General features: G+C 73.2%; 58 protein-coding genes (2 of these 58 running past the window's edge). 32 read left to right on the top strand and 26 right to left on the bottom strand.

What is annotated here, in order from left to right; genetic code table 11:
- A protein-coding gene (locus LPA42_RS14625) for a substrate-binding domain-containing protein (RefSeq protein ID WP_077938575.1) crosses the window boundary here: on the top strand, positions 1-1448 show its 3' portion. Its footprint begins 295 nt before the window's first position; the window shows 1448 of its 1743 coding nt (coding positions 296-1743); its start codon lies off the left edge, out of view; the stop codon is at positions 1446-1448.
- Positions 1449-1746: 298 nt separating this feature from the next.
- Positions 1747-3162, top strand: a complete 1416-nt coding sequence (locus LPA42_RS14620) for a sugar transferase (protein WP_228986619.1) — start codon at positions 1747-1749, stop codon at positions 3160-3162.
- Between the two features lie 79 nt (positions 3163-3241).
- Here LPA42_RS14620 and LPA42_RS14615 read toward each other — a convergent pair whose 3' ends face one another.
- Complete coding sequence (locus tag LPA42_RS14615) at positions 3242-4372, bottom strand: PP2C family protein-serine/threonine phosphatase (RefSeq protein WP_077938577.1); 1131 nt, start codon at positions 4370-4372, stop codon at positions 3242-3244.
- Between the two features lie 99 nt (positions 4373-4471).
- On the opposite strand from LPA42_RS14615, the gene LPA42_RS14610 reads away from it, so the two are divergent.
- Entirely contained in the window at positions 4472-5113 is a 642-nt protein-coding gene (locus tag LPA42_RS14610; RefSeq protein ID WP_077938578.1) for a MarR family winged helix-turn-helix transcriptional regulator, read from the top strand.
- An 86-nt stretch (positions 5114-5199) separates the two neighbouring features.
- On the opposite strand, the gene LPA42_RS14605 is transcribed toward LPA42_RS14610, so the two are convergent.
- The 4 genes from LPA42_RS14605 to LPA42_RS14590 all read right to left on the bottom strand — a co-directional run bounded on the left by LPA42_RS14605 (position 5200) and on the right by LPA42_RS14590 (position 9269).
- Complete coding sequence (locus tag LPA42_RS14605; RefSeq protein ID WP_255378734.1) at positions 5200-5916, bottom strand: B12-binding domain-containing protein; 717 nt, start codon at positions 5914-5916, stop codon at positions 5200-5202.
- A gap of 84 nt (positions 5917-6000) precedes the next feature.
- A complete protein-coding gene (locus LPA42_RS14600) occupies positions 6001-6219 on the bottom strand; it encodes a B12-binding domain-containing protein (RefSeq protein WP_228986617.1) in 219 nt (72 codons plus the stop codon).
- Positions 6216-7889 (bottom strand): PP2C family protein-serine/threonine phosphatase, encoded by a 1674-nt coding sequence (locus LPA42_RS14595; protein WP_228986616.1) that lies wholly within the window; start codon positions 7887-7889, stop codon positions 6216-6218. Before LPA42_RS14595 ends, LPA42_RS14600 begins: the two co-directional genes overlap by 4 nt.
- A gap of 123 nt (positions 7890-8012) precedes the next feature.
- The gene (locus LPA42_RS14590; protein ID WP_176734244.1) at positions 8013-9269 is read right to left on the bottom strand and encodes an ROK family transcriptional regulator; all 1257 of its coding nucleotides are present in this window, start codon (positions 9267-9269) and stop codon (positions 8013-8015) included.
- 49 nt (positions 9270-9318) lie between these two features.
- On the opposite strand from LPA42_RS14590, the gene xylA reads away from it, so the two are divergent.
- The 3 genes from xylA to LPA42_RS14575 are packed head-to-tail and all read left to right on the top strand — an operon-like array spanning position 9319 to position 13418.
- Positions 9319-10506, top strand: coding sequence for a xylose isomerase (gene xylA / locus LPA42_RS14585; protein ID WP_077938580.1), 1188 nt, complete (start codon positions 9319-9321; stop codon positions 10504-10506).
- A gap of 10 nt (positions 10507-10516) precedes the next feature.
- On the top strand, positions 10517-11959 hold the full coding sequence (gene xylB / locus LPA42_RS14580) for a xylulokinase (protein WP_077938581.1): 1443 nt from the start codon (positions 10517-10519) through the stop codon (positions 11957-11959).
- Positions 11960-11993: 34 nt separating this feature from the next.
- Positions 11994-13418 (top strand): MFS transporter, encoded by a 1425-nt coding sequence (locus LPA42_RS14575; RefSeq protein ID WP_077938582.1) that lies wholly within the window; start codon positions 11994-11996, stop codon positions 13416-13418.
- 363 nt (positions 13419-13781) lie between these two features.
- Here the strand turns inward: LPA42_RS14575 and LPA42_RS14570 are convergent, their stop codons facing one another.
- The 5 genes from LPA42_RS14570 to LPA42_RS14550 all read right to left on the bottom strand — a co-directional run bounded on the left by LPA42_RS14570 (position 13782) and on the right by LPA42_RS14550 (position 20141).
- A complete protein-coding gene (locus tag LPA42_RS14570) occupies positions 13782-15458 on the bottom strand; it encodes a glycoside hydrolase family 13 protein (protein WP_077938600.1) in 1677 nt (558 codons plus the stop codon).
- 99 nt (positions 15459-15557) lie between these two features.
- The gene (locus LPA42_RS14565) at positions 15558-16646 is read right to left on the bottom strand and encodes a LacI family DNA-binding transcriptional regulator (protein ID WP_077938583.1); all 1089 of its coding nucleotides are present in this window, start codon (positions 16644-16646) and stop codon (positions 15558-15560) included.
- Positions 16647-16706: 60 nt separating this feature from the next.
- A complete protein-coding gene (locus LPA42_RS14560; protein WP_043966147.1) occupies positions 16707-17672 on the bottom strand; it encodes a carbohydrate ABC transporter permease in 966 nt (321 codons plus the stop codon).
- 1 nt (position 17673) lies between these two features.
- On the bottom strand, positions 17674-18723 hold the full coding sequence (locus LPA42_RS14555) for a carbohydrate ABC transporter permease (protein WP_043966149.1): 1050 nt from the start codon (positions 18721-18723) through the stop codon (positions 17674-17676).
- A 71-nt stretch (positions 18724-18794) separates the two neighbouring features.
- Positions 18795-20141: an ABC transporter substrate-binding protein gene (locus LPA42_RS14550; RefSeq protein WP_077938584.1), complete on the bottom strand. Its 1347-nt coding sequence runs from the start codon at positions 20139-20141 to the stop codon at positions 18795-18797.
- Between the two features lie 259 nt (positions 20142-20400).
- Here LPA42_RS14550 and LPA42_RS14545 point away from each other — a divergent pair, with 259 nt between their 5' ends.
- Positions 20401-21174: a M23 family metallopeptidase gene (locus LPA42_RS14545; protein WP_077938585.1), complete on the top strand. Its 774-nt coding sequence runs from the start codon at positions 20401-20403 to the stop codon at positions 21172-21174.
- Between the two features lie 68 nt (positions 21175-21242).
- Here LPA42_RS14545 and LPA42_RS14540 read toward each other — a convergent pair whose 3' ends face one another.
- From LPA42_RS14540 to LPA42_RS14520, 5 genes are all read right to left on the bottom strand, one after another.
- Positions 21243-21734: a TspO/MBR family protein gene (locus LPA42_RS14540; RefSeq protein WP_077938601.1), complete on the bottom strand. Its 492-nt coding sequence runs from the start codon at positions 21732-21734 to the stop codon at positions 21243-21245.
- Between the two features lie 147 nt (positions 21735-21881).
- Positions 21882-22028 (bottom strand): GPGG-motif small membrane protein, encoded by a 147-nt coding sequence (locus LPA42_RS14535; protein WP_013288160.1) that lies wholly within the window; start codon positions 22026-22028, stop codon positions 21882-21884.
- Complete coding sequence (locus tag LPA42_RS14530) at positions 22019-22792, bottom strand: metallophosphoesterase (protein WP_074477467.1); 774 nt, start codon at positions 22790-22792, stop codon at positions 22019-22021. Before LPA42_RS14530 ends, LPA42_RS14535 begins: the two co-directional genes overlap by 10 nt.
- A gap of 13 nt (positions 22793-22805) precedes the next feature.
- Complete coding sequence (locus LPA42_RS14525) at positions 22806-23102, bottom strand: hypothetical protein (RefSeq protein ID WP_043966155.1); 297 nt, start codon at positions 23100-23102, stop codon at positions 22806-22808.
- A complete protein-coding gene (locus LPA42_RS14520) occupies positions 23099-23740 on the bottom strand; it encodes a nucleotidyltransferase family protein (RefSeq protein WP_255378733.1) in 642 nt (213 codons plus the stop codon). Before LPA42_RS14520 ends, LPA42_RS14525 begins: the two co-directional genes overlap by 4 nt.
- A gap of 98 nt (positions 23741-23838) precedes the next feature.
- Here LPA42_RS14520 and LPA42_RS14515 point away from each other — a divergent pair, with 98 nt between their 5' ends.
- The 4 genes from LPA42_RS14515 (at position 23839) to LPA42_RS14500 (ending at position 28152) form a co-directional block, all read left to right on the top strand.
- Positions 23839-24624 carry a dTMP kinase gene (locus tag LPA42_RS14515; RefSeq protein WP_077938602.1) on the top strand — a complete coding sequence of 262 codons (786 nt, stop codon included), beginning with the start codon at positions 23839-23841 and terminating at the stop codon, positions 24622-24624.
- A 224-nt stretch (positions 24625-24848) separates the two neighbouring features.
- Entirely contained in the window at positions 24849-25763 is a 915-nt protein-coding gene (locus LPA42_RS14510; protein WP_043966157.1) for a MurR/RpiR family transcriptional regulator, read from the top strand.
- On the top strand, positions 25760-26713 hold the full coding sequence (gene murQ / locus LPA42_RS14505; protein WP_077938587.1) for an N-acetylmuramic acid 6-phosphate etherase: 954 nt from the start codon (positions 25760-25762) through the stop codon (positions 26711-26713). The genes LPA42_RS14510 and murQ overlap by 4 nt, the downstream gene beginning before the upstream one ends.
- Before the next feature lie 449 nt (positions 26714-27162).
- Positions 27163-28152, top strand: coding sequence for an RNA polymerase sigma factor RpoD/SigA (locus tag LPA42_RS14500; protein ID WP_176734248.1), 990 nt, complete (start codon positions 27163-27165; stop codon positions 28150-28152).
- Positions 28153-28226: 74 nt separating this feature from the next.
- On the opposite strand, the gene LPA42_RS14495 is transcribed toward LPA42_RS14500, so the two are convergent.
- From LPA42_RS14495 to LPA42_RS14485, 3 genes are all read right to left on the bottom strand, one after another.
- Positions 28227-29216 carry a C40 family peptidase gene (locus LPA42_RS14495; RefSeq protein ID WP_077938589.1) on the bottom strand — a complete coding sequence of 330 codons (990 nt, stop codon included), beginning with the start codon at positions 29214-29216 and terminating at the stop codon, positions 28227-28229.
- A gap of 172 nt (positions 29217-29388) precedes the next feature.
- Positions 29389-29715, bottom strand: coding sequence for a DUF3817 domain-containing protein (locus LPA42_RS14490; RefSeq protein ID WP_077938590.1), 327 nt, complete (start codon positions 29713-29715; stop codon positions 29389-29391).
- Positions 29716-29766: 51 nt separating this feature from the next.
- Positions 29767-30207 carry a hypothetical protein gene (locus tag LPA42_RS14485; protein WP_077938591.1) on the bottom strand — a complete coding sequence of 147 codons (441 nt, stop codon included), beginning with the start codon at positions 30205-30207 and terminating at the stop codon, positions 29767-29769.
- A gap of 121 nt (positions 30208-30328) precedes the next feature.
- Between LPA42_RS14485 and LPA42_RS14480 the strand changes: the two genes are divergently transcribed.
- The 3 genes from LPA42_RS14480 to LPA42_RS14470 are packed head-to-tail and all read left to right on the top strand — an operon-like array spanning position 30329 to position 31576.
- Positions 30329-30643 carry a DUF6158 family protein gene (locus LPA42_RS14480; RefSeq protein ID WP_077938592.1) on the top strand — a complete coding sequence of 105 codons (315 nt, stop codon included), beginning with the start codon at positions 30329-30331 and terminating at the stop codon, positions 30641-30643.
- On the top strand, positions 30643-30978 hold the full coding sequence (locus LPA42_RS14475; RefSeq protein WP_077938593.1) for a hypothetical protein: 336 nt from the start codon (positions 30643-30645) through the stop codon (positions 30976-30978). Before LPA42_RS14480 ends, LPA42_RS14475 begins: the two co-directional genes overlap by 1 nt.
- A gap of 58 nt (positions 30979-31036) precedes the next feature.
- Positions 31037-31576, top strand: coding sequence for a DUF1360 domain-containing protein (locus LPA42_RS14470; protein ID WP_077938594.1), 540 nt, complete (start codon positions 31037-31039; stop codon positions 31574-31576).
- A gap of 83 nt (positions 31577-31659) precedes the next feature.
- Here the strand turns inward: LPA42_RS14470 and LPA42_RS14465 are convergent, their stop codons facing one another.
- From LPA42_RS14465 to LPA42_RS14455, 3 genes are all read right to left on the bottom strand, one after another.
- On the bottom strand, positions 31660-31857 hold the full coding sequence (locus LPA42_RS14465; RefSeq protein WP_077938595.1) for a hypothetical protein: 198 nt from the start codon (positions 31855-31857) through the stop codon (positions 31660-31662).
- A gap of 32 nt (positions 31858-31889) precedes the next feature.
- On the bottom strand, positions 31890-32126 hold the full coding sequence (locus LPA42_RS14460) for a hypothetical protein (RefSeq protein WP_198956637.1): 237 nt from the start codon (positions 32124-32126) through the stop codon (positions 31890-31892).
- A 708-nt stretch (positions 32127-32834) separates the two neighbouring features.
- Complete coding sequence (locus LPA42_RS14455; protein WP_228986615.1) at positions 32835-33944, bottom strand: 3-deoxy-7-phosphoheptulonate synthase; 1110 nt, start codon at positions 33942-33944, stop codon at positions 32835-32837.
- 313 nt (positions 33945-34257) lie between these two features.
- Between LPA42_RS14455 and LPA42_RS14450 the strand changes: the two genes are divergently transcribed.
- The 13 genes from LPA42_RS14450 to LPA42_RS14390 all read left to right on the top strand — a co-directional run bounded on the left by LPA42_RS14450 (position 34258) and on the right by LPA42_RS14390 (position 47224).
- Positions 34258-35412: an alkaline phosphatase PhoX gene (locus tag LPA42_RS14450; RefSeq protein WP_077938603.1), complete on the top strand. Its 1155-nt coding sequence runs from the start codon at positions 34258-34260 to the stop codon at positions 35410-35412.
- 26 nt (positions 35413-35438) lie between these two features.
- Entirely contained in the window at positions 35439-35654 is a 216-nt protein-coding gene (locus LPA42_RS14445) for a hypothetical protein (RefSeq protein ID WP_077938604.1), read from the top strand.
- 123 nt (positions 35655-35777) lie between these two features.
- Positions 35778-37070 (top strand): pitrilysin family protein, encoded by a 1293-nt coding sequence (locus LPA42_RS14440; protein WP_077938605.1) that lies wholly within the window; start codon positions 35778-35780, stop codon positions 37068-37070.
- The gene (locus tag LPA42_RS14435) at positions 37067-38413 is read left to right on the top strand and encodes a pitrilysin family protein (protein ID WP_077938606.1); all 1347 of its coding nucleotides are present in this window, start codon (positions 37067-37069) and stop codon (positions 38411-38413) included. The genes LPA42_RS14440 and LPA42_RS14435 overlap by 4 nt, the downstream gene beginning before the upstream one ends.
- Before the next feature lie 220 nt (positions 38414-38633).
- Entirely contained in the window at positions 38634-39659 is a 1026-nt protein-coding gene (locus LPA42_RS14430; protein WP_043966190.1) for an aspartate-semialdehyde dehydrogenase, read from the top strand.
- Positions 39660-39745: 86 nt separating this feature from the next.
- Entirely contained in the window at positions 39746-40162 is a 417-nt protein-coding gene (locus LPA42_RS14425; RefSeq protein ID WP_043966193.1) for a CBS domain-containing protein, read from the top strand.
- Between the two features lie 159 nt (positions 40163-40321).
- On the top strand, positions 40322-40693 hold the full coding sequence (locus LPA42_RS14420) for an SCP2 sterol-binding domain-containing protein (protein WP_077938607.1): 372 nt from the start codon (positions 40322-40324) through the stop codon (positions 40691-40693).
- The gene (locus tag LPA42_RS14415) at positions 40693-42753 is read left to right on the top strand and encodes a glycogen debranching N-terminal domain-containing protein (protein WP_228986614.1); all 2061 of its coding nucleotides are present in this window, start codon (positions 40693-40695) and stop codon (positions 42751-42753) included. The genes LPA42_RS14420 and LPA42_RS14415 overlap by 1 nt, the downstream gene beginning before the upstream one ends.
- Before the next feature lie 87 nt (positions 42754-42840).
- Entirely contained in the window at positions 42841-43590 is a 750-nt protein-coding gene (locus LPA42_RS14410) for a 1-acyl-sn-glycerol-3-phosphate acyltransferase (protein ID WP_077938609.1), read from the top strand.
- A 57-nt stretch (positions 43591-43647) separates the two neighbouring features.
- Positions 43648-44790: a hypothetical protein gene (locus tag LPA42_RS14405; RefSeq protein WP_077938610.1), complete on the top strand. Its 1143-nt coding sequence runs from the start codon at positions 43648-43650 to the stop codon at positions 44788-44790.
- Between the two features lie 47 nt (positions 44791-44837).
- Positions 44838-45305 carry a GNAT family N-acetyltransferase gene (locus LPA42_RS14400; protein WP_077938611.1) on the top strand — a complete coding sequence of 156 codons (468 nt, stop codon included), beginning with the start codon at positions 44838-44840 and terminating at the stop codon, positions 45303-45305.
- 127 nt (positions 45306-45432) lie between these two features.
- Complete coding sequence (locus LPA42_RS14395; protein WP_077938612.1) at positions 45433-46161, top strand: dihydrofolate reductase family protein; 729 nt, start codon at positions 45433-45435, stop codon at positions 46159-46161.
- Positions 46162-46393: 232 nt separating this feature from the next.
- Positions 46394-47224 (top strand): hypothetical protein, encoded by an 831-nt coding sequence (locus LPA42_RS14390; RefSeq protein WP_228986613.1) that lies wholly within the window; start codon positions 46394-46396, stop codon positions 47222-47224.
- Here LPA42_RS14390 and LPA42_RS14385 read toward each other — a convergent pair.
- Positions 47190-47672, bottom strand: a complete 483-nt coding sequence (locus LPA42_RS14385) for a DUF488 family protein (RefSeq protein ID WP_077938614.1) — start codon at positions 47670-47672, stop codon at positions 47190-47192. The two genes, LPA42_RS14390 and LPA42_RS14385, sit on opposite strands and share 35 nt — an antisense overlap.
- Before the next feature lie 207 nt (positions 47673-47879).
- Here LPA42_RS14385 and LPA42_RS14380 point away from each other — a divergent pair, with 207 nt between their 5' ends.
- Positions 47880-48458 carry a hypothetical protein gene (locus LPA42_RS14380; protein WP_077938615.1) on the top strand — a complete coding sequence of 193 codons (579 nt, stop codon included), beginning with the start codon at positions 47880-47882 and terminating at the stop codon, positions 48456-48458.
- 124 nt (positions 48459-48582) lie between these two features.
- Here the strand turns inward: LPA42_RS14380 and LPA42_RS14375 are convergent, their stop codons facing one another.
- Positions 48583-49017, bottom strand: coding sequence for a hypothetical protein (locus tag LPA42_RS14375; RefSeq protein ID WP_077938616.1), 435 nt, complete (start codon positions 49015-49017; stop codon positions 48583-48585).
- Between the two features lie 97 nt (positions 49018-49114).
- Here LPA42_RS14375 and LPA42_RS14370 point away from each other — a divergent pair, with 97 nt between their 5' ends.
- Positions 49115-50548 carry a glycoside hydrolase gene (locus LPA42_RS14370; RefSeq protein WP_077938617.1) on the top strand — a complete coding sequence of 478 codons (1434 nt, stop codon included), beginning with the start codon at positions 49115-49117 and terminating at the stop codon, positions 50546-50548.
- 261 nt (positions 50549-50809) lie between these two features.
- Here the strand turns inward: LPA42_RS14370 and LPA42_RS14365 are convergent, their stop codons facing one another.
- On the bottom strand, positions 50810-51664 hold the full coding sequence (locus LPA42_RS14365) for an NmrA family NAD(P)-binding protein (RefSeq protein ID WP_077938618.1): 855 nt from the start codon (positions 51662-51664) through the stop codon (positions 50810-50812).
- A gap of 118 nt (positions 51665-51782) precedes the next feature.
- Between LPA42_RS14365 and LPA42_RS14360 the strand changes: the two genes are divergently transcribed.
- The 3 genes from LPA42_RS14360 to LPA42_RS14350 all read left to right on the top strand — a co-directional run bounded on the left by LPA42_RS14360 (position 51783) and on the right by LPA42_RS14350 (position 53539).
- On the top strand, positions 51783-52193 hold the full coding sequence (locus LPA42_RS14360) for a helix-turn-helix domain-containing protein (RefSeq protein WP_077938619.1): 411 nt from the start codon (positions 51783-51785) through the stop codon (positions 52191-52193).
- A 108-nt stretch (positions 52194-52301) separates the two neighbouring features.
- Positions 52302-52787, top strand: coding sequence for a hypothetical protein (locus LPA42_RS14355; RefSeq protein ID WP_096761679.1), 486 nt, complete (start codon positions 52302-52304; stop codon positions 52785-52787).
- A complete protein-coding gene (locus tag LPA42_RS14350) occupies positions 52748-53539 on the top strand; it encodes an inositol monophosphatase family protein (protein ID WP_077938620.1) in 792 nt (263 codons plus the stop codon). Before LPA42_RS14355 ends, LPA42_RS14350 begins: the two co-directional genes overlap by 40 nt.
- A 142-nt stretch (positions 53540-53681) precedes the next feature.
- Here the strand turns inward: LPA42_RS14350 and LPA42_RS14345 are convergent, their stop codons facing one another.
- Positions 53682-54476, bottom strand: coding sequence for a carboxylesterase (locus LPA42_RS14345; RefSeq protein ID WP_077938621.1), 795 nt, complete (start codon positions 54474-54476; stop codon positions 53682-53684).
- Positions 54473-54638, bottom strand: the final stretch of a protein-coding gene (locus LPA42_RS14340; RefSeq protein WP_228986612.1) for an alpha/beta fold hydrolase. Its footprint extends 665 nt past the window's final position; 166 of the gene's 831 nt are visible here — the last part of the coding sequence; the start codon falls outside the window, past its right edge — the gene reads right to left on this strand; its stop codon occupies positions 54473-54475. Before LPA42_RS14340 ends, LPA42_RS14345 begins: the two co-directional genes overlap by 4 nt.

The following is a 54638-nucleotide window of genomic DNA, read 5'->3' as shown; positions in this document are numbered from 1 at the left end:
GCGTCGGCCAGGCCAGTGGCACGGCGGTCACCCCGGACGTGTGGGTGCCGGACTCCTCGACCTGGCTGCTGCGGCTGAAGAACGCCGGGGCCACCGCGTTCGCCCCGAGCAACGGCGCGTCCATCGCCCGCAGCCCGGTGGTGGTGGCGGTGCCCGAGCCGGTCGCCGAGACCCGGTTCGGCTGGCCGGAGAAGAAGCTGACCTGGACCGACCTGCTGCGCCAGGTGAGCAGCAGCAAGCCGATCCGCGCCGGGATCGTCGAGCCGACCCAGGACGCGGCCGGACTGTCGGGGCTGCTGTCGCTGACCGCCGCCGCGAGCGGGGCGGGCGGCGACGCGCAGCAGGCGACCACGGGGGCCCTGCGGGCGCTGGCCACCGGCCGTTCCGCGCTGCGCGAGGACCTGCTGGCCCGGTTCCCGCGTTCCTCCGACCCGACGGCGATCGCCTCCGGCCTCGGCGCCGCCGCGCTGTCGGAGGAGGACGTGATGGCGTACAACGAGCGGAAGCCGCCGATCCCGCTGGCGGCGCTCTACCTGGAGCCGTCGCCGATGCCGCTGGACTACCCGTACGCGGTGCTGCCGGGCATCGAGCCGGCGAAGCAGGCCGCCGCGAAGGTGCTGTTCGAGGTGCTCACCACGCCGGGCTTCCGCAACCGGCTGGCCGAGCGGTCGCTGCGCGCGCCGGACGGCAACTGGGGCGACGGCTTCAAGGCGCCGCAGGGCGCGCCGAGCCCGGCGGGTGGGGCGGCGACCGCGCCGGCGCCGGGTGGCAACGGCGCGGGGGGCCTGGACCCCGTCGCGATAGAGCGTGCCGTCTCCAGCTGGTCCATCGCCACCCAGTCCGGGCGCATGCTCTGCGTCATCGACGTCTCCGGGTCGATGAAGCAGCCGGTGCCCAGCGCCAACAACGCCACCCGGGAGCAGGTGACGGTCGCGGCGGCCAGCCGGGGCCTGAACCTCTTCGACGACTCCTGGTCGATCGGGCTGTGGACCTTCTCCACCGAGCTGGTCGGCAGCCTCGACTACCGGGAACTGGTGCCGATCAACCCGCTGTCCAGCAACCGCAGCCGACTGGAGCAGGGGCTGGCCACGATCCGGCCCTCCAGCGGCGACACCGGCCTGTACGACACGATGCTGGCCGCCTACAAGGCGGTGCAGGAGGACTGGGAGCCGGGGCGGGTCAACTCGATCGTGCTGTTCACCGACGGCAAGAACGAGGACGCCAACGGCATCTCCCAGCAGAAGCTGCTCGCCGAGCTGAAGCGGATCGCCGACCCGGACCGGCCGGTGCAGGTCGTGATCATCGGCATCGGCAACGACGTCAGCAAGTCCGAGCTGGAGTCGATCACCAAGGTCACCGGCGGCGGCAACTTCGTCACCGAGGATCCGACCAAGATCGGTGACATCTTCCTCAAGGCGATCGCGCTCCGCCCGAACGCGCCTCGCTGACCGTGCACCATACTGAGTCCCGAATCAGCGACGGTGGCTCGCCGCGCGGGAAAACCGTTGCGCCAAGCCACCTGTCGCACCCGTCCGCCAGCAAACTGACGGCAATACGTCCGAAGTAGTTGGTGGCCATAGTTGTTAAGAGAAGATGTCGAGGTGCTCCGGCGCCGTCGGTCCCGTTGGGGAGACCGAGCAACGACCGGGGCCTTTCTCAGCAGAGTGGGGAGGGCCGGTGACGTCGGCGACGCTGTTGACCGCCACCAGGACGCCGCCGCGGCCTGGGGCTGACCGGGGCGGGCCCGTGGCCCGCGTCGACGAGCGGGCGTACGTTCGCATGCTGGTCGTGCTGGACACCGCCGTCCTGGCCGTCGCGGTGCTGATCGGCTACGTCGCCCGCTTCGGCGACGAGGAGCCGGTGGGCTCGAAGATCCCGTACGTCGTGGTGGCCCCCGTGCTGCTGCTCACGTGGCTGCTCTCGCTCAAGGTCCTGCGCTGCTACGACGACCGGGTGCTGGGCTACGGCGCCGACGAGTACCGGCGGGTCGGCAGCGCCAGCCTGCGCCTCGCCGGCGGCACCGCCATCGCCGGCTACATCGCCGACGTCGGCGTGTCCCGGGGCTTCCTGGCCATCTCGTTCGCCGTCGGCATGCTGGGCCTGGAGGTGGCCCGGTTCGCCGCCCGCAAGCGGCTGCACCGGGCCCGGTCCCGGGGGCGCGGCTGGTCCCGCAAGGTCCTGGTGGTCGGCGACACCGCGCACGTGCTGGAGCTGGTCCACCAGCTGCGCCGCGAGCCGTACGCCGGCTACCACGTGGTGGGCGCCTGCATCCCGGACGCGCTGCTCGCGCCGGTGCCGCAGCGGCTCGGCGACGTGCCGGTCGTCGGCTCGTTCCGGGGCATCCCCGAGGCGGCCACCGCGATCGGCGCGGACACCGTGGCCGTCACCGCCTCCGGCGAGCTGACCGCGACCCGGCTGCGGCGGCTCGGCTGGCAGCTGGAGGGCACCGGCGTCGACCTCGTCGTCGCGCCCGCGCTCACCGACGTGGCCGGCCCCCGCATCCACACCCGACCGGTCGCCGGCCTGCCCCTGATCCACGTGGAGGCCCCCGAGTTCCGGGGGGCCCGCAAGCTGGTCAAGGGCTTCGTCGACCGGTCCGCCGCCGCCGTGGCGCTGGCCCTGCTGCTGCCGCTGCTGGCCGTGATCGCCCTGGCGATCAAGCTCGACAACCGGGGCCCGGTGCTGTTCCGGCAGACCCGGGTCGGCCAGGGCGGCCGCGAGTTCGGGGTGTTCAAGTTCCGCACGATGGTGGTCAACGCCGACGCCCTGCTCGCCGAGCTGACGACCCGCAACGAGACCGACGGCCTCATGTTCAAGATGCGCGACGACCCCCGGGTGACCCGGGTCGGTCGGGTGCTGCGCAAGTGGTCGCTCGACGAGCTGCCCCAGCTCGCCAACGTGCTGCTCGGGCAGATGAGCCTGGTCGGCCCGCGCCCGCCGCTGCCCTCCGAGGTGGCCCGCTACGACGGCGACGTGGCCCGGCGGCTGCTGGTCAAGCCCGGGATGACCGGCCTCTGGCAGGTCAGCGGCCGGTCCGACCTGAGCTGGGAGGACGGCATCCGGCTCGACCTCTACTACGTGGAGAACTGGTCGCTCGCCGCCGACCTGACCATCCTGTGGAAGACCTTCGGCGCGGTGGTGCGCAGCCGGGGCGCGTACTGACCGGTGGTGCGCAGCCGGGGCGCGTACCGGACGTGGGGTGTCCCGGGCCGGCGTCGCGCCGACCCGGGCACCGGGCCGGTCAGGGCTGCGGGCCCGTCCAGTCGAGGCAGACCACCACCGCGTCGTCGACCAGGTCACCGGCGACGAACGCCCGCAGATCGCCGATCAGCGACCGCACCGCGTCCAGCGGCTCCATCGGGCCGGTCCGGCGCAGGAACCGGTCCAGCGCGGTCTCGCCGTACCGGACGTTCTGCCCGGTCGCCTCGACCACGCCGTCGCTGAGCACGAAGAGCCGGTCGCCGCGGCGCAGCGTGAACTGCTGCTCCCGGTAGTCGGTGCCGTCGAACATGCCGAGCGGGAACTGCGCCTCCAGCGGCTGCTCCACCACCTCCCCGCCGCGCAGCAGCACCAGCCGCGGCGAGCCCGCGTCGACCACCGTCATCACGCCGCCGGCCAGGTCCAGCTCCAGCAGCAGCGCCGAGACGTGCTGCTCGCCCCGGTGCAGCGCGTACACGGCCTGGTCGGCGAGGGCGGCCTGGTCGGCCAGGCCCAGCCCCGCCCGGCGGGCGTTGCGCAGGGCGTGCGTGGCCAGGGCGGTCAGCACGGAGGCCTGCACCCCCTCGCCCATCCCGTTGATCGTCGACAGCCACAGCCGGTGCCCGTCGTCGGACCAGTCGAAGCTGTCGCCCCGCACCGCGTACGCCGGTTCGAGCTGGCCGGCGAGGCTGAAGGACGGGCGGATCCGGCTGCGCCCGGGCAGCAGCTCCCACTGCATCTCGGCGGCGAGGGTGAGCCGGCGGCTGCGGCGGGCGGCCCGGTAGACGTCCGTGCCCTCGTTCACGGCGACCAGCTCGTGGCCCAGCGCGGTGGCCACCCCGAGCAGCTCGCCCACGACGGCCGGATCGCCGGGCAGCGGCGACACCCGGAGCACCCCCCGCCGGTCGCCGCGCATGCTGACCGGGAGGTAGCCGGTCCGCTCGGTGACGATCGGCTCCTGGTGGTCGAAGCAGCGCCAGGCGGGGTGCCCCGGGCCCTCGATCGGTTCACCCTCGGTGAGCGGCAGCAGCGCCGAGAGGCGGTAGTCGACCTGGAAGAGTTCGACCTCCGTGATCCCGTACGACCGCAGGAGTTCCCCGGCGAGCCGGTCGACCAGCAGGTCGGCGGGCGCCTCGGTCAGGGTACGACGGGCCCGGTCTTCCGCACCGCTCATCGTCACTCCTCTGTTCGGAGGGGCCGGCGACCAGGGACGCCGGGTAGTCTCTTGCCCAACATGACCGAAGAACACGGTCCGCACGGACCAGAAGCGAGTATGGCCGCCGCCCTCGACGCGGCGGCCGGCACCCTGCTCACGGTCTTCGAGGCGGCGCGCGAGCGCACCACCAGCCGGCTCTCCGGGGCGCAACTGCGCGCCGTCATGGTGGTCGAGCAGCACGACGGGATCAACCTGCGTCGGCTGGCCACGCTGCTCGACATGCTGCTCTCCTCGGCCAGCCGGCTCTGCGACCGGCTCGTGGCGGCGGGCATGCTGGAGCGCGAGCCGGGCCGGTCCGACCGGCGGGAGATCTCCCTGCACCTCACCCAGGAGGCCGAGAAGCTCCTCGCCGAGCTGCGGGCCGACCGCCGGCAGCGGCTGGCGGCGATCCTGTCCGGGATGACCCCCGAGGGGCGGCAGGCCCTGCTCGGCGGGCTCCAGGAGTTCGACGAGGTCGCCCGGCTGCGGCACCCGCCGGAGCCGCCGACGGCGGAGTTAGCCGCCGAGGCCCGGCCGGACGAGTGGACTCCGCCGCCCGGACAGGGCTGGCCGGCGGGGGAGCACCCGGCCGGGTGGGCGACCGGGGGCGTGCCGCGCGGCCGACCGGCGACGGACTCGGCCCCGGGCGGCTGGCCCGGCGACGCCACCGCGGGCGGCGGCTGGTCGGCCGGCGACCCGCAGGTGGCCCGCACCGCCTGACCCGCACCGCCCGACGGCCGCCCGGCGCGGCGCGCCTCCTCCAGCACGGCAGGTGTTAGGAGGGGGCCCTTCCTATACAGAAAGCGTTAACAGGGGGCCCTTCCTTGCATCTCGCGGGCCCAGCGCAGGTGCTCGCACGCGCGGGGGTGGTCCGCCAGGACGGTGCCGCAGGCCGCCAGCACGGCGTCCAGGAGCGGCTCGCGGCCCTCGCCCCGGGCCGCCAGCACGCCGGCCTGCCACGTCGTGTGGTCGAGCAGGAGCTGCGGATCGCCGACCCGGATCGCGGCGGCCAGCGCGTCCACCAGGTGCCCGACGGCGGCGGCGAACTGGTCGGCCTCCGCCTCGGGCGGTGCCACCGCGCGCAGGGCGAACTGCACGACGTCGCGTCGTCGGCGCAGCACCGCGGCGTACTCGTCGCCGCCCACCGCGGGCGGCGGGCCGGTGTGCCCGGCGAAGAGGTCCGTCTCCAGCAGCCGGGCCGCGTCGCGGGCGGACGCGCCCCACGCCGCCGCCCCCACGGCGGCGGCCCACCGGCCGTCGGGGCCGAACCCCGGGCCGCCGGCGACCACCGGGACCCCGGCCGAGCGGCACGCCTCGATCGTGCGCCCGGCCCGGACCAACCGGCTCGGCTGCACGCAGCTCAGCAGCACCGCGTCCGGCCCGGTCTGGTGCAGGTAGGAGACCAGGTGGCGGGCGGGGACGCTGGCGCCGAGGAAGGTCACCCGCCAGCCCGCGGCGCGGACCACCTCGGCGACGATGCGGGCGGCCAGCGCGTGCCACTCGCCCTCCACGCAGGCCAGCACCACGTGGCCGCGCGCCGGCCGGCCGGTGGTCCGCGCGCCGACGGCGGCGACGACCAGCTCGCTGACGTGCGTGGCGGCGTGCTCCTAGGCGACGCTCCACCGCCCGGCCGACCAGCGCAGGCCGATCTCCCGCTGCGCCACGGCCACCACGTCCACCAGGACGTCCGCGACGCTGGCCCCGGCGTCGAGCAGGTCGAGGGCGAGTTCGACGGCCGCCGGGTGGTCGGCGGCGTCCAGGCAGGCGAGGTACGCCTCGACCGCCGCCGCCCCCGGCCCGGCGGTGACGGGGGACGCGGTCGTCACCGGCCGCCCGCCCGCACGGCGAGCATCGCGATGTCGTCGTGGGCCTGCCCGTCGAGCCACTCGTCGACGAGCTGGAGCACCCGGTCGACCAGGGCGGCGGGCGGCAGCCCGGCCCCCGACGCGACCGCCCGGCGCAGCCGCTCGTCGCCGAACATGTCGACCTCGCCCGCGCCGCCCCGGGCCTCGGTCACCCCGTCGGTGTAGGCGAGCAGCACCTCGCCGGGGGCGAGGCGGACCTCCGTCTCGGCGAACCGGGGGGCGGCGAGCGCCCCGATCGGCATGCCACCCACCCGGACCTGCTCGACGGTGCGGTCGGCCCGGACGACCAGCGGCGACGGGTGGCCGCCGCCCGCGACGCGGACCAGCAGGCCCCCGTCGGACCGGGGCGTGAGGGTGCCGAGCAGGACGGTGGTGAAGTGGCTGCGCCGGGCTGCGTCCGGCGCGTCGAACAGGGCCCGGTTGAGCAGCCGCATCAGCTCCAGCGGGCGCTGCTCGACCAGGCGCAGCGTCTGGAGGGACTGGCGGACGCGGCCGGTGAGCACGGCCGCCCCGACGCCCTTGCCGCAGACGTCGCCGAGGGCGAACAGCGCGCCGTCGGCGGTGGGGAAGACCTCGTAGAAGTCCCCGCCGATGCGCAGGCTGTCACCGGCCGCCCGGTAGCCGCCGGCGAGGGTGATGCCGCCGATCGTGGGCAGCTCGGGCGGCAGGAGGCTGTGCTGCAGCACCCGCGCCAGGTGGGCCTGCTCGCCGTAGAGCTCGGCGGTGGCCAGGGCGGCGCCGGCCCGCGCCGCGAACTCCCGGGCCAGCTCGATCTCCCGGGCGTCGAAGCCGGGTCGCCCGGCCCGCCGGATGAGCACCAGCGCCCCGGCGGCGCCGGCCGCGCCGAGCATCGGGCTGACCAGGACGGTGCCGGGCCGCCCGAAGCCCGCCGGCAGCACGGCACCGAGGTCGGCCAGCTCGGCGTCGAGCCAGGGGCTCGGCTCGGCGTGGTCACCGGCGAGCGCCTCGGCGAGGCCGGGCACCGCCAGGGGCAGGCCCGCCGGCGCGACCCCGGCCGTCGGGCCCCGGTCGCCCTCGGCGTACCGGAGCCAGTGCGGGGCGTCCCCGGCCGGGGGCGGCGGGCGGTGCACGACCAGCGCCGCGTCCGCGAGGTACGGCACCGGGAGGGTGGCCGCGGCCCGCAGGGTCTGCTCGCGGTGCAGGGAGAGCCCGAGCCGGCTGCCGGCCTTGGCCAGGAACGTGGTGCGCGACCGCTCGGCCAGCAGGGCGTCGGTGCGGGCGCGCTCCTCGGTGACGTCGCGCACGTACCAGGCGAACCGGCCGCCCCGCAGCGCGCGGCGGACACCGTGCAACCGCCGGCCGTGGTGCTCGGCGTCGAACGTGTCCGCGCCGGCCGCCGCCGCCCCGGCCAGCGCGGACACCGCGCACCCGGCCAGCTCGCCGCCCGGCGCGAGCTCCGGCAGCAGCTCGCCCGCCATCGCGTTGAGCAGGGTGACCACGCCGGCGTGGTCGGTGGTGACGACCGCCTCGGCGAGCCCGTCCAGCAGCTCCCGGGCCAGGCCGGAGTCGGCCGGGAGCGGGGGCTCGGCGGGGCGTCGGTGCGTCGGGCGGGACGCCTGCCCGCCGCCGCTGACCGGCCCGGCGAGACCGCCCCGTCGGATGGTCGTCACGGCCGGGCGCCGGTCGGAGGCGCTGTGTGCATGCTGGTCGTGCGCTCCTCCGCTGCCGAGAACTTGCCTTCGGGCAAGGGTACCGAGGGGCTCCGACGGTCGCCCATCGAGCGGAAGGGGAGGTCAGCCCTGTCGGGTGAGCCAGCCGACCGGTTCGGCGACGATCCGGCGGACGACCGAGCCGGCCGCGCCGACCACGGCGGCCTCGGGGCCGAGTGTCGACGGGCGTACGGTGACCGGCGCCCAGCCGGCGGTGAGCACCCGCCGGGACACCTCGGCCAGCACCGCCGGCCGCAGCCAGGGGGTGAGGAGCGCGTAGCCGCCCCCGAGGACCACGGTGTCCAGGTCCAGCAGGTTCACCACGCCCGCCACCGCGACCCCGAGGGCCTGCCCCGCCTCGGCCAGCGCTGCCAGGGCGGCGGGGTGGCCGGCGGCGGCGAGGTCGGCCAGCCGCGCGGCGGCCGTGTCCGCCGGCAGGTCCGCCCGGTCCAGCCCGGCGGCGGCGAGCACGGCCTCCTGGCCCGCGTACTGCTCCAGGCAGCCCCGGCCGCCGCAGCGGCAGGGCCGCCCCTGCGGCTGCACGGGGATGTGACCGATCTCGCCGCTCCACCCGCGTACCCCCCGGAACAGCGCGCCGTCGAGGACGATCCCGGCACCGATGCCCACCTCGCCGGAGACGTGCAGGAAGCTCGCCGGCCCGGTCGGGTCGGCGTGCAGCTCGCCCACGGCGGCCAGATTGGCCTCGTTGTCGACGACCAGCGGCGGGACCCCGGGCACCGGCCCGGCCAGCGGCGGGTGGCCGGCCAGCAGCTCGGGCACGGCCACGTCCCGCCAGCCGAGGTTCGGGGCGAGCCGGACCAGCCCGGCGTCGCCGACCAGGCCGGGCACGGCGAGGGCCACCCCGGCCAGGGTGAGGCCCTGCCCCTCGGCGTCGGCCCGCGCCTCGGCGGCCAGCGTGACGAGCCGGGCGAGGGCGTCGGCGGGGGAGACCGGGCGCAGGTCGGCGCGGCGCACCGTGTGGTGCCGGACCTCGCCGGCCAGGTCGACCACGCAGGCGGCCAGGTAGTCGACGTTGATCTCCAGTCCGAGGCCGGCGGGGCCGGACCCGGCCAGCACCAGCCCGCGCGCCGGCCGGCCGGCCCCGGCGCGCGGCGCGGGCTCCGACTCGGCGACCAGGCGGCCGGCGATGAGGTCGTCGACGACGGCCGAGACGGTGGCCCGGGTGAGGCCGGTCGAGGCGGCCACGTCGGCCCGCGACGGTGGGCGGGGCGCGGCGGCGATCCGGCCGAGCACCACGGCGAGGTTCAGCTCGCGCAGGCTGCCCTGGCGGACCGCCCCGGGGACAGGGGCGGGGCGGGTCACCCCTTGACAGTGCCACATGCCCGCCAAATAATTCAACCACTGAACAAATAGCTACCGGAGGTCTGCCATGGCACCCCGTCCCACCCCCGCCGACAAATTCTCCTTCGGCCTCTGGACGGTGGGCTGGCAGGCCCGCGACCCGTTCGGCGACGCCACCCGCGGTGAGCTGGACGCCGTCGAGGCCGTGCACAAGCTCGCCGAGCTGGGCGCGTACGGAATCACCTTCCACGACGACGACCTGATCCCGTTCGGCGCGGACTCCGCCGCCCGCGACGCCCAGATCGCCCGGTTCCGCAAGGCCCTCGACGAGACCGGTCTGGTCGTGCCGATGGTCACCACCAACCTGTTCACCCACCCGGTGTTCAAGGACGGCGGCTTCACCAGCAACGACCGCGACGTGCGGCGGTACGCGCTGCGCAAGGTGCTGCGCAACGTCGACCTCGCCGCCGAGCTGGGCGCCAAGACGTTCGTCATGTGGGGCGGCCGCGAGGGCTCCGAGTACGACCTGGCCAAGGACATCCGCGCGGCGCTGGACCGCTACCGCGAGGGCGTCGACCTGCTCTGCGAGTACGTCGTCGACCGCGGCTACGACCTGCGCTTCGCCATCGAGCCGAAGCCGAACGAGCCGCGCGGCGACATCCTGCTGCCCACCGTCGGCCACGCGCTGGCGTTCATCTCCACCCTGGCCCGCCCCGAGATGGTCGGCCTCAACCCCGAGGTCGGCCACGAGCAGATGGCCGGGCTCAACTACGCCCACGGCATCGCCCAGGCGCTGTGGCAGGGCAAGCTGTTCCACCTCGACCTCAACGGCCAGCGCGGCATCAAGTACGACCAGGACCTGGTCTTCGGCCACGGCGACCTGATGAACGCTTTCGCCCTGGTGGACCTGCTGGAGAACGGCGGCCCCGACGGCGGCCCGGCCTACGACGGCCCCCGCCACTTCGACTACAAGCCCTCGCGCACCGAGGACTTCACCGGCGTGTGGGCCTCGGCCGAGGCGAACATGCGCACCTACCTGCTGCTCAAGGAGCGGGCCGCCGCGTTCCGGGCCGACCCGGAGGTGGCCGAGGCCCTCGCCGCGAGCCGCGTCGGCGACCTGTCCATCCCGACCGTCGCCGACGGCGAGGGCTACGCCGGGCTGCTCGCCGACCGTTCCGTCTTCGAGGAGTACGACGTCGACGCCGCCGCCGCGCGGGGCTTCCACTTCGTCCGGCTCAACCAGCTGGCCGTCGAGCACCTGCTCGGCGCTCGCTGAGGCCGCCGCCATGCCCCTGGTCGCCGGGTTCGACTCGTCCACCCAGTCCTGCAAGCTGGTGATCCGCGACGCGGAGACCGGGGCGCTGGTGCGCTCCGGCCGCGCCGCCCACCCCGACGGCACCGAGGTCGATCCGGCGGCCTGGTGGGCGGCGCTGGAGGCCGCCGTGGCGCAGGCCGGCGGCCTGGCCGACGTCGCCGCCGTCTCCGTCGCCGGTCAGCAGCACGGCATGGTCTGTCTCGACGCGTCGGGCGAGGTGGTCCGCCCGGCGCTGCTGTGGAACGACACCCGCTCCGCCGGTGCCGCCGCCGACCTGATCGAGGAGGCCGGCGGCGGCGAGGCCGGCGGGCGGTTCTGGGCCGACGCCGTCGGCGTCGTCCCGGTGGCCAGCTTCACCGCCACCAAGCTGCGCTGGCTGGCCCGGCACGAGCCGGCCAACGCCGACCGGGTCGCCGCCGTCTGCCTGCCGCACGACTGGCTGACCTGGCGGCTGGCCGGCGCGCCCGGCCTGGACGCGCTGCGCACCGACCGCAGCGACGCCAGCGGCACCGGCTACTGGTCGCCGGCCACCGGCGAATACCGGTTCGACCTGCTTGAACGCGCCTTCGGTCGGCGGCTGGAGGTGCCCGTCGTGCTCGGGCCGACCCAGTCCGCCGGGGCCCTCGACCCGGCGGCACTCGCCGCCGGCGGGGGGCCCGGCGGGGCGCTGCTCGGGCCGGGGGCCGGCGACAACGCCGCCGCCGCGTTCGGCGTCGGGGCCCGCCCCGGCGACGTGGTCGTCTCCATCGGCACCTCCGGCACCGTGTTCAGCGTCGCCGACGCGCCGACGGCCGACCCGACCGGCACCGTCGCCGGGTTCGCCGACGTGACCGGCCGCTATCTCCCGCTGGTCTGCACGCTCAACGCGGCCCGGGTGCTCGACGCGGCGGCCACCATGCTCGGGGTCGACCTCGACACCCTGTCCGACCTTGCCCTGTCCGCCCCGCCCGGCGCGGACGGCCTGGTGATGGTCCCCTACCTGGAGGGGGAGCGGACCCCGAACCGGCCGTCGGCCACCGGGTCGGTGCACGGGCTCACCCTGCGCACCTCCACCCCGGCGCACCTGGCCCGTGCCGCGGTCGAGGGGATGCTCTGCGCGCTCGCCGACGGCCTCGACGCGCTGACCGCGCAGGGCTGCCGGGCCGAGCGGGTGATCCTGGTCGGCGGCGGGGCCCGGTCGGCGGCGGTGCGTCGCATCGCGCCGCAGGTCTTCGGCCGCCCGGTGGTCGTGCCGCCGCCCGGGGAGTACGTGGCCGACGGGGCCGCCCGCCAGGCAGCCTGGCTGGCCCTGGGCGGGCAGGACGCGCCCGACTGGTCGCCGGCCGGCACCCAGGAGTACGCGGCCGACGGCGTCGCGGCCGTCCGCGAGCGGTACGCGGCGGCCCGCGACCGGGTGCTCGACCGGCCCGCCTGACGGGGGCCGACCCGGCAGCGGGCATGCTGGGTCGGTGACGGGTCGGTCGGTGGTACGGCGGCGGGGCTGGGGCGGTAGCGCGGCGCACCGGTCGTACAGCGTGCTGGTGTTCGTGCTGCTCGCCTCGCTGGACAACGTGGCGATCGGCCTCGTCCCGCCGCTGTACGGCCCGATCTCCGGCTCGCTCGGCGTCTCCCAGCGCCTGCTCGGGCTGGTCACCGCCGTCAGCTTCCTGGTCAGCGCGGTCGCCGCCGTCGGTTGGGCGTACGTCGGCGACCGCACCGACCGCAAGCCGCTGCTGATGGTCGGCACCCTGGTGTGGGCGGCCGGCACCGGCGGCAGCGCGCTGGCGCAGGGCTACCCGGCGTTCCTGGCGGCCCAGCTCGTCGCGGCGGTCGGCCTCGGCGCGGTCGGTTCGGTCGGCTTCTCCGTGGTCACCGACCTCATCTCGCCGCGCCGCCGAGGGCTGGTGATGAGCTTCTGGGGGCTGTCCCAGGGCGTCGGCACCCTGGCCGGGACGCTCGTCGGCGGCCTGCTCGGTGCCGCCGACTGGCGGCGGCCGTTCTGGCTGCTCACCGTGGTCGGGCTGGCGGCCACGGCGGCGTACCTGTTCACGTACGACATCCGGCGCGGGCAGAGCGAGCCGGAGCTGGCCGGCGCGCTTGCCGGCGGCGCGGAGTACGACTACCGGATCACCCGCGCCGACCTGCCGGGCATCCTGGCCCGGCGGACGAACCGCTGGCTGGTCCTGCAGGGGCTGACCGCCCAGGCGGCCTTCGGGTCGCTGGTCTGGCTACCGGTGCTGTTCGCCCAGCGGGCGCAGGCCCAGGGCTACTCGGCGGCGACGGCCGTCGTCGTCGGCAGCGTCTTCGCCACCCTGTTCCAGCTCGGCGGGGTGCTCTCCATCGTCGGCGGGCTGGTGGGTGACGCCGTGCAGCGGCGTACGCCCCGGGGCCGGGCGCTGGTCGCGGCGGTGGGCATCCTCGCGGCCCTGCCGTTCTACCTGGTCCTGTTCTTCGTGCCGTTGCGCATCGACGTGCCCGACGGCGGCTCCACCGGCGCGGTGGTCGGCGCGGTGCTGGCCAGCGTCGTGACCGAGCCGACGGTCGGGCTGAGCCTGCTCACCGCCGTCTTCGCGCTGGCGCTGACGTCGGCGAATTCGCCGAACTGGTTCGCCCTCATCGCCGACGTCAACCCGCCCGAGCACCGGGGCACCGTCTACAGCCTCGGCAACCTGGTCAACGGGGTCGGCCGGGCGGCCGGCAACGGGCTGGTCGGGGTGGCCTTCCACGCGCTGCGGGCGGCGTTCCCGCCGCCGCTGAACTACGCCGTCGGGCTGGCCGTGTTCCAGCTCTTCTTCGTGCCGACGGGCGTCATGTACTGGCTGGCCTCCCGCACCTCGCCCCGCGACATCGACGCCGTGCGGACCCTGCTGCACGAGCGCGCCGAACGCCTGTAGGACGCGGTCGCGGCGGGCTTCCGGCGTGTGCGCCTTCACTCACGGCGGGCTCCCGGCCAGGGATCCTCCGCCGCATAGGGAGCTGATGTCATAGATGACTCAGGGGCCCGTGCAGCCCCGGCTGCGCCCATCCGTTGCTTCTGCCCCGCTCGTCCCGCCTGCCGCGCGTCCCCGTTCCGCCCCGCCTCACCGGTCGGCGGGGCGGGGCGGAACGGGGGTGAGTCATCTACGACATCAGCTCCCTACGCGGCGACAGAGCCCCCAGCACCCGCCGGATCGCCCTGCGACGCCAGCGGAGCACCCGGTGCGCGGCAGGCCAGGCCGGGCGCGGCCAAGGCGCGCAGCCGGGTGGGGTGGCGGGGATCAGGCGGGGCGGAACCAGACGGTGACGTCCTGGCCGACGGTGCCGTCGTCGGGCAGCGGGGCGCTGGCGTGCAGCACCTGCGCCCCGGCCGGCACCGGCACCGGCGTCGCGCCGAAGTTCGTCAGCACGGTGACGTCGCCGTTGCGGAAGCTCACCACCTCGTCGCCCGAGGCCAGCCAGTAGAGGCTGCCCCGGCCGAGCCCGTGCTCGCGGCGCAGCCGCAGCGCGGTGCGGTACAGCTCGTACGTCGAGCCGGGCACGTCGCGCTGCCGGTCGAGCGCGTACTCGGCCCACGACGGCGGCTGGGGCAGCCAACTCGCGTCGGTCGGCCCGAAGCCGTACGACGGGGCGTCGGCCTCCCACGGGATCGGCACCCGGCAGCCGTCCCGGCCGCGCTCGGTGTGCCCGCTGCGCTCCCAGGTCGGGTCCTGCCGCACCTCGTCGGGGAGCGTCATGTGCTCCGGCAGGCCCAGCTCCTCGCCCTGGTAGAGATAGGCCGAGCCGGGCAGGGCCAGCATCAGCAGGGTGGCCGCCCGGGCCCGGCGCAGGCCCAGCGCGGCGTCCGGCTGCGGGTCGCCGATGCCGATGCCGTTCGGGCGGGGGGTGCCGACGGGCAGGCCGAGGCGGGAGGCGTGCCGGACCACGTCGTGGTTGGACAGCACCCACGTGGTGGGCGCGCCGACGGTGTCGGTGGCCTCCAGCGAGCGGGTGATCACCGCGTACTGGGCGGGTGCGGTCCAGGACGCGGTGAGGTACTCGAAGTTGAACGCCTGGTGCATCTCGTCGGGCCGCACGTAGCGGGCCAGCCGCTCGGCCGGCTCCACCCACGCCTCGGCGACCAGGATCCGCTGGCCGTCGTACGAGTCGAGCAGGCGACGCCAGTCCCGGTAGACCTCGTGGACGCCGTCCTGGTCCCACATCGGCGGGCGGGGCTTGTCGACCTCGCTGCCGGAGAGGATCTCCTGCGGCTCCTGCCAGTTCGCCAGGTCGGCCTGCTTGATCAGGCCGTGCGCCACGTCCACCCGGAAGCCGTCGACGCCCCGGTCGAGCCAGAACCGCAGCACGTCGAGGAACTCGGCGCGGACCTCCGGGTTGTCCCAGTTCAGGTCGGGCTGCCCGGGGTCGAACAGGTGCAGGTACCACTGGCCGGGCCGGCCGTCGGGCTCGGTGACCCGGGTCCACGCGGGGCCGCCGAAGACGCTGGTCCAGTCGTTGGGCGGCTGGTCGCCGTCGGGCCCGAGGCCGTCGCGGAAGACGTACCGGGCGCGCTCGGGGCTGCCCGGGGCGGCGGCGAGGGCCGCGGTGAACCAGCGGTGCGCCGACGACGTGTGGTTGGGCACGAGGTCGACGATGACCCGCAGCCGGCGGGCGTGCGCCTCGGCGATCAGCCGGTCGGCGTCGGCGAGCCGCCCGAACAGCGGGTCCACGTCGCGGTAGTCGGCCACGTCGTACCCGGCGTCGGCCTGTGGCGACGGGTAGAACGGCGACAGCCAGACCGCGTCCACGCCCAGCTCGACGAAGTGGTCGAGGCGGGCGGTGATGCCCGGCAGGTCGCCGATGCCGTCACCGTTCGCGTCGGCGAACGAGCGCGGGTAGATCTGGTAGATCACTGCCTCGGTCCACCAGTCGGTGGTGGGGCCGGTGGACTGCTGCTGTGGGGTCGCGTCGGTGTTCAGGGCCTTCTCCCGTGTGTCGAAGCCGTCCCGGTCATGGTTCCCCGGTGGCACGCGGACGAACCCGTCCAGTCTGCCCGGTGCCGGGCGGACGGCCCGCGTTCAGTCCGCCCGGGGCGGGGCGGTCGAGTCGCGTACCACGAGGCGGGTGGGCAGGATCAGCGGCGCGGCGGACGGCCCGGCCGGGCCGACCCCGCGCGGGCCGGGCACGAGCGGCCCGGGCACGAGCGGCCCGGCCGGCGGCGGGAGGTCCCGGCCGCCCAGCGGGTCGAGCAGGATGCGGGCCGCGAGCCGGCCCTGCTCCGCCGCCGGCTGGGCGATCGTGCTCAGCCCGAGCACCCCGGACAGGTCGTGGTCGTCGATGCCGATGACGCTGACGTCCTGCGGGACCCGCAGGCCCGCGTCGCGCAGCGCGCTCATCGCGCCCATGGCCATCTCGTCGCAGGCGGCGAAGATGGCGGTCGGTGGCTCGCCCCGGGCGAGCAGCTCGATGGTGGCCTGCTCGCCGCCGTCGATGGTGAACTGCGACTCGACGTCCAGGCACGGGTCGGGCTCGATGCCGGCGGAGCGCAGCGCCTCCTGGTAGCCCCGGCGCCGGTCCAGGTGGGTGGTGAAGGCCAGCTCGTCGTCCGGGTCGCCGGAGATGTGCGCGATCCGGCGGTGGCCCAGGTCGAGCAGGTGTCGGGTGGCGGTCCGCGCGGCGGCCACGTCGTCGATGCGTACGCAGGGCCAGCCGGGCACCCCGCTGCCGGAGCTGATGGTCACGCCGGGCAGGTCCAACACGGTGAGCGCGGCCAGCTCGGCCCGGCGCAGCGGGGTGGCGACCAGCATCACGGCGTCCACCCGCTTGTGCAGGTTGGCGGTGCCCAGCACCCGCTGGCGGGTGCGTTCCCGTCCGCCGAGGTTGTAGAGCAGCAGGTCGTAGCCGGACTCGTGCAGGGTCTCCTCGACGGCCTCGACCACGGTGCCGAAGAACCAGCGGGTGATCCGGGGGACGATCACGGCCACGGTGGCGGTCCGCCCGCCGGCCAGCCGCGACGCGCTCGGCGAGACCGCGTACTGGAGCTGCTCGGCGGCGGCGAGGACCCGGCGGCGGGTGGCCGCGGAGACCGTCGGCAGGCCGCGCAGGGCCCGCGAGACGGTGGCGGTGGAGACCCCGGCCAGGCGGGCGACATCATCGATCTTGGTCATGGATTCCCGCTCCGGCCCGGACCGCCGCCGCCCGGGAACGCGGGCGGCGGCGGTCGCGAGTCAGCCCTTGACGCTGCCGGCGAGCAGGCCGCGCACGAAGTATCGCTGGAGCGACAGGAACACGATCAGCGGTACGACGATCGAGACGAACGCGCCCGAGGTCAGCCGCTGCCACTCGTTGCCCCGGCTGCCGGCCATCTCGGCCAGCCGCACGGTCAGCGGGGCGGTCTCGCTGCTGCCCCCGGCGAAGATCAACGCGACCAGCAGGTCGTTCCAGACCCAGAGGAACTGGAAGATGCCGAAGGCCGCCAGGGCCGGGGTGATCAGCGGCAGGACGATGGTGCGGAAGATCTTGGGGTGGGTTGCCCCGTCGACCCGGGCCGCCTCCATCAGGTCCTTGGGGAGCTGCGCGATGAAGTTGTGCAGCAGGAAGACGGCGAACGGCAGCGCGAAGCAGGTGTGCGCGAACCACACCTGCGCGAACTTCTGCTCGTCGACCAGGTCCCAGGCGGGCATGAGGGTCACCCCGCCGAGGGTCACGCCGGTGGAGAAGAACTTCAGCAGCGGCACCAGCGCCATCTGGAGCGGGACGATCTGCAACGCGAAGATCGCGATGTACGCCCAGTCCCGGCCCCGGAAGTTGATCCACGCCAGCGCGTACGCCGCCAGCGACGCGAACGCGATCGGGAACAGCACCGACGGGATGGTGATCGCCAGCGAGTTGATGAAGTAGTTGGCCAACTGCCCCGACGACGAGGAGCGCCCGAACAGCACCTCCTGGTAGTTCTCCAGGGTGAACTGCGGGTTGGTGAAGAACGTCCACCAGCCCGTGGTCTTGATCTCGTTCTCCGGCCGGAACGAGGAGACGAACAGGCCGAAGGTGGGGATCGTCCAGAACACCGCGATGACGATCGAGATCAGCGTCGCCGTGCGGCTGTTGAGCCGCTTGCGGACCCGGCCGGCGGTGGTGGTGGTCTTTCCGGTGGCCTGTGCCCCGGCGGGGAGCGTGGGCGTCGTGGTGGTCATCTCAGCCCTCCCGCTGCTGACGCAGGTTGCGGATCTGGTAGATCACGAGCGGGATCACCAGGACGAAGAGGAAGACCGCCAGCGCCGAGCCCTGCCCGTTCTGGCCGTACCGGAACGCCTGGTTGTACATCTCGTTCGCGATGACGCTGGTGTCGTAGTTGCCGTTGGTCGCGGTCCGGACGATGTCGAAGACCTTCAGCGTGGCGATCGACAGCGTCACGACCACGACGATCAGCGCCGGGCGGATGCTCGGCATGGTGATCTGCCAGAACATCTGCCACGGGGTGACCCCGTCGAGCCGGGCGGCCTCGACGATGTCGGCCGGGATGGCCTTGATCGCCGCGGAGAGCACCACCATGGCGAAGCCGGCCTGGATCCAGACCATGATCACGATCAGCAGCAGGGTGTTCAGCGGCGATTCCAGCAGCCACTGCTTGGGCTCACCGCCGAGGCTCACCACGATCTGGTTGAGCAGGCCGATCTGGTCCTGCCCCTCGCCGCGGTAGGCGTAGACGAACTTCCAGATGATCGCCGCGCCGACGAACGAGATCGCCATCGGCATGAAGATCAGGGACTTGGCCACCGACTCGAACCGGGCCTTGTCCACCATGACCGCGTAGAGCAGCCCGAAAGCGGTGGCCACCAGCGGCACCAGCAGCACCCACACGAGCGTGTTGATCAGCACCCGGATGATCGAGCTGTCGGAGAACATCCAGGCGTAGTTGTCGAGTCCCACCCAGTTGCGGCTGCCGCCGTCCATGAACGACAGCAACGTGGTGCGGATGGCCGGGACGACCAGGCCGATCATGAGCAGCAGCACCGCTGGCAGCAGGAAGAAGAACGCGAACATGCCCTCGCGCGGCTTGCGGCGCCGGGGCAGTGGAGCCCCGTTCGCCGCGGCGGCGATCAGCTGTGCCTCGTGGCGTCGGGCGAAGTAGGACGGCACGGCGTCGAGGAGCAGCAGCAGGCCCCCGACGACCACGGCGAACGCGATCAGCCCGTACAACAACATGAGGAGCTTCGGCTGCACGTCGGCGAAGTCGAACTCCATCAACCCTCCTTCGGGGTTTCGGCTCGGCCGGTGGGCCGGCCCGTGTCGACGGACCGGCCCACCGCCTCAGATCACTTCGGCCAGCTGCTCTCGATGCCCTGGAGCACGGTCGCGGTGTCCTTGCCGTTGATCCAGTCGATCATGCCCTTCCAGAACGTCCCCGTGCCGACGGCGGCCGGCATCAGGTCCGAACCGTCGAACCGGAAGACGCTCTTCTGGTCCTGCAGGATCTGCACGGAGAGCTTGTCCACCGGGTTCGGCACGTTGGCCAGGTCGAGCTGCTTGTTGGCCGACACCCAGTCGCCGATCTTGGCGCGGCTGTTGGCGTACTCACCGGAGGCCAGGTACGTCTGCACGGCCTGGACCTCGGGACGGTCGGCGAAGGCCGCGACGAACTCGCCGCCGCCCAGCACCGGCTTGCCCTTGGCCGGGTCGATGGCCGGGAAGTAGAACGCGAAGACGTCGCCGTCCTCGGCCACCTTGGTGCCCTGCGGCCACTGGTTGGCGTAGAAGGACGCCTGCCGGTGCAGGGCGCACTTGCCGGTGGTGATCGGCGTGCCCGCCTCCTGGAAGGAGGTGGTGGAGATGCTCTTCACGCCGCCGAAGCCGCCGTTGACGTACTTCTCGTTCTTGAGGATGGCGCCGGCCTTGTCCACGGCCTCGGCGACCTTCGGGTCGTTGAACGGGATGCCGTGGGTGGTCCACTGGTCGTAGACCTCGGGGGTCTGCGTCCGCAGCATCATGTCCTCGACCCAGTCGGTGGCCGGCCAGCCGGTCGCGTCCTGCGACTCGATGCCCGCGCACCACGGCTTGGTGCCGCTCGCCGCGATCTTGTCGCTCAGGGCGATCAGCTCGTCCCAGGTGGTGGGGACGGTCCAGCCCTTCTCCTTGAAGGTCTTCGGCGAGTACCACACGAAGGACTTCACGTTGGAGCCGAGCGGGGCGCCGTAGAACTGGCCGTTGACGGTGCCGTACTTCAGCCAGTCGGCCGAGTAGTTCTGCTCGGCCATCGCCTTGGTGTCGGCGCTGGCCGCCTTGAGCTTGCCGGCGTCGGCGAACCGCTTGACCAGACCCGGCTGCGGGATGAAGGCGAGGTCGGGCGCGTTGCCGCCGTCGACCCGGACACCGAGCTGGGCCTCGAACTCACCGCTGCCCTCGTGGTCGATCTCGATGCCGGTGCAGTCCTCGAACTGCTTCCAGGACTCGTCGAGGCGGTCGGCCTCGATGTCCCGGATCGACGAGTAGATCGTGACCTTCTTGCCGTCGTTGCCCTGGTACTTCTCGTAAGCCGCACACTCCGCGGAGTCCGCCTTGTCGCTGCTCTTGTCGTCGCCGGTGCCACAGGCAGTGACGCTGAGCGCCAGCCCCAGTACGCCGGCGACCGCGAGAGCCTGGCGTGGTCTGGCAAAGACCGCCATGCCGTTCTCCTTCCTTGCCGGCGCGGTCGCGTTCAACCGGCGCCGGTCCGATGGGCGTCACCACATGTAAGCGCTTGCATTGGAGCGCGTCCACCCCCCATCGGACACGGACGAGTAACAATCCCGAAACCAGCTCACCCCTAGTGGACACGCTCCCACCGATAGGGGGGTTCCACCCTCCGTGACCCCTTTCGGTCGATGCAGGAATCTGTCACGCTGAAGGCAATCGATTGAAGTTTATCGACATCGGAGGTGCTGGATGCGTAAGCGGTGGTACAGCCTCGCGGCGGTCGGCGCACTGATCGCGGCGACCCTGGTGCCGGCGACCCCGGCCCTGGCCGCCCCGACCTTCAAGGTCCCCTTCCCCTGCGGCCAGTCCTGGTCCGGCCAGACCCGCTCCGACCACAGCCCGGCGTACGCCGTCGACTTCAACCGCACCGACGACCAGGGCGACCCCGTGGTGGCCAGCGCCCCCGGCACCGTCGACCGGGTGACCGACCTGGGCGGCACCAGCTACGGCAAGTACGTCCGCATCGACCACGGCGGCGGCTACACGACCTACTACGCCCACCTCAACGGCTTCAACGTCTCCGTCGGCCAGAGCGTCGGCTACGGCAAGGTCATCGGCTGGGTCGGCAGCACCGGCGGCTCCACCGGCCCGCACCTGCACTACGAGCAGCGGCTCAACGGCAACGACATCCAGGTCCGGTTCAACGGCAACCTGGCGCTGTACTGGGGCACCAAGACGTACACCAGCGACAACAACTGCTCGTCGAGCACCGGCTCCGGCACGGTCGACACCAGCGGCACCCCGCTGACCGTCCGCTCCGGCCCGGGCACCGGGTACTCCTCGGTCGGCACGGTCGCGGACGGGACGAAGGTGACGATCCACTGCCAGACCAGCGGCACCACGGTCACCGGCACGTACGGCACCAGCTCGATCTGGGACCGGATCGGCAGCGGCCGGTACATCGCCGACGCGTACGTCTACACCGGCTACGACGGCTACATCCCGAACGTCCCGCGCTGCTGACCGCCACGCGTGTTAGGAGGGGTCCCCTGTGCAACAGAAAGCGTTAACAGGGGGCCCTTCCTTGCAGCTCAGTTGAGCTGCCAGATGGCGAAGTTGAGGGCGGCGGCGAAGGTGACCCACGCCCAGTACGGCAGCAGCAGCGCCGCCGCCAGCCGGGAGACCCGCGCGAACAGCACCACGGTCACCCCGATGGCCAGCCACATCAGCACGATCTCGGCGAACGCCAGGCCGTACCGGCCGGCGCCGAAGAACAGCGGGGTCCAGATCGCGTTCAGCACGAGCTGGGCCGTCCAGGCGTACAGCGCCGGGCCGAAGCCGACCCGCCGCCACACCAGCCACCCGGCGACAGCGATCAGCGCGTAGAGGAACGTCCAGACCGGGCCGAAGACCCAGGACGGGGGAGCCCAGTCCGGCTGGTTCAGGCTCGCGTACTCCTCGGAGGTGCCCCGCACGCCGAGCCCGCCGATCGCGGCGGCGACCGTCACGGCCGCGCCGAAGCCGAGGAGCGCCCACCACTTCCGGCCCCCGGTCGTGCGCCGGATGCTGTCCGAAACTGTCATGTGCAGCAGGTGCCCGGCGGCCGGCGCCGGCAAACCCCGGACGGCATGGCGCCGGGGTCGTCCTGCCCGGTGGCCCCTGTCTGGGAGGACGAGGCTCCGGTCACGACGACCCCGGCGGGTCGGTGGTGGATACGACGAAGTCGGGGATCAAGTGTTGAAGATGCTGACCCCGCCCGGGCCGACCAACAGCCCGACGACGATGAGGACGATGCCCCACAGGATCTGCCGGCGGAACAGCGCGAGGATGCCGGCGACCACGAGTACGACTGCGAGAATCCAGAGAATCAGCTCCATGGCTGCTGAATACCCGAGTGACCGATCCGGGAAACCTCCCCGGCGTCCAGATGATCTCCCAGGTGGAAGATGCTGTACGCCTGCTTGATCACCGGGTGTGCCACGTTGCGCACCCGCACCCCGCCCGGGGTGGTGCCCCGCTCGCTGCCGGCGTGCGCGTGCCCGTGCAGGGCCAGCGCGGTCGGCGCCGAGTCGATGGCCTGCCCGAGCTGGTACGACCCGAGGAACGGGTAGATCTCCAGCGGCTCGCCGGCCAGCGTGTCCGGCACGGGGGAGTAGTGGGTCAGCGCCACCAGCAGGTCGCAGTCCAGCCCCCGCAGGGCCGCGCCCAGCGCCTCCGCGCTCTCGTTCGTGGTGCGGACGAACGCCTTCATCTCCGGCTCGCCGAAGTCGCTGGCGCACCGGCCGGCGAAGCCGCCGCCGAAGCCCTTCACCCCGGCCACGCCGAGCCGCCCGGCGGGGAACTCCAGCACGATCCCCTCGCCCTCCAGCACCCGGATGCCGGCCTCCTCCAGCACCTTGACCACCTGCGGCACCTGGTCGCACTGGTGGTCGTGGTTGCCGAGCACCGTCACCACCGGCACGCCCAGCCCGCCGAACTCCCGGGCCACGCAGCGCGCCTCGGCCTCGGTGCCGTGCCGGGTCAGGTCGCCGGCGAGCAGCAGCACGTCGGCGCAGTCGGGCAGCTCGTCCAGGGCGGGCCGGAACCGGCCCACCACGTCCTCGTCCAGGTGCACGTCGCCCACGGCGGCGATCCGGATCACCTTCCGACCTCCCTCACGGCAGCTGTTCGACCTGCGTGGGCGCCTGCGTGCGGATCACCCCGATGTCGCTGGTGACCGGCACGTCGGGGAAGCGCTCGGCGACCCGGCGCAGGATCTCCTCGCGCCGGTGCGGGCTCTCCACCTCGCCGTAGAGGACCAGGCCGCGCTCCCGGCGGACCACGGTGATCCCCTGCTCGGCGACGGCCGGGTCCTCGGCCAGCAGCCGGTGGATCTCGGCCTCCACGTACTCGTCGGGCGGGCCGGCGGTGACGGCGGGCGTCCCGGCGGCGCTGTCACGGTGCTCGCTCACGCGGTCTCCTTCTCCTCGGTGGCGTCGGCGTACGGCACCACGTCCAACCGGTCGAGCAGCACCAGGAACGCCTCGGCGTACGGCGAGTGCTGCGTCTCCTTGCGTACCCGTTCCCAGTCGATCTGTTCGCGCAGCGACCGGGCCAGCGGCAGCGCCCGGGCGAAGTCGCAGTAGTGCTGGGAGAAGCTGAGCAGCTTGTGCACCATGAGCAGGGACGCGGACAGCACGGGCATGTGGATCGCGTCGACCGGGCGGTCGATCGTGTCGGCGAACGTCTCCTCGGTGACCGGGGTCTCGATCGGGCGGTGGATCAGGTCCACCATCCGGCCGTCGTCGTAGACCTTCACCAGCCAGTCCTCGGGCGGGCGCTCGGCGTCGAAGCCCGCCTCGACCAGCGCCTCCAGGGCCCGGTCCACGTCCTCGCCCCGGATCAGGAAGTCGACGTCGTGCTCGCTGGAGTGCCCGCCGTGGGCGTACACCGCGAAGCTGCCGCCGAGGGCGAACGGGATCTCGGACTGTTTGAGCACGGCGGCGACCTTCTTCAGCGTGTGCACCAGGGTCTCGTCCCCGCGCTCGGCCATGTGGCTCTCCCGTCGGTCGTGTCGTGGACAGGCGGATTCGATTTGCGTACCCGGCATTTCGTTCGCCCACACCTGAGCCTCGCCGCGCGGGGCGCGAACCGGCTGCAAAGGGACGAAACGCCGGAGGTGAGCGCGGGTCCGATAGTCTGGTGAAGGTGGCCAGATCACTGCGGGACCGGCGGGGCGGGGCCCGACTGCGCGCCGTCGCCCTGATCGGCATCGACGGGTCGGGCAAGACCACCCAGGCCCACCACCTCGCCGAGGCGCTGACCGCCGCCGGCCGCCCCGCCACCTACCACCGCAACGCCGGCGGCCGCCGCTGGCTCGGTCGCCTCGCCCAGCGGCTCGGCCGCCCCGACGCCGAGCGGCTGGTCGGCCGGCGCGGCCTGCTCGCTGTCGAGTCCGTGCTGCGCTGGCTGGCGATCGCGGCGGCGCTGCTGAGCTGCCTCGTCACCGGCCGGACGGCCGTCATGGACCGCTACTCCGCCTGCCAGTACGCCAGCATCCGCGCGCACGGCGGGCAGCGCTGGGAGCGGCTGGCCCGCGCCGGATACCGCCTCTTCCCGCCGCCGCAGGTCACCTTCCTGCTCGCGGTCGACCCGGCCGAGGCGTACCAGCGGATCGAGCGGCGCGGCACCGACCACGAGACGATGGGCTGGCTGACCGCCGCCGACACGGCGTACCGCACGCTGCCCGAGTTCCCCAGCTTCGTGGTCGTCGACGCCGGCCGCCCGCCCGAGGAGGTGTCCCGGCAGATCCGGGCCCACCTGGCCGCCTGGCTGCCGGCCCAGGGTGCCGCGCCCGCCGAGGCCGCCGCCCCGGCCGCTCCGCCGCCGGCCGAGCCCGCTCCGGCCGCACCGACCGGCACGCCCGGCCCGGTGGCGCGCCCCGTCGACGACGCCGGCCGGGGGCCGGGGCTGCTCGTGGCGGGTCAGGCCTGACCGTAGGCCGGCCGGCCCACCCCGGGTGCCCCACCGAAGGGTGCCGCCGCCCGGACGGTGGGTCGCCGCGCCCGTCCAGCACGGGGCGGGGCCCCTCCGGGGGAGGTGTCGGGCGCTGCGTGGATGACAGTCTTTCCGCAACACTCGTGAACGTCCGGAGTACTTTTTTCCCGATACGTGGAGACATGGTTGACGCTCGCGCCCGGTGAAAGTAAGTTTCATCCGTGGCGAAGAGTCCGAAGATTTCTGCGAGTCACGAGCCGGGTGGGTTGATCGTCCACATCAGCGGCCTGCTCCCCTCGCTGTCGCCCGCCGAGCAGCGGGTGGCCCGACTGGTGGTCTCCGACCCGGCGGACGCCGCCCGGCGCACCATCACCGACCTCGCCACCGCCGCCGAGACATCCGAGGCGACCGTCATCCGGTTCTGCCGCTCGGTCGGCATGGACGGCTACCCGCAGCTGCGCATCCGGCTCGCCGCCGAGGCCGCCCGCCGGGTCGAGCCGCCGGACGCCCGGGTCGTCGGCGGCGACATCCCGCCCGGCGCCGACCTGGCCCAGATCATCGCCACCATCGCGTTCAACGACGCCCGGGCCGTGGAGGAGACGGCCGAGCAGCTCGACCCGGCCGTCTGCGAGCAGGTCGTCGAGGCGATCGTCGGCGCGGGGCGGATCGAGGTCTACGGCGCGGGCGCCAGCGGCTTCGTCGCCTCGGACTTCCAGCAGAAGCTGCACCGCATCGGCCGCATGGCGTTCTACTTCCCCGACGTGCACACCGCCCTCACCTCGGCCGCGCTGCTCGCCAAGGGCGACGTGGCCGTGGGCATCTCGCACAGCGGCACCACCGCCGACGTGATCGAGGTGCTGGAGCAGGCCCGCGCCCGGGGGGCCAGCACGGTGGCGCTGACCAACTTCCCCCGCTCGCCGATCACCGACGTCGCCGACTTCGTGCTCACCACGGCGGCCCGCGAGACGACGTACCGCTCGGGCGCGATGGCCAGCCGGCTGGCCCAGCTCACCGTGGTCGACTGCCTCTTCGTCGGGGTGGCCGCCCGCAACCGCGCGCGGGCCCGCCGGGCGTTGGAGGTCACCGCCGACGCGGTGCGGACCCGACGGGTCGGCCCCGGCCGGAGGCGGGGATGACGGCCGGGCGCGTCGAGCCCGGGGAGGTCACGGCGGTCCCCGCCCGTCCGGTGGTCCGGGTGGGCGCGCCCACCGAGCGGCGCAACCCGCGCAGCGTCGACCTCGACCTGATGTCCACCCGGGACGTGCTCACCGTGATCAACGAGGCCGACCGGCGGGTGCCGGCCGCCGTCGCCGCGGTCCTCGACGAGATCGCCGCCACCGTCGACCTCGCGGTCGCCGCGCTGCGCGGCGGGCACCGGGTGCACTACTTCGGCGCCGGGACCTCCGGCCGCCTCGGGGTGCTGGACGCTGCCGAGCTGGCACCCACCTTCAACTCGCCCCGGCACTGGTTCTGCGCCCACCTCGCGGGCGGCCCGGACGCGATGTGGCGGGCCGTCGAGGACGCCGAGGACGACCACCGGGGCGGGGCGGCCGAGGCGGCCGACTGCGTCGGCGCGGGCGACCTCGTCGTCGGGCTGGCCGCCAGCGGACGCACCCCGTACGTTCTCGGGGCGCTCGCCGCGTCCCGGGCCCAGGGGGCCTCGACGGTGCTGCTCTGCGCCAACCCGGAGGCCGAGGCCGCCGGGTCGGTCGACGTCTTCATCGGGGTCGACACCGGCCCCGAGGTGGTGACCGGCTCGACCCGGATGAAGGCGGGCACGGCGCAGAAGCTGGTGCTCAACACGTTCTCCACGGCCGTCATGGTGCGGCTGGGGCGGGTCTACTCGAACCTCATGATCGACATGGTGGCCACCAACGCCAAGCTGCGCGGCCGGATGATCTCGATCCTGATGGAGGCCACCGGCTGCGCCGAGGAGGTCTGCCGGCGGGCCCTGCACGAGGCCGACGGTGACCTCAAGACCGCCCTGGTGTCGCTCGTCTCCGGCGCCGAGGTCCCCGCCGCCCGGGCCGCCCTGGCCCGCGCTGCCGACCAGGTCAGGGGCGCGCTCGACCTGCTCGCCTCCTGAGCGTCTGCGGCCCCTGCCGGGTGCGGGCCGTGACGGTGGTCACCAAGCGCCGACGGTGGGACTTACCACACGGCACGGATTGTTCAACCGGGGCGAGGGTATTCCGTATCCGTGAATGAACCGACCGGTCCGCCGCCGCGTATCAGCCGGTGACCAGGATCGCAGTACGGCGGTGACGCGGGTCGCTGTGCGCCCCGGGGTGGCGATGGTGCCATGCCAGAGGCGGACGCGTTCCGTCGATCCGCCGACCCGTCGGTGGCGCCAACGGCGAGCCACTTTTCGGGGTGCTGACAGCAAACATGGACCGGGCTCTCAGCTACTACTCAGGCATTCGTGACACTTTCGACTCACGACATGGAATCCCCGACGCGTCTCAACTGTTGTGCAGGTGTCAGGTCAGCACCGGAGGGCACAGCGGAAGTTACGGGGGAGGGCTGATGGACGTGGGGATGGCAAGGAACCGGGCAACCGGCGCGAGCGAGGGGACCGTGGGCAACGTGGACAAGAACATCGGCATGCGAACCGACGAGGTGGCCGAGGAGCGCGACCTGGTCGGAGTCTACCTTCACGAGATCTCCCGGACGCCACTGCTGGACGCCGCCACCGAGGTCGACCTCTCCAAGTCGATCGAGGCCGGGCTGTACGCCGAGCACCTGCTCGAGACGGACAGCGTTCCCGCCGGTGTCGCCCGGGACGACCTGGAGCGGGTGGTCGCCGAGGGGGAGCGGGCGAAGGACCTCTTCATCCGCGCCAACCTGCGGCTGGTCGTCTCCATCGCCCGGCGCTACGTGCGCTCGGGCATGCCCATGCTCGACCTGATCCAGGAGGGCAACACCGGCCTGGTCCGGGCGGTCGAGAAGTTCGACTACGAGCGCGGGTTCAAGTTCTCCACCTACGCGACCTGGTGGATCCGCCAGGCGATCAGCCGGGCGATCGCCCAGCAGGAGCGCACCGTGCGGCTGCCGGTGCACCTGGTCGAGGACGTCAACCGGATGCGCAACGTCGCCCGGCAGCTCACCCGCGAGCTGGGCAGCGACCCGGAGCCGGAGCAGATCGCGGCGGCCCTCGGCGTCACCGTCGAGCGGGTCAGGGAGCTGGTGCGCTGGTCGCAGGACACGGTGTCGCTCGACACGCCGGTCGGCGACGACGGCGACACCAACCTCGGCGACCTGGTCGCCGACAGCGACGCCCCGTCGCCGGAGGAGATCGTCCTCACCGGCCTGGAGCGGCAGCGCATCGAGGGCCTGCTCAATCACCTCGACGACCGGTCGGCCGGCATCATGCGGGCCCGCTACGGCCTGGAGGACGGACGGGAGCACTCGCTGACCGAGGTCGCGTCGCGGTTCTCGCTGTCGCGGGAGCGGATCCGGCAGCTGGAGATCCAGGCGCTGGGCCGGCTGCGCGAGCTGGCCCGGGCGGAGGGGCTGCAGGCCGCCTGAGCTGGTAGTAATGACGGCGAACGGCCGGCGTCCGATAGGGGGACGCCGGCCGTTCGCCGTCGCGCGGGAGCCGGTCAGCGGACCCGGCCGTACCCGTAGGGCGGCATCAGGGCGAGGGCCCGCTTCTCCACGTTGCGGCCGAAGGTCGGCGCGTGGATCACCTGGCCGTCGCCGACGTAGATGGCCACGTGGCCCAGGCTGTTGTAGAAGACGAGGTCGCCCGGGCGCAGCTCGCTGCGGCTGATGTGGCTGACCACCCCCCACTGCATCCGCGTGTTGTGCGGCAGGGACTTGCCGGCCGCCCGCCAGGCCGCGGAGGTGAGGCCGGAGCAGTCGTACCCGTTCGGGCCGTCGGCGGCCCAGACGTAGGGCTTGCCGAGCGCCCCGTACGCGTACCGCACGGCCGCGCCGGCCCGGCCCGAGACGGCCGGGGCCTTCTCGCCGGAGCCGGACTTCCCGCCCGAACGCGCCTTCGGCGGGGTGGGCTCGGTGGCCCGCCCGTACGCCTGCCGGCGCATCTCGTACAGCTCGGCCAGGTCCTTCTCGATCCGCTTGCGGCTGGCGGTGAGCTGCTTCGCCTGCGCGGCCTGCTTCGCCAGCGTGGCGTCCAGCCGCCCCTTCTGGTCAAGCAGCCGGCGCTGGTTCTCGGTGTAGCCGGCGATCCGCTGCTGGCGCTGCCGGCTGAGCTGGTCGAGGGTGTCGAGGCGGTCCAGCAGGGTGCTCGGCCCGCCCGGGCTCAGCAGCGCGTTGGCGGCGTCCAGCCGGCCCGACTTGTACGCGGTGACGGCGATCGTGCCGACATCCGCCCGGCTCTGCGCGGTCTGCTCCTCCAACGGCCCGATCCGGGCCGCGAGCTTCGCCGCGGTGGCCTTGTTCGCCTTGATGTCCTCGTTGAGCTTGTTGTAGGACTCGACGACCCGTTCCAGCTCGGTCGAGGACTTCTCGATCCGCCGCGTCAGCTCGGCGGGGGTCGGCTCTGCCCGAGCCACCGACGCCGGGGCGATCAGCGTGGCCACGAGGCCGGCCGTCACCAGTGCGCGCAGCGAATTTCTGAGGGACGACAAGAGCGGAGGGCTCCTCTCCCACCAGCCGGCACGACGTCGTGGACGCCGCGTCGGCACCGGCCCGGGGCTGTCCTGGTGGACGGCGGTCGACCGGTCCGGCCTGATCAACCTAGCGCGGGACAGAAGTTACCCGCAGGTGAAGCAGGGACGAAAGTGGCGAAAGGGGACTTACTCAGCCGGCCACCGGCTCCACGGCCGGGGCGGGCCGCGGGGCGAGCCAGTCGCTGACCCGACGCTCGGCGTAGAAGGACACGAACGGGACGGTGCCGGCGAGCATCACCAGCAGCATCCGCTTCAACGGCCAGTCCGCCCGGCGGGACAGGTCGAACGTCGCGGCCAGGTAGAGCATGTAGAGCCAGCCGTGCGCGGTGCCGACGACCGCCACCACGGCCGGCTCGTCGAACCCGTACTTCAGGGGCATGCCGACTGCGACCAGCACGACCAGCGCCACGCCCACGATCCAGGCGATCACGCGGTACCGGGTAAGGGCTCCGCCCACCTTCGTCCGTCCTTCCGAAACCGGCCTGCGCCGGATAGTCGCGAACCGGCGTCAGCCGGGATAGTCACCGGGTCGGGCGCCCGGGTTGGCGTTCAACCATGCCAGGTAGCGGTTGTAGGCGGCGAGGTCGGTGTCGTCCGCGCCGTCGACCGGCGTGGCTGGCGCGCGGGACACCCGCACCGGCCGGCGTACCCCCGTGGGGGTGGCGGACGGCGTGGCCGCCGCGACCCGGTCGGCCTGGGCCGGCTCCTCCGTCGCCGGCTCCGCCGGCTCGTCGCCGGGGGCCGACCGCAGGGCGTGCCGCAGCTCACGCCACCAGACGAAGAGCACGAACGCGGCGAAGACCGGCCACTCGACCGCGTACCCCCAGCTCAGCGCATTGCCCCCGGCGGCCCGGGTGATCTGCCACCAGCCCAGCCCGAGGAAGCCGACGACCAGCACGACCATGGCCACGTGGCGGGCGATCCACGCCGGTGTCCAGAGCCGCTTCATGGCATCGAGGGTACCGGTCGGCGGCGTCGTCTCCGACGCGGCGTCGTAGTGCCGGTGGTTTGCCGGGGGCGCGGGTGGGCATCCGTCTAGACGCCAGCCCAGACGAGACGAGGGGGGCGATATGACCGAATCAGCCTGGCGGACGACCACCGGCCCGGCCGAGGCCAGCCCGGAGCAGCGGATGCCCGAATGGGACGGGAACCACCTGCGCGACCCGGCCACCGACGAGGAGCCCGGCATCGACCCGGCCGAGCTCGCCGACGACGACCTGATCCGCGAGATGCACAGCCTGCACCGCACCCGCCTCGACACCCTGCGGCACGCGTCGGACTCGGCGCTCGCCAACCACCTGCGGCGCACGGCGGACCTGGAGACCGAGTACCTGGCCCGGCACCCGGGGCGGGAGATCGACCCGGCCAGGCTGCGGGACGAGTGATGACCGCACGCGCCCAGCGCGGCATGTCCGCGCCGCCCGAGGTGGTGTTCAGCACGGCGACCGACCCGGATCGCGCCGCGGCCTGGCTGCCCGAGCCGCTGCGGTCCGACGGCGACAGCCGCCCCGAGGTCGACACGGGGGACCTGCGGGCCTGGTGGCGCAGCGACTCCGCGCCCGGCTGGTCGGCCGAGATCCGGGTCGAGCCGGCCGACGCCGGGGGCGCGCGGGTGTGCCTCGACCTCGCCGGCGCGGCCGGCGGGGCGGAGGCCGGGCTCGCCGACGAGACCCTGGCCAACCTCGCCCGCGAGGTGGCCGACAACCTGACCGCCGGTTGAACGGCCGACGGCGGGCCCCTCGCGGGGGCCGCGACGCGCAGACGATGAGGAGACCGGGTTGAGCGAGAGCAGCCTGAAGCAGAAGGTGGCGCGACTGCGCCAGGCGTACGCGCCGCACGAGTACCGTCCGCTGGGCGGCTACCTCGCGGCGATGGGCACGTACGCGGGTGTGACCGCCACGATCGCGGGCCTGGTGCGGGCGACCGGCCGCCCCGTGCCCGACCGGCCCGCCACCGCCGACGTGGTGCTGCTCGCCATCGCCACCCACAAGCTCAGCCGGCTGCTGTCCAAGGACGCGGTGACCAGCCCGCTGCGCGCCCCGTTCACCCGCTACGACCACCCGATCGGCAGCGGCGAGGTGATGGAGCAGGTCCGCGACTCGGGCAGCCCCACCCGGCACGCCATCGGCGAGCTGCTGAGCTGCCCGTTCTGCCTGGCCGTCTGGGTGGCCACCGGGCTCACCGGAGGGCTTGTCCTGGCCCCCCGGCTGACCCGGCTGGTGGCCACCGCTCTGACCGCGGTCGCGGCCTCCGACTTCCTCCAGATGGGCTACGCCGTGGCCCAGCAGGCGGCCGAGGGCGGCCACCACAAGGACTGATCCCCTGTCGTACGCCCGAAAGGGAGGGGGCCTCGTCGGCCCCCTCCCTTCGCGTTCGCGTCTCCAGTCGCCTGCGCCTCGCCTCAGCGCTGCATGCCGGACCAGCCGTGCGGAGACTCCGGCTCGCGCTCGTCCTCGTCCTCGCCGGTGATCACGTCCGCGTCGACGGCTGTCTGGTCGTGTTCGTTGGCGAAGTCCGGCTCGGGCGTGCTGTCCAGGCCCTCCGGCGGCTGGCCGAGCGCCTCGATGTGCTCGTGGTGCTGCTCCTGGCGATCGGTCATCTGGCGGTCCTCTCGGTTGCGTGGCCGGGGCGTCAGAGTGCCGTGCCGCCCAGCAGGTCGGCAGCCTCGTCCACGGCGTACTCGCCCTGGGGGAGGGCGGCGATCCGGGTGAGCAGCGACGCGGGAAGCTCGGCGGCGACGGCCCGGCGGTAGATGTCCGCCTGGCTGATCCGCTCCTGGCCGCGGTAGACGTCGTCGAGCAACTCGTCGAGCGGCCGGGTGTCCAGCTCCTCGACCGGGCCGGCGTCGCTCACGGGCGCCGCCGTCACGGGTGCTTCGTCGGTCACAGCTTCGTCGGTCACGACGATCAGCTACCCGGGGCGGAAACGACCAAACCCGGGAGGGGCGAGCGCGCACAGTGGGGCGGTCGCGCCGGCGGCGTGACGCCCGTCACGTCGGCGGCCGGAACATCGACCGGGCCCCGCCGGTTGTGACGGGTGTCGGTGTGCCCAGTGTCCCCGGGCCTCACCTGAAATGCCTTCGCGGAATACCGTCCGGCTGGAGCCGCGTCGCGCCACGCGCCGAGAGGCGACCTGCACACCGACACCAGCGGCGCCCCGGTCTTTCGGCCGGGGCGCCGCTGGCTTTGCCCACCCCGGCCGCAGGTGGCAGGAGCCGCACCGGGGGCACGCCTCGCGCCGCGCGCGCCTGAGCGCCGTCGGGCGTGACGCACCGCTACCGCTGGCGGGCGCCGGCCGGGGTCTGCCGGGGGACGTCCGCCATCCGCTCCCGTCCCTTTGCTCTGCACCCGCCGACGCAACGGCTACGGTGCGTCACCAAGTTGTCCGGGCTGACACCGCGCGGACACCGCAAACATGCTGTTCCGCCGGGTGCTGCGCCGGTGGGTGCAGAGCAAAGGGGGATGCGGGAGTCGGCGTGGGGTTGGCCGGCCGGCACGCAGCGTGAGACCGCCCCGCATCCCTCTCGGTCGAGGGTCACGGTCACCTTCGGTGACCGCGGTATGTCCCTCGGCGGCGTCAGGCGGGGGTGGAGGTTGGGGTGGGAGAGGCGGTGGCCGGGGTGGCGCGGCGGGCGCGGACGGCGGTGGCCAGGTCGTCCAGCACCCCCTCGGTGTCGTCCCAGCCGAGGCAGGCGTCGGTGATCGAACGGCCGTACTCCAGCTCCCGCGTCGGGTCCAGGTCCTGCCGGCCGGGGAGCAGGAAGCTCTCCAGCATGACGCCGACGATGCCGTGCTGCCCGGCGGCGAGCTGGGCCGCGACGTCGGCGGCGACCAGCGGCTGGCGGCGGTGGTCCTTGCCGCTGTTGGCGTGGCTCGCGTCGACCACGACCCGCTCCGGCAGGCCGGCCGCCCGCAACTGCGCCAGCGCCGCGGCGACGGAGGCGGCGTCGTAGTTCGGGCCGTCGTTGCCGCCCCGCAGCACCAGGTGGCCGTCGGCGTTGCCCCGGGTGTGCATGATCGCCGGGGTGCCGGACACGTCGATGCCGGGGAAGACGTGCGGGACGCCGGCCGCGCGGATCGCGTCCACGGCCGTGCCGATGCTGCCGTCGGGGCGGTTCTTCATGCCGATCGCCATCGACAGCCCGGAGGCGAGCTGCCGGTGCACCTGGCTCTCCACGGTGCGGGCGCCGATCGCGCCCCAGGCGACGGTGTCGGCGATGTACTGCGGGGTGATTGGGTCGAGGAACTCGCAGCCCACCGGCAGGCCCAGCCGCAGCACGTCCAGCAGCAGCGCGCGGGCGGTGCGCAGGCCGGTGTTCACATCGCCGGAGCCGTCCAGCGCCGGGTCGTTGATCAGGCCCTTCCAGCCCACCGTGGAACGCGGCTTCTCGAAGTAGACCCGCATCACGATCAGCAGGTCGTCGGCGAGCCGGTCGGCGGCGGTGCGCAGCCGGGCCGCGTACTCCAGGGCGGCCGCCGGGTCGTGCACCGAGCACGGGCCGACCACGACCAGCAGCCGGTCGTCGGCGCGGTCCAGCACCCGGGCGACCGCGCGCCGGCCGTCGAGCACGGCCTCGGTGAGCGCCGCGTCCAGGGGCAGGTGGTGGTGGAGCAGGGCCGGGGTGGTCAACGGCACGACGCGGTCGATCCGCTGGTCGATCACGCGATGGCTGTCCGGGGAGGTCACGGTGGGGTTCCTTCCGCCGACCGTGCCCCGGGGCCGGCGCCCGAGGTCGAGCCGGCTGCTCGTACGCAAAAGGGCAGGGAATCAGGCCCCTGCCCAGCCGGCTCGAAGAGGAAGTGACGTCAGATCACGGTGAAGTCACCGGCTCCTCCAGCCGGCTGTCTAAACCATCGATACGACCGCGTCACGCCGACCAGCCTACCCGACGCGGCGGGAAAGGCTCACCCCGTCGTCGGGAAAGCCTCGCCTCACGTTCACTTTCGTCGATGTATTCGTCGGTAGTTTCGGCGGCACACACCATCGCCTGGAGGTTCGAATGGACCGTCGTACGCTGCTGCGCGCCACCGCCGCGTCGGGGGCCGCCGCGCTGGCCGGCAGCCTCTGGTCGTCCCTCGCCTCGGCCGCTCCCGCCCAGCCCGGGACGGGTCCGTACGGGCCGCTGGGCGCCGCCGACGGCAACGGCATCCAGCTCCCCGCCGGGTTCACCAGCCGGGTGGTGGCCCGGTCCCGGCAGGCGGTCGCCGGCACCTCGTACGCCTGGCACGACGCCCCCGACGGCGGGGCCTGCTTCCCCGCCGGAACCGGGTGGATCTACGTCTCGAATTCCGAGATCACCCCGGGCGGCGGGGCGTCGGCCGTGCGGTTCGCCGCCGACGGGAGCGTCGCCTCGGCGTACCGGATCCTGTCCGGGACCAACCAGAACTGCGCCGGCGGCGCGACCCCGTGGGGCACCTGGCTCTCCTGCGAGGAGGTCAGCCGGGGGTACGTCTACGAGACGTACCCGCAGGGCGGGACGGCAGCGGTGCAGCGCCCGGCGCTGGGCCGGTTCAAGCACGAGGCGGCGGCGGCCGACCCCGTCCGGCAGGTCGTCTACCTGACCGAGGACGAGCCGAACGGCTGCTTCTACCGGTTCCGGCCGACCGTCTGGGGCGATCTGTCCGCCGGCACCCTGGAGGTGCTGGTCGCCGGCACCGCCACCAGCGGCCCGGTCACCTGGGCCCGGGTGCCGGACCCGGACGGCTCGCCGACGTACACCCGCCAGCAGGTCTCCGGGGCCAAGCGGTTCGACGGCGGCGAGGGCTGCTGGTACGCCGACGGGACCTGCTGGTTCACCACCAAGGGCGACAACCGGGTCTGGGCGTACGACGCGGTCGCGCAGCGCATCGACCTGGCGTACGACGACTCGCTGGTGACCGGCGGCAGCGCGCCCCTGACCGGGGTGGACAACATCGTCGGGGCCCGCTCCGGCGACCTGTACGTGGCCGAGGACGGCGGCAACATGGAGGTCAACATGATCACTCCGGCCGGGGTCGTCACGCCGTTCCTCCGGATCACCGGGCAGGGGTCGTCCGAGATCACCGGGCCCGCGTTCTCCCCGGACGGCACCCGGCTCTACTTCTCCTCCCAGCGCGGCACCTCCGGCGCGTCGTCGGGCGGGATCACCTACGAGGTGCGCGGCCCGTTCCGCTGAGCCGTTCGCTGGGTAGAGACTCCGGCATGAGTCACGACCAGAGCGACACGGACCGGATCTCCTCCCGCGCCCACCTGCTGCCCGAGGAGGCGGCGGTGGGCAGCGACGACGCCTACGCGCAGGCCGAGGCGATCCTCGACGAGTCCGACCGGCGGGAGGCCGACCGCGCCGCCGCCCCCGACACGGTGCTGGAGCAACGCACCTCCGACGAGACGGTGACCGCGATCGAGCCCCCGGACTGAGCCCCACCCCGTCCACCCCGGGCGGCGGCCCGCGCCGCCCGGGGCGGGCGGGACCGGCCGTGCCGCGCCGCGCCGACCCACTCGCGTCACGCCTGCGACCTCGGGATCGGATAGCGTCGGGCCATGCCCGACAGCGGTTTCCCCTGGCCGATCGAAACGACCCGACTGGACAACGGCCTGCGTGTGGTGGTGAGCGAGGACCGCACCGCGCCCGCGGTCGCGGTGAACCTCTGGTACGACGTGGGCTCCCGGCACGAGCCCGACGGGCAGACCGGGTTCGCCCACCTCTTCGAGCACCTCATGTTCGAGGGCTCGGTGAACGTGGCGAAGACCGAGCACATGAAGCTCGTCCAGGGCGCCGGCGGCTCGCTGAACGCCACCACCAACCCGGACCGGACGAACTACTTCGAGACCGTCCCCGCCGAGCACCTGGAGCTGGCGCTCTGGCTGGAGGCCGACCGGATGGGCGGCCTGGTGCCGGCGCTGACCCAGGAGACCCTGGACAACCAGCGGGACGTGGTCAAGAACGAGCGCCGCCAGCGCTACGAGAACGTCCCGTACGGCGACGCGTGGCTGCGGCTGCTGCCGCTGCTCTATCCGCCCGGCCACCCCTACCACCACGCGACGATCGGGTCGATGGCCGACCTGAACGCCGCTGACCTGGCCACCTTCCAGGCGTTCCACCGCACCTACTACGCGCCGAACAACGCCGTGCTGACCGTGGTCGGCGACGCCGCCGCGACCGAGGTGTTCGCGCTGGCCGACAAGTACTTCGGGGCGATCCCGGCCCGGGAGTCGATCCCGGCCGCGCCGGACGGCCGGCACGTGCCCCGCGCCGGCGCGCCGGTCGCCGAGACCGTCACCGCCGCCGTGCCCGCGCCCCGCGTGTTCGTCGCGCACCGCACCCACCCGTTCGGCACCCCCGGGTACGACGTGCTGACCGTCCTGGCCACCGTGCTGGGCAGCGGCCGGGGCAGCCGCCTCTACCAGCGCCTCGCCGACGGCGAGCGGCTCGCCCAGCCCGACCTGGTCGGCGCGTACGGGGTGGACCTGCGGCACGCGCCGGCCCCGCTGATCGTCACCGCCACCGCCCGGGACGGGGTGACCGGGGAGCGGCTGGCCGCCGGGGTGGCCGAGGTCGTCGACGAGCTGGCCACCGTGCCGGTCACCGCCGCCGAGCTGGACCGGGCCAAGGCGCTGCTCAGCACCGCGTGGTGGCGGCAGATGTCCACCGTCGACGGCCGCGCCGACATCCTCGGCCGGTACGCCACCCAGTTCGGCGACCCGGCGAAGGCCGCCGAGCGGCTGCCCGCCTGGCTGGCGGTCACCGCCGACCAGATCGCCGAACTCGCCGCCGAGGCGCTGCGCGCCGAGGACCGGGTCACCCTGACCTACCTGCCCGAGGAGACCGCATGAGCCTGATCGCCGACCGTCCCGGGCCGGGGCTGGCCCGGCCGTACCGGTTCCCGCAGGTGGTGCGCCGCGACGTGGCCGGGGGCCGGGTCGTCGCCGCGCACCTGCCCGGGCAGAACCTGGCCGTGGCGCTGCTGCTGCTCGACGCCGGGGCCGGCCGCGAGCCGGTCGGCCGGGAGGGGCTCGGCGCGGTGCTGGCCAAGGCCCTGGAGGAGGGCACGGCGCAGCGGGACGCCACCGCGTACGCGCTCGCCATCGAGGCGCTCGGCACCGAGCTGGTGACCGGGCTCGACTGGGACTCGTTCCAGGTCAGCGTCCAGGTGCCGGTGGAGCGGCTCGGCGCCGCCGTCGAGCTGCTTGCCGAGGCCGTCCGCACGCCGAAGCTGGACCCGGACGACCTGCGCCGGGTCCGCGACGACGAGGCGACCGCCCTGCGGATGGACTGGGCCAACCCCGGGCCCCGGGCCGAGGCGGCGCTGCGGGCCGACCTGTTCGGCGCGCAGAACCGCTGGGGCCGACCCATGTACGGCGACCCGGACTCGGTGGCGGCCCTGGACCCGGAGGACCTCACCGTCTTCCACTCCGAGTGGTTCCTGCGCCCCGGCACCCTGGTCGTCGCCGGTGACCTGGACCGGCTCGACCTGGACGCGCTGGGCGCGGCGGCGTTCGCCGGCACCGGCGGCGGCCCGACCCCGGTCGAGGGCCCGATCGACGTGCCGCTGCGCGCCGGCCGGCGGATCATCCTGGTCGACCGCCCCGGGTCGGTGCAGTCCACGCTGCGGCTGGGCCATGCCGCCCCGCACCGGGCGCACCCCGACCACGTGCCGATGGCTCTGGCCGGCACGGTGCTCGGCGGCGCGTTCACCTCCCGGCTCAACCACCTGATCCGCGAGGTGCGCGGCTACACGTACGGCATCCGGGGCGACTTCGCCTCGTCCCGCCGGTTCGGCCGGTTCGCGGTCAGCTCCGGGGTGCAGACGGCCGTGACCGCGCCGGCCCTCGTCGAGGCGGTCGGGGAGATCACCCGTACCCGGGCCGGCGGGGTGACCGAGGACGAGCTGGCGGTGGCGCGGTCGTGGCGGGCCGGGCAGCTCTCGGTCGAGCTGCAGAGCCCCCGGGCGATCGCGTCGGCGCTGACCACCCTGGTCGTGCACGACCTGCCGGACGACTACCACGCCCGGCTGCGCGAGTCCCTGCTCGCCGCCGACGTGGCCGACGTGTCGGCCGCCGCCGCGACCCACCTGCACCCGGAGTCGCTGACCCTGGTGGTCGAGGGCGACGCCGCGCTCATCCGCGACGAGCTGGCGGCCACCGGCCTCGGGGAGATCGTCGACGTCCGCCCCTGACCCGGGCGGTGTGATTCGCGTCGCGCCCCGGCCGGCGGGGCGGCCCGGCCGGGGCGGCGATGTTCCGGCCGGGGCCCGCCCACGCCCCGGAAATTCCGGCGCGGCGCGCGGTGGCGACGCCGACGTTGCGGCGCGGGGCCGCCCCCGGCCCGTCCGGTCGCTGCCCGGGCGGTGGGAAAGCGTTCCCGGCCCGGCCGCCGACCTGGGTAGCCTCGCGGGCATGAGGATCGGCATTGTGGGGGCCACCGGCCAGGTCGGTGGCGTGATGCGGCAGGTGCTGGCGGAGCGCGAGTTCCCGGCGGAGCAGGTGCGGTTGTTCGCCTCCGCCCGGTCGGCCGGGCGGACCGTGCCGTGGCGCGGCGGCGAGGTGACGATCGAGGACGCGGCCACGGCCGACTACGCGGGCCTGGACATCGTGCTCTTCTCCGCCGGCAAGGGCACCGCCCTGGAGCTGGCCCCCCGGGTCGCCGCGGCCGGCGCGGTGGTGATCGACAACTCGTCGGCGTTCCGGATGGACCCGGACGTGCCGCTGGTCGTCGCCGAGGTCAACCCGCACGCCGCCGCGCACCGCCCGAAGGGCATCATCGCCAACCCGAACTGCACCACCATGGCCGCGATGCCGGTGCTGCGCCCGCTGCACGCCGAGGCGGAGCTGGTGAGCCTCGTCGTCTCCACCTACCAGGCGGTCTCCGGTGCCGGCCTGGCCGGCGTGGCCGAGCTGGAGGAGCAGGTCCGCAAGGTCGCCGAGCAGGCCGCCGGGCTGGCGTTCGACGGCACGGCCGTGGAGTTCCCCGCCCCCCGCGTCTTCGCCCGGACCATCGCGTTCAACGTGCTCCCGCTCGCCGGCTCGATCGTCGACGACGGCTCGGCGGAGACCGACGAGGAGCAGAAGCTGCGCAACGAGAGCCGCAAGATCCTGGAGATCCCCGGGCTGAAGGTCTCCGGCACCTGCGTCCGGGTGCCTGTCTTCACCGGCCACTCGCTCCAGATCAACGCCCGGTTCGCCCGGCCGGTCACCCCGCAGCGGGCCCGCGAGCTGCTCGACGGCGCGCCCGGCGTGGCCCTGTCCGACGTGCCGACCCCGCTGCAGGCCGCCGGCCACGACCCGACGTACGTGGGCCGGATCCGCGCCGACGAGACGGTGGAGCACGGCCTGTCCCTGTTCTGCTCCAACGACAACCTGCGCAAGGGCGCCGCCCTCAACGCCGTCCAGCTCGCCGAACTCGTCGCCGCCGAGCTGCGCTGACCGCCGGCGCACCCCTGCGGCACGCTGCGTTACCCCGCCGGGGCGGCGGGTAGACACGGCGGTGCCGACACCGAGAGGGGAGCACCATGACAACGGTCGGAGAGTTCATGACGACCCGGTTGGTGACGATGGACGGCCACGAGACGCTCACCGCCGCCGCGCGGGAGATGCGCGACAGCGCCATCGGCGACGTGGTGGTGACCGCAGGTGACGACGTGGTCGGCATCGTCACGGACCGGGACATCGCGGTCCGGGGCGTCGCCGAGGAGATGGACCCCAACACGACCCGGCTGAACCAGATCACCAGCCGGGACGTGATCACGGTGAGCCAGTACGACGACGCGGTGGCCGCCGCCGACCTGATGCGCACGTACGCCGTGCGCCGGCTGCCGGTGATCGACGACGGCCGGCTGGTCGGCCTGGTCTCTATGGGCGACCTCGCGGTCGAGCGAGAACCGCAGTCGGTGCTGGCGGACATCAGCGCCGACGACCCCAACAACTGACCGTCCGCCGCGGCACGCCGGCCCCCGACCCGGGGGCCGGCGTCGCGTCGTGTGCGCGCCCGTTCCGCCTCACCCGATCCGGGTGAGGTTGACCCCGTACCGGACGGGGACCCTTTCCCGACGTCGAACGCCGCGGGTCGACGGGAGGGGAGGGGCCCGATGCCGGACGCGACCACCAGATTCTTCGAGGACCTGGACCGGCGGGGGTACGAACCGCTGCTGGTCAAGACAACCGGAACCATCCGCTTCGACCTGCACGAGGGACCGCAGACCACCCACTGGCTGGTCGCGATCGACCGGGGCCGGATCAGCGTCAGCCAGGACGACCGGGAGGCGGACACGGTCGTCAACACCAGCCCCGTCCTCTTCGAGGACCTCGCCGCCGGCCGGGAGGACGGCATCGCCGCGATCCTGCGCGGGGACATGACGGTCAGCGGCGACGCCCGGCTGGTGGTGCAGGTGGAGCGGCTCTTCCCCGGCCCGCCGACCAGCAGGGGCCCGCAGCGGCTGTTCCAGAGGGAGGCGTGCTGATGACGGAGGGCAACACGATCCGGATCCTCGACGGCAGCACCTTCGTCGTCTCCGAGGACACCGGCGACATCGAAGCGACGCCGAGCGAGCCCACCGGGATGTTCTCCCTCGACACCCGGTTCCTGTCCCGCTGGGTGCTGACCGTCAACGGCGAGCGGCTCAACGCCCTGTCCTACGACGACCTCCAGTACTACGAGGCGCGGTTCTTCCTGGTGCCGGGGATGGCTACCCACTACATCGACGCGAAGCTGTCGATCATCCGCGAGCGGATGGTCGGCGGCAGCTTCCGGGAGCAGGTCACCATCCTCAACCACGACGAGAAGCCCGTCGACCTCCAGGTCCGGATGGACGCCGGCTCCGACTTCGCCGACCTGTTCCAGGTCAAGGACGAGATCGTCAACAAGAAGGGCGAGCTGTACGCCGAGGCCGAGGCCGACCGGCTGCGCCTGGGCTACCGCCGGGGCAACTTCCGGCGGGAGACGGTCATCTCCTGCTCGCGGACGGCCGCATACGACCGTAACGGCTTCTCGTTCAGCGTCCACCTCGAACCGAACGAGCAGTGGAGCACCGACATCGACGTGCAGACCTTCGCCCTCGGGCCGGGCGGGCGGGACCTGCGGATGGGCGTGCGGGCGCACGGCAACGAGCGGCTGGCCCTGCAGCAGGACCTCCAGGAGTGGATCGCCGCCGCGCCGAAGGTCAACAGCGAGTGCGAGCACCTGGCCCGCACGTACCAGCGGAGCCTCGTCGACCTCGCCGCGCTGCGCTTCTCGCCCCTGTCGCTCGGCGGCAGCACCCTGCCCGCCGCCGGCCTGCCCTGGTTCATGACGATGTTCGGCCGGGACAGCATCCTGACCTGCCTCCAGGTGCTGCCGTTCGCCCCGGGGCTGTCCAAGACGACGCTGCGCATCCTCGCCTCGTTGCAGGGCACCCGGTTCGACGACTTCCGCGACGAGGACCCCGGGCGCATCCTGCACGAGATGCGGTACGGCGAGACGGCCGCGTTCGAGGAGCAGCCCCACTCGCCGTACTACGGCTCGGTCGACGCGACGCCGCTGTTCGTGGTGTTGCTCGACGAGTACGAGCGGTGGAGCGGCGACGAGTCGCTGGTGCGGGAGCTGGAGCAGGAGTGCCGGGCCGCGCTGAAATGGATCGACGACTACGCCGACCTGGTCGGCAACGGCTACGTCTGGTACGAGCGGCGCAACACCGACACCGGCCTGGAGAACCAGTGCTGGAAGGACTCCTGGGACTCGATCTCGTACCGCGACGGCACCTTGCTGCCGTTCCCCCGCGCCACCTGCGAGGTGCAGGGGTACGCGTACGACGCGAAGATGCGGGCCGCCCGGATGGCGCGCGAGTTCTGGGGCGACCCCGCGTACGCCGACCGGCTGGAGCGGGAGGCCGCGCAGCTCAAGGAGCGGTTCAACCGGGACTGGTGGGTCGACGACGGCCAGTTCTACGCGCTCGCCCTCGACCCCGACGGCCGCCGGGCCGACGTGCTCAGCTCCAACATCGGCCACCTGCTGTGGAGCGGCATCGTCGACCACGAGCGGGCCGAACGGATCGCCGAGCACCTGGTCGGGCCGAGGCTGTTCTCCGGCTGGGGGGTGCGGACGCTCGCCGAGGGGGAGGTCCGCTACAACCCCATCGGCTACCACAACGGCACGATCTGGCCGTTCGACAACTCGTTCATCGCGTGGGGGCTGCGCCGGTACGGCTTCGCCGAGGAGGCCGCCGTCATCGCCAACGGGATCCTCGACGCGGCCCGCTACTTCGACGGGCGGCTGCCGGAGGCGTTCGGCGGCTACCAGCGGGAGCTGACCAAGTTCCCGGTGGAGTATCCGACCGCGTGCAGCCCGCAGGCCTGGTCGACGGGCGCGCCGATGCTGCTGCTGCGCACCATGCTCGGCATCGAACCGCACGAGGGGCACCTGTCGGTGGAGCCGCGCCTGCCCATCGGCATGGGCCGGATCGAGGTGCTGGACATCCCGGGCCGGTGGGGCAAGGTCGACGCGTTCGCCCGGGGCCGGCTGGACCTGCACAACCTGGCCGACTGACGGGTCGCCACCGGGGGTGGCGGCACGCCGTGGGAGGGTACGTCCGGCCCTGGCGTGCCCCCACCCCCAGCAGGGTAAAGTCGCCGGATGCCGGAACTCGTGTATCCGCCCGTGATCGCCGCCGCCAAGACGATGTTTCGGGTCCTCGACCTGCGCCTGACCGTGGAGGGCAGCCACCACGTGCCGCGCACCGGCGGCGCGGTGCTGGCCAGCAACCACGTCAGCTACCTGGACTTCATCTTCTGCGGCTACGGCGCGCACGCGTCCGGCCGGCTGGTGCGGTTCATGGCCAAGCACGAGGTGTTCGCGCACAAGGTCTCCGGCCCGCTGATGCGCGGCATGAAGCACATCCCGGTGAACCGGCGGGCCGGCGCCGGCTCCTACAGCACGGCCGTGGACGCGCTGCGCCGCGGCGAGGCGGTGGGCGTCTTCCCCGAGGCCACCATCAGCCGCTCGTTCACCGTGAAGGACCTCAAGAACGGGGCGGCCCGGATGGCGCAGGAGGCCGCCGTGCCGCTGCTGCCGGTCGCGCTGTGGGGCACCCAGCGGCTCTGGACGAAGGGCCGCCCGAGGACGCTGACCCGCCGGCACACCCCGATCACCATCCTGGTCGGCGAGCCGATCGACCCGGCCGACCACGCCGACGCGAACGCGCTGAGCGCCGAGCTGAAGACCCGGCTGACCGCCCTCGTCGACCGGGCCCAGCGGGCGTACCCGGACACCCCGGCCGGGCCGGACGACAGCTGGTGGCAGCCGGCCCACCTCGGCGGCACCGCGCCGACGCCGGAGGAGGCCCTCGCGCTCGACCGGGGCGGCCGGCGCACCCCCGCCGCCTGACCGGGGCCGCCCGGCCGGGCCGGTCGCGGGGTGCGCGGCTGTTCTAGCCTCGCGATCATGTGGAACCTCAAGGGCGGCCGGGGCCGGTCCGTCGACCTGGTGGCGCAGGCCCGCGCGGACGCGGAACGGCGGCACGCCGTCCCGCGACCGGACGCCGCCCCGCAGGCCCAGGAAGGTGCCGAGGCGCCCGCCCGGCCCGCCCGCGCCGGGCTGTCGCTCGGCGCGCTGCTCGCGTTCGGCCTGGTCACCTTCGTCGTGGCGCAGGCCGCGCTCGGCTACGTGGGCCGGGACCGGATCCAGGGGTACGCCTGCGCGGCCACCGGCTGCACCGGCCCCGGCATGGCCACGGCGGGCTGGCTGCTGATCACCGTGCCGTTCCTGTACGTGGTGGCCGCCGTCGCGCTCTGGTCCCGCCTGCCCGGGCGGGCCCGCCCGGTGCTGATCCTGCTGGCCGCGCCCCTGGTGGTGGGCGGCTTCCTCTTCGTGCCCGGCGGGCGCAACGACCTCGACGACCTCGTCGACGGCCCGGCCCGGTACGCGACGGCCACCGGCGTCACCTGGGCCGGGGCGGGCGTCGCCCTGGCCGTGCTCACCCTCCTCGTCGTCGCGGTGCTCGCCGAGAACAGGAAGGTGGCCCTGCCGCCGGTCTGGGCGTCGCTCGTCGCGGCCGGGGCGTGCCTGGCCATGCTGGGCGTGGCCCTGGCCCGGGTCGAGCCCGTCCCGGTCACCGCCGAGCTGGCGTTCCCCGAGCGCACGTTCACCGCCGCGGGGGACACGCTCACCCGCACCTCGACCGACGACCGGCGGGGCTGCGCCGGGGTGCTGGCCGGCGACGGGCGGCTGGACGGCTGCGTGCGTACCGTGCGGGGAAGCTGGACCACCGACGACAGCGACGCCGTCGTGCGCCTCGCGGCGGTGTTGTTCCCGACCGAGGCCGTGGCCCGCGCGCGGCGGGGCCCGCTGCGCTCCGGCACCGCGCAGGCCGGGCTCGACGGCGAGACGGTCGACGTGGTGTCGACGTCGGGCAGCTGGGTGCTGTTCGTCAGCGTCGGCCACGCCGACGGGCGGGCGATCGCCCGCAGCGACCGGGGCCACCTGATGTGGGCGGCCAGCCAGGTCGTCTACCGGTTCATCGGCTACCAGGTCGGGCTGCTGGTGGCGCCCACGCCGAAGGACGACATCGGCCCCCGCACGCCCTGACCCCAATTCGGTGGGGCGGCGGCGGGGTGGCCGGCTAGGGTGCCCCGATGCCCACACCACGCCTGGAGGCGATCACCCCGGTCAACCTCGACGCCGCCTGCGAGCTGCGGATCCGCCCCGACCAGGAACACCTGGTCGAGCCGGTCGCCCGGTCGCTGGCCGAGGCGTACGTCTGGCCGGGCATCGCCTGGCCCCGGCTCGTCTACGACGGCGACGACCTCGTCGGCTTCCTGATGGGCTTCTTCCGCATCCCGTGGAGCGAGGACACCCCGACCGACCTGCGTTCCGGGCTGTGGCGGCTGAACATCGCCGCCGACCGGCAGGGGCGCGGCTACGGGCGGTTCGCCGTGCGGGCCGTGGCCGAGGAGGCGCGGCGGCGCGGCGAACGGAGCATCTTCACCACCTGGGAGCCGGGGCAGGACGGGCCGGAGGGGTTCTACCTGCGGCTCGGGTTCCGCCCGACGGGGGAGCGCAGCGGCGGCCAGACCGTCGGCGAGCTTCCCCTGGTGGTGTGACGGTCGTCACGCTGCCCTCCTGTCGGTGTTCCCCGGCCGGCTCCGACCGTTGCCTGAGGGATGCCGGAACCGGTGTCCGCAGGGGTGCCGGCACCGGTGCCCGCCCGACGGAGAGGAACACCGCGAGATGACGAAGGTGACCGCCCAGCTGTCCGTGTCCCTGGACGGGTGCTACGCCGGCCCCCGGCACACCGGCGACGGCGACTGGATGGACTCGGCCGAGAGCGCCGCCTTCTTCCGGGTCACCCGCTGGGTGACCAACGCGATGTCGTGGCGCGAACGCCAGGGCTTCGCCGGCGGCGAGCAGGACGCCAACTCCGACATCGTCGCCGAGTCCTTCGGCGCGGCCGGCGCGTACGTGATGGGGCGGCGGATGGCCGACGGCGGCGAGATCCCGTGGGGCGACGAGCCGCCGTTTCGCGCGCCCGTCTTCGTCGTCACCCACCGCCCCCGCGAGACCCTGGTGCGCGGCGGCGGCACCAGCTTCACGTACGTCACCGACGGCGTGGCCAGCGCCGTCGCGCAGGCCCGCGCGGCGGCCGGTGGCCGGGACGTCGCCGTGGCCGGCGGCGGCAGCCTCGTCCGGCAGGTGCTCAGGGCCGGCCTGCTCGACGAGCTGGAACTGCACATCGTGCCGGTCGTGCTCGGCGGCGGGCTGCGGCTGTTCGACGCCGGCCCCGGCTTGGGCCCCGACGCCGGCCTCGGCCTGGGAGAGAAGGAGGCCATCGAGCTGACGCCGACCCGGGTCGTCACCACGCCGGAGGTCACCCACATCCGGTACGCGGTGCGCGGTCGCGCCCCTCTCGTGCTCGACGACCGGGGCAGCGGCGGCGGCCCAACGGCGACCGTCGAGTAACGGCCGGGCGGCCGAGGACCGCGCTTATCCGTTCGACGGGACCCGTGTCGACTTCCGTCCGGATCCGTCCTGGCCCGCCCCCGACCTGCCTGCCGGATGGAGCGACGTTCTGCCAGACGGGTAGGGGACGCGTGGCGGCCCTATGCGCATCGTCGATGGCATGAGAACCTGAATGTTCTTGTGATCGTCCGACTACCTACGGCTATCTTGGCTGGGGGCGCGCGTGACTCAGATGTCGCTCTTCGGTCCCGGCGAAGCTGGGCCCGACCCGAAGCCTGCCGACGACCGCACCATTCGGCTCCAACTCCTGGTCACCGTCAAGGCCGCCCCGAATCCCTCTGAAAAGTATGGGGAAACCGTCTGCGTGGCGGGGTTACGGACGGACATGTTGAGGCCGACCTGGGTGCGCCTCTATCCGATCAACTTTCGACACCTCGACAGCGACGAGGCGTTCAAGAAGTACGACGTCGTCACTGTCGACGCCAAGCCGGCGCGGCAGGACCAGCGGCGCGAGAGCTGGAAGCCGATCATGGACCGGATCCGGAAGGAGCGTCACCTCGACGGCTGGAAGTCGCGGCAGCCGTTGCTCGACCCGGCTGTCGAGGATTCGATGTGCCGGCTCAATCGCGCGGCGCAGGAGCGCCCCGATGCGCAATCGTTGGCCCTGGTGCGCCCGAAGGAGGTCGTTGCCCTCAAGGTCGTGCCGCATCCCGGTTGGACCGCTGAGGAGCAACGCAAGATCGAAGCGTACGCGAACCAGCCGGATCTTTTCAGCGGGCGAAGCAGGTCCCCGTTGCAGGCGCCCCGCTTCAAGGCCGCCTACCACTACCGCTGCCACGAACGCGGGTGCAACGGGCACAAGCAGCATGTCATCGACTGGGAACTGGTCGCGCTACAGCGCCGACTCGACGGCTACTCCGACGCTGCGCTTCGGGAGGCGCTGGAGGCCAAGTTCCTGGGGGAGATGTGCGCGCCGAGCCGTGCCGTCGCCTTCTACGTCGGCAACCAGGCCAAGCGCGTCCACGTCTTCAGCGTGCTGGGAGTGTACTGGCCGAAACGATAGGCAGCAGCCGGCCTTCGAGGGCGTGCATCAGGACCCGACGGTGACAGCGGCTCTCGTCCGCTTCGAAGCAGAGCAGGGCTACCAGTTCGCGCTGGGCCGCCTCGGCGAGGGCGTCGAGCGCTGCCCGCGACTCGGCGCGGTGCAGCCTGGAGGCGTACACCGAACGTGCCGCCTCCAACTCCTGCGCGCTGCCCCCGAAACCGGGGCGGTTCTCCTTCGGGTTGCCCAGCTCGCGGTGGTGTTGGTAGGCGATCCCCTGCGCGGCGAGCGCCTGGCTCAAGGCCGTCTTGCTGAAGCCGCGCTTCCGCGAGATCGGCGTCATGCGGACGTCTACCAGGCGGGCGACCCCCAGGCCCGAGAGTTCACGGACGAACTCGTCGATGGACCGACCTTCGTAGCCGATACCGAGGATGCCGGTGCGATTACTCGTAGCTAAGGCGGCGCTCATTGGAACACTCTTTCATGCGTTGTCTGCCTGGCCTACCGACACCCGGAACCGTTCCTGGTCGTGCGGTCCGCACGAGGGGGCGCGACGCGTGTCTAGCTAGGAGATCTTGGAAGCTGGTGGCCCCTCCAGGGGCCGAATTCTTCCAAGATCTCCTGGGTCTCCGCTCACCCGTCGAGCGTGCGGGGCGAGCGGGTCTAGGCTCGCGGGGTGTCGGGGCAGCGGGACGTGATCGATCTGGACGAGGGTGGTCGCGAGCCGGCGGAGGCGGCCAACGTCGTTCCCGACGGTCACCCGAGCGGGCGGCGGAGGAACGTGCGACTCGTCGCCGCCCTGCTGGCCGGCGTCGTGCTGGGCGGTGTCGGCGTCGGCGCGCTGCGGGACGCGCGGGAGGCGCGGCAGCGGGACTCGGCGGTCTCGCTCGTGGCGTTCCCCGCCTCGGGCAGTGGCGGCGGCTCCGACGTCGCGGGCGTCCTCCAGATGGATGCGCTCCTGGCGGTGGTCAACGCCGGCCCCGCGCCGGTCACGCTTCGGGCGGTGACCGGGCGGGGCCCCGGCGTGGTGCTCCGGGACACCGGCCAGTCGCGGCTGGTGCGGCCGGGCGGCGTCGGGTGGATCGAGGTCAAGCTCCGCCTCGAATGCGCGAGCGCCTTTGGGAGCGAGCCCTTGCCGGTGCGTTTCTCGGTCGAGACCGCCGACCGGCGGACCAGGGAGGTCACCTATCCCGTTGCGATGAAGGGCAGCCTCTGGCAGCAGGGGGCGGAAGTGCCCTGCGAACACCTCCGTTGACGGAACGCCGGGTGGCCGCCGCCGCACCTTTCCCGGACCTTGGACACCTGCTGCTCGTGGCGTACGTCAAGTGTCCAAGGTCCGTGCGGCGCGGCGCGGTCGGCGGCCTAGCGCGGTCGGCGGCCTAGACCGGGAAGTAGACGTCGACTGCGGCGAATCCGCCGGCCACGTCGCACGTCTCGCCGAACCCGAACGTGCGGGTGGTGCCGGCGGAGGCGGTGCGTGTCTCGTCGAAGTAGCAACTGAGATTGCCGTTGTAGCCGATGAACTCCACCGTCCGCGAGGCGCTGACGGCCTTCACGTAGCCGCTGATGTCCAGGCTGCGGTTGTAGAAGGTCACGGTGCCTTCGGTGATCGACGCGCCGTAGGGAATGCTGAAGGGCTGGGTGGACGAGGCGGCCACCATGATCGTGGCCACGTGGACGCGGTGCGGCACGGCGGCCGGCGTGGCCGTGGCGGCCTGGGCCGGCGTGGCCGTGGCGAGGACGGCCGTGGCGGTGGCGAGGGCGGCCGTGGCTCGCGCGAGCCGGCCGATCCTCCTGTGCGTGGTCGTTGGCATTTCCTGCTCCCGTCTCGGAAGAATCGTTGCCCGACGATGAGCGTCAATGTCTGTAGTATGCCCGGAGTGTCTCCCGCGCGACGTCAAGGAGAACTTCGTGTTTCGATCCCGCAATGTCGCCAGCGCTGTCGCCACCGCCGTCGCAGCCATCACCGTTCTGGCCGGCACACCCGCCCACGCCGGCACCCCGCCGGGTCCACAATTGAGCCTCGACCTCGACCGGGCCGAGATCCACCAGAGCATCGACGGCTTCGGCTACTCGATCGCGTTCCAACGCGCCACGCTGGTCCACAACCTGTCCGAGGCGAAGCGCGCCGAGGTCCTCGACCTGCTCCTCGACCGGCGCAAGGGCGCCGCGCCGACGATCCTGCGGCTCGGCATCGGCTCGTCGGCCACCGACGTGTACGACAACATGCTGTCCATCCAGCCGACCGACCCGGGCGGCCCGGCGGCCACCCCGAACTACCAGTGGGACGGCTGGGACGGCGGTCAGGTCTGGTACGCCAAGGAGGCGCGTAAGCGCGGGATCAACCGGTTCTACGCCGACGCGTGGAGCGCGCCGGGTTACATGAAGGACAACGGCACCGACGCCAACGGCGGCAGCCTCTGCGGCCTGTCGGGCGTCACCTGCGCCGGCGGCGACTGGCGGGAGGCGTACGCGCGCTACCTCGTGCAGTACGCCAAGTTCTACCGGCAGGAGGGCATCCGGATTGACGAGATCGGGTTCACCAACGAACCCGACTGGACGGCCCCGTACGCCTCGATGCGCTTCACCCCGGCGCAGGCCGCCGAGTTCGTGAAGGTCCTCGGCCCCGTTGCCGAGCAGGCCGGGGTGGGGTTGGTGTGCTGCGACTCGTTCGGCTGGCAGCAGTCGGACGCGTACGCGCAGGCGATCGAGGCGGACCCGGAGGCCCGCCGCCACCTGGACCTGTTCACCGGGCACGGCTACGCCAGCCCCTCGGACCGCCCGCTGCCGACCACGGCTCCGACCTGGATGACGGAGTGGGCCCCGTCGAGCACCGCCGACGGCTGGAACGAGGCGTGGGACAGCGGCAAGGGCACCGACGGCATCGCCGTGGCCCAGCGCATCCACGACACCCTCGCGAAGGCCGACGCCAGCGCCTTCGTCTACTGGCTCGGGTCCTCCCGGGGCGCGACGGCGGCCCTCGTGCAGGTCGACAACGCCACGGACAGCTACCGGGTGTCCTCCCGGCTGTACGCCTTCGCCGCGTACAGCAGGTTCATTCGACCCGGCGCGGTGCGGATCGGTGTCGACGGCGCGCCGGCGAGCCTGGCGGTGTCGGCCTACCGCAACGCCGACGGCACCGAGGTGGTGCAGGTGATCAACACCTCGACCGAGGCGGTGCGGACCACCGTCGACCTGCGGCGGCCGACCGCCTACCTCACGGACTCGACGCACAGGCTGGAGCAGGTCGACGGGCTCGTCTCGGGGCGCGGCGCGCACCCGACGGTCGAGCTGCCGCCGCGCTCGCTGACCACCCTGGTCGGCGGGCACCCCGGGCGCGGCTGACCTGCCCGCATCCGTCGCGGCTCCGGGGCCGCCCCCCGTCACGGTGGGCGGCCCCGGTCGCAGTCGGGGTCTCGGCCCTGGCTCCGGTTCCGGTCGCGGTTCCGGCCCGGGTCCCGGTCGCCGTCCCGGCTTTTGTCGAGGTCCCGGCTCTGGTCGCGGCCGGGTCAGCAGGATGTTGATCAGGCGGGTGGACAGCGCGGAGAACCTTACTCCGATCGACATGAGCAGGATAAACGGGGCGAGGAACGCAGCGTCGGCCGGTCAGCGCAGTGCGGCGGCGATCGCTTCGGCCGGGGTCGTGGTCGGCCGTCCGATCAGGCGCCGCAGGTCGCCGGAATCGGTGAACATCTCGTCGCGGCTCATGGCCAGATCAGCGTCAGCGAGAACGGGAACCAATTCGGCGGGTACACCCGCGTCGGTCAGCACCCGGGCGAACGCGTCGGCTGTCATATCGACGTACTCGATCTGCTTGCCGGTGGCGGCCGAGATTGCCGCGGCCCACTCGGTGAGGGTGAAAGCTTCGTCCCCGCCCAGTTCGTACACCTTGCCGGTGTGGCCGTCGGAGGTAAGCACGACCGCAGCGGCGTCGGCGTAGTCGGCGCGGGTCGCGGCACTGATTCTTCCCTGGCCGGTGGCCCCGACAACGGCTCCCCCTTCCAGCACCTGAGTGAGCTGGGCGGTGTAGTTTTCCAGGTACCAGCCGTTACGCAGCATCACGCTGGGCAGGCGCTCGCGCAGGTACTTCTCCGTGGCGCTATGGGTGGGAGCGAGGCTGGTGGTGGACGTGTCCGCGCGCAGCATGCTCGTATATGCGACCAGCGATGCCCCCGCCGCGACTGCGGCATCGATGGCGCGGCGATGGTTGGCGACGCGCTCGCTCGGGGTCGTGGTGGAGACCAGCAGAAGCTTGTCTGCGCCCTTGAAAGCCGCGGGCAGGCTGTCGGGCTCGGCGAAATCGGCCCGGCGGACCACGACACCGCGGTCGACGAAGTCTTTGATCTTTGTGACGTCACGGCTGGTCGCGACGACCTCGGACGCGGGCACTCCACGGGACAGCAGCGCCTCGACGGTGAGCCTGCCCAGTTGTCCGGAGGCTGCGGTGACAACGATCGACATGATGTTCGTTCCCTCCTGCCGCGGAACTCCCGCGGCGTAAACCTACGATGACCTCGTCACTCTCCTTTGGTAAGGACGCACTTGCAGGTAAGGTGGCCACCCAGATGTAAGGATCGAGGTGAGGTGTGTGCCGACGGCGCGGGAAGTGAGTGAGCGCACTTCTTCGTGGGATCCCTACGCTCGTGGCTGTCCGTCGCGTGACGTGCTCGACCAGATCGGCAGCAAGTGGGCCGTTCTCGTGCTGGGCGAACTCGGTAGACATGGAGCATGCCGGTTCACGCAGCTACGGCAGCAACTCGCGGGAGTCAGCGAGAAGATGCTCACCCAGACGCTGCGCACCCTCGAACGCGACGGGCTGCTGCTGCGGACGGTGTATCCGGAGGTACCGATGCGCGTGGAGTACGAGCTGACGCCGCTCGGCCAGACACTGCGAGGACCTTTGAAGGCGCTCACCGACTGGTCAGTGCAGCACATCGAGGAAGTTCTCGACGCCCGGAAGGAATATGACGAACGCGCCGGAAAACGTTAGGGCCGCAGCAGGTGTCGGCGGTGGCCCTCGACATCTGGGGGCAGCCTAGTACGGCAGCTGCCGTTCGTGATCTGAGCTGAGACCCTCGGAAACAGGTCCGGCCAACACATGATCATCGGCCTCGGCTGCGTCCTGGCCGTCTCTCGCGACCACCTGCTCCCGCTGGATAGCGGCAAGACCCGCCGCCGCGCCGACCTCATCGCCGGTGATCTTCCCGCGAGCGCATGGACAAGGCGCAGCGCCGGCGCCGAGTCGAAAGGACCCCGCTACTACGACTGGGCCTGGCTCGCCGACGTCGGCGCTGACGGCGACCCCGACGACGGCGGCCGGCACAGCGTCCTGATCCGCCGCAACAACACCACCGGCGAGCTGGCGTTCTGCCGCTGCTGGGCGCCCAGCCCGGTCACCCTGGCCCAGCTCGTGCACGTGGCGGGAGTCCGCTGGATCGTGGAAGAAGGGTTCCAGGCCGCGAAAGGCCAGGTCGGCCTCGACCAGCACCAGGTCCGCCGGTGGGCCATGATCACGAATGGCGGCTGCCGTACTAGGGTCGATTCATGTCGATCTCCGATGTGGCGCTGGTCCTCGACGCGGTGAATGCCGGTGCTGCGGTCGTCCGGGCCCACTACGGATCGGCGCTGGGGCGCATCGACAAGCCCGGGGGCGACTTCGCCACCACCGCCGACATCGCCGCCGAGGCGGCCATCGTCGACGTCCTGCGCGCCGCGCGTCCGGACGACGTCGTGCTCGGTGAGGAGGGCGGACGCAGGGGCCGGGAGGATAACGGCCGCGTGTGGCTGGTCGACCCGCTGTGCGGAACGGTGAACTACGCCGCGAGGAACATGCTGGTCTCGGTCAACGTGGCGCTCCGGACCGGGACGCGCACCGCGGTGGCCGCCTCGGCGGACCCGTTCGCCGAGGAGGTGTTCTGGACCGACGGCGACGCCGCGTACGTGCGCAGCCGGGGCGGGGACGAGCGGCTCGTCCCGTCGGCCGGGTCCAGGTTGGTCGACGTCAACCTCGACCCGCCGTTCCCGAACAAGGACACCTTCATGGCCGCCCGAATGCTGGCCGACGAGGGCTTCATCGAGCAGTTCCGCCCCCGTGTGGTGTCCACGACCCTGGCCGTGGCCTGGGTCGCCGCCGGACGCCGCGCCGCGTACGTCACGGACGGCCACCTGCGCGACAGCGTCCACTTCGCCGCCGGGCTCGCCCTCTGTCAGGCGGCCGGCTGCGTCGTCACCGGGCTCGACGGCCAACCGCTGCACACCGGAGTCGGTGGGCTCGTCGTGGCCGCCGACGATCGGACGCATGCCGCCCTGCTGGCCCTCATCCGCGGCGGCGCGTGAGCCCCGTCGGCTCGGCGGGCCCACGATCCCCGGCGCACCTGCGCCACGGTTCCGCCCGTCCTCGTGGCTTCGCCTCCGCGGACTGCGGCGCAGGCGCGGCGACGACCCGCCGTGCCTGCGCCGCAGTCGCCGGCACCCCCGCTCAGCGGGCGTGCCGCAGGGCCCAGTCCAGCGCGTAGTCGGCGACCTGCTCCCAGCCGGGCTCGGCGCACGTCCAGTGGGAGCGGCCGGGGAACTCGTGGAAGTCGGTGACCGTGCCGGGGGCCTTGTAGTGGTGGGCGTTGGACCGGTTCACCGACGGGGGCATGATGTGGTCCGCGCCGCCCGCGATGAACAGCAGCGGGGCGCGCTGCTCGTTGCGGAAGTTCACCCAGGTCTCCTGCTTGCCGGGGGTGAAGTTGGCGAGCAGCCCGTACGCCCAGACCCAGCTGCCGGGGGCGGGGATCGCGTAACGGTCGTAGGCCGCTTGGGCGTCCTCCTCGGAGAGGGTGTTGGTGAAGGCGTAGTGGAACTGGGCCGGGGTGAACCCGGCCGCCTGGTGCCGCTTCGCCGGGTTGTTGAGGATCGGGAACAGCGACTTGATCTGCGACGGCGGGGTGACCCGGATGCCCTCCGGCGGGGCCGAGTCGATGACGACGCCGGCAGCGCCGTGGCCCCGGTCGAGCAGGAGCTGGGTCAGGGTGCCGCCGAACGAGTGACCCATGATGATCGGCTTCTCCGGCAGCGCCGTGATGATCTTTTCGAGGTGCGCGACGGTGTCGGGCACGGTGACGGTGGCGATCGGCGTCGGGTCGGCCCGCAGCGCCTCGACCTCGACCTCGAAGCCGGGATAGGCCGGGGTGAGGACGGTGTGCCCCTGCGCCTCGTAGTAGGGCACCCAGTGCTCCCAGCTGCGCGGCGTGACCCAGAGGCCGTGGACCAGGACGATCGTGCTCATGAGTCGTACTCCTTGAGGAAGGCGAGCAGGTCGTCGCCGAGCTGCTCCTTGTGGGTGTCGGTGATGCCGTGCGGAGCCCCGGGGTAGACGAGCAGGCTGGCGTTCGCGATGAGCGCGGCCGACGCCATGCCGCCCACCTCGAACGGTACGACCTGGTCGTCG

The organism is Micromonospora sp. DH13 (assembly GCF_020873825.1).
GTDB classification, from domain to species: domain Bacteria; phylum Actinomycetota; class Actinomycetes; order Mycobacteriales; family Micromonosporaceae; genus Micromonospora; species Micromonospora haikouensis.
The sequence above is the reverse complement of the archived record's forward strand: the minus strand, read 5'-3'. Positions and strand labels throughout refer to the sequence as shown.

Excerpts from the sequence above, each read along its gene's own strand:
- LPA42_RS14615 (WP_077938577.1), bottom strand. The coding sequence starts at position 4,372 with ATGAGCGGTGCGGAAGACCGGGCCCGTCGTACCCTGACCGAGGCGCCC.
- LPA42_RS14610 (WP_077938578.1), top strand. The coding sequence starts at position 4,472 with ATGGCCGCCGCCCTCGACGCGGCGGCCGGCACCCTGCTCACGGTCTTC.
- LPA42_RS14590 (WP_176734244.1), bottom strand. The coding sequence starts at position 9,269 with ATGTGGCACTGTCAAGGGGTGACCCGCCCCGCCCCTGTCCCCGGGGCG.
- xylA (WP_077938580.1), top strand. The coding sequence starts at position 9,319 with ATGGCACCCCGTCCCACCCCCGCCGACAAATTCTCCTTCGGCCTCTGG.
- xylB (WP_077938581.1), top strand. The coding sequence starts at position 10,517 with ATGCCCCTGGTCGCCGGGTTCGACTCGTCCACCCAGTCCTGCAAGCTG.
- LPA42_RS14565 (WP_077938583.1), bottom strand. The coding sequence starts at position 16,646 with ATGACCAAGATCGATGATGTCGCCCGCCTGGCCGGGGTCTCCACCGCC.
- LPA42_RS14560 (WP_043966147.1), bottom strand. The coding sequence starts at position 17,672 with ATGACCACCACGACGCCCACGCTCCCCGCCGGGGCACAGGCCACCGGA.
- LPA42_RS14555 (WP_043966149.1), bottom strand. The coding sequence starts at position 18,723 with ATGGAGTTCGACTTCGCCGACGTGCAGCCGAAGCTCCTCATGTTGTTG.
- LPA42_RS14550 (WP_077938584.1), bottom strand. The coding sequence starts at position 20,141 with ATGGCGGTCTTTGCCAGACCACGCCAGGCTCTCGCGGTCGCCGGCGTA.
- LPA42_RS14545 (WP_077938585.1), top strand. The coding sequence starts at position 20,401 with ATGCGTAAGCGGTGGTACAGCCTCGCGGCGGTCGGCGCACTGATCGCG.
- LPA42_RS14540 (WP_077938601.1), bottom strand. The coding sequence starts at position 21,734 with ATGACAGTTTCGGACAGCATCCGGCGCACGACCGGGGGCCGGAAGTGG.
- LPA42_RS14535 (WP_013288160.1), bottom strand. The coding sequence starts at position 22,028 with ATGGAGCTGATTCTCTGGATTCTCGCAGTCGTACTCGTGGTCGCCGGC.
- LPA42_RS14520 (WP_255378733.1), bottom strand. The coding sequence starts at position 23,740 with ATGCCGGGTACGCAAATCGAATCCGCCTGTCCACGACACGACCGACGG.
- murQ (WP_077938587.1), top strand. The coding sequence starts at position 25,760 with ATGACGGCCGGGCGCGTCGAGCCCGGGGAGGTCACGGCGGTCCCCGCC.
- LPA42_RS14500 (WP_176734248.1), top strand. The coding sequence starts at position 27,163 with ATGGCAAGGAACCGGGCAACCGGCGCGAGCGAGGGGACCGTGGGCAAC.
- LPA42_RS14485 (WP_077938591.1), bottom strand. The coding sequence starts at position 30,207 with ATGAAGCGGCTCTGGACACCGGCGTGGATCGCCCGCCACGTGGCCATG.
- LPA42_RS14480 (WP_077938592.1), top strand. The coding sequence starts at position 30,329 with ATGACCGAATCAGCCTGGCGGACGACCACCGGCCCGGCCGAGGCCAGC.
- LPA42_RS14475 (WP_077938593.1), top strand. The coding sequence starts at position 30,643 with ATGACCGCACGCGCCCAGCGCGGCATGTCCGCGCCGCCCGAGGTGGTG.
- LPA42_RS14465 (WP_077938595.1), bottom strand. The coding sequence starts at position 31,857 with ATGACCGATCGCCAGGAGCAGCACCACGAGCACATCGAGGCGCTCGGC.
- LPA42_RS14450 (WP_077938603.1), top strand. The coding sequence starts at position 34,258 with ATGGACCGTCGTACGCTGCTGCGCGCCACCGCCGCGTCGGGGGCCGCC.
- LPA42_RS14445 (WP_077938604.1), top strand. The coding sequence starts at position 35,439 with ATGAGTCACGACCAGAGCGACACGGACCGGATCTCCTCCCGCGCCCAC.
- LPA42_RS14440 (WP_077938605.1), top strand. The coding sequence starts at position 35,778 with ATGCCCGACAGCGGTTTCCCCTGGCCGATCGAAACGACCCGACTGGAC.
- LPA42_RS14435 (WP_077938606.1), top strand. The coding sequence starts at position 37,067 with ATGAGCCTGATCGCCGACCGTCCCGGGCCGGGGCTGGCCCGGCCGTAC.
- LPA42_RS14430 (WP_043966190.1), top strand. The coding sequence starts at position 38,634 with ATGAGGATCGGCATTGTGGGGGCCACCGGCCAGGTCGGTGGCGTGATG.
- LPA42_RS14425 (WP_043966193.1), top strand. The coding sequence starts at position 39,746 with ATGACAACGGTCGGAGAGTTCATGACGACCCGGTTGGTGACGATGGAC.
- LPA42_RS14420 (WP_077938607.1), top strand. The coding sequence starts at position 40,322 with ATGCCGGACGCGACCACCAGATTCTTCGAGGACCTGGACCGGCGGGGG.
- LPA42_RS14415 (WP_228986614.1), top strand. The coding sequence starts at position 40,693 with ATGACGGAGGGCAACACGATCCGGATCCTCGACGGCAGCACCTTCGTC.
- LPA42_RS14410 (WP_077938609.1), top strand. The coding sequence starts at position 42,841 with ATGCCGGAACTCGTGTATCCGCCCGTGATCGCCGCCGCCAAGACGATG.
- LPA42_RS14405 (WP_077938610.1), top strand. The coding sequence starts at position 43,648 with ATGTGGAACCTCAAGGGCGGCCGGGGCCGGTCCGTCGACCTGGTGGCG.
- LPA42_RS14400 (WP_077938611.1), top strand. The coding sequence starts at position 44,838 with ATGCCCACACCACGCCTGGAGGCGATCACCCCGGTCAACCTCGACGCC.
- LPA42_RS14395 (WP_077938612.1), top strand. The coding sequence starts at position 45,433 with ATGACGAAGGTGACCGCCCAGCTGTCCGTGTCCCTGGACGGGTGCTAC.
- LPA42_RS14390 (WP_228986613.1), top strand. The coding sequence starts at position 46,394 with ATGTCGCTCTTCGGTCCCGGCGAAGCTGGGCCCGACCCGAAGCCTGCC.
- LPA42_RS14385 (WP_077938614.1), bottom strand. The coding sequence starts at position 47,672 with ATGAGCGCCGCCTTAGCTACGAGTAATCGCACCGGCATCCTCGGTATC.
- LPA42_RS14375 (WP_077938616.1), bottom strand. The coding sequence starts at position 49,017 with ATGCCAACGACCACGCACAGGAGGATCGGCCGGCTCGCGCGAGCCACG.
- LPA42_RS14365 (WP_077938618.1), bottom strand. The coding sequence starts at position 51,664 with ATGTCGATCGTTGTCACCGCAGCCTCCGGACAACTGGGCAGGCTCACC.
- LPA42_RS14355 (WP_096761679.1), top strand. The coding sequence starts at position 52,302 with ATGATCATCGGCCTCGGCTGCGTCCTGGCCGTCTCTCGCGACCACCTG.
- LPA42_RS14350 (WP_077938620.1), top strand. The coding sequence starts at position 52,748 with ATGTCGATCTCCGATGTGGCGCTGGTCCTCGACGCGGTGAATGCCGGT.
- LPA42_RS14345 (WP_077938621.1), bottom strand. The coding sequence starts at position 54,476 with ATGAGCACGATCGTCCTGGTCCACGGCCTCTGGGTCACGCCGCGCAGC.